Source organism: Streptomyces sp. NPDC006134, assembly GCF_040628835.1.
Taxonomy (GTDB): domain Bacteria; phylum Actinomycetota; class Actinomycetes; order Streptomycetales; family Streptomycetaceae; genus Streptomyces.
In genome coordinates, this window is sequence record NZ_JBEXTV010000024.1 from 56,805 (window position 1) to 113,186 (window position 56,382).

The 56,382-nt window shown below is 72.2% G+C and carries 55 protein-coding genes (1 of these 55 cut by a window edge); 37 read left to right on the plus strand and 18 right to left on the minus strand.

Annotation, left to right across the window (positions count from 1 at the left end; genetic code table 11):
* From ABZ340_RS17840 to ABZ340_RS17865, 6 genes are all read right to left on the minus strand, one after another.
* Positions 1–979, minus strand: the 5' portion of a protein-coding gene (locus ABZ340_RS17840) for an acyl-CoA dehydrogenase family protein (protein WP_358782702.1). Its footprint begins 59 nt before the window's first position; only the first 979 of its 1,038 coding nucleotides appear in the window; the start codon lies at positions 977–979; its stop codon lies beyond the left edge, outside the window.
* 2 nt (positions 980–981) lie between these two features.
* On the minus strand, positions 982–1,782 hold the full coding sequence (locus ABZ340_RS17845; protein WP_358782703.1) for an enoyl-CoA hydratase/isomerase family protein: 801 nt from the start codon (positions 1,780–1,782) through the stop codon (positions 982–984).
* 114 nt (positions 1,783–1,896) lie between these two features.
* Positions 1,897–2,664: an FCD domain-containing protein gene (locus ABZ340_RS17850; RefSeq protein ID WP_358782704.1), complete on the minus strand. Its 768-nt coding sequence runs from the start codon at positions 2,662–2,664 to the stop codon at positions 1,897–1,899.
* 68 nt (positions 2,665–2,732) lie between these two features.
* Positions 2,733–3,500, minus strand: coding sequence for an SDR family NAD(P)-dependent oxidoreductase (locus ABZ340_RS17855; RefSeq protein ID WP_358782705.1), 768 nt, complete (start codon positions 3,498–3,500; stop codon positions 2,733–2,735).
* Positions 3,501–3,537: 37 nt separating this feature from the next.
* The gene (locus tag ABZ340_RS17860; RefSeq protein WP_358782706.1) at positions 3,538–4,704 is read right to left on the minus strand and encodes an acyl-CoA dehydrogenase family protein; all 1,167 of its coding nucleotides are present in this window, start codon (positions 4,702–4,704) and stop codon (positions 3,538–3,540) included.
* 163 nt (positions 4,705–4,867) lie between these two features.
* Positions 4,868–5,686, minus strand: a complete 819-nt coding sequence (locus ABZ340_RS17865) for a TetR/AcrR family transcriptional regulator (RefSeq protein ID WP_358782707.1) — start codon at positions 5,684–5,686, stop codon at positions 4,868–4,870.
* A 157-nt stretch (positions 5,687–5,843) separates the two neighbouring features.
* Here ABZ340_RS17865 and ABZ340_RS17870 point away from each other — a divergent pair, with 157 nt between their 5' ends.
* The 3 genes from ABZ340_RS17870 to ABZ340_RS17880 are packed head-to-tail and all read left to right on the plus strand — an operon-like array spanning position 5,844 to position 8,654.
* The gene (locus ABZ340_RS17870; RefSeq protein ID WP_358782708.1) at positions 5,844–6,698 is read left to right on the plus strand and encodes an acyl-CoA dehydrogenase family protein; all 855 of its coding nucleotides are present in this window, start codon (positions 5,844–5,846) and stop codon (positions 6,696–6,698) included.
* Positions 6,695–7,852, plus strand: coding sequence for an acyl-CoA dehydrogenase family protein (locus tag ABZ340_RS17875; protein WP_358782709.1), 1,158 nt, complete (start codon positions 6,695–6,697; stop codon positions 7,850–7,852). The genes ABZ340_RS17870 and ABZ340_RS17875 overlap by 4 nt, the downstream gene beginning before the upstream one ends.
* A 10-nt stretch (positions 7,853–7,862) precedes the next feature.
* Positions 7,863–8,654, plus strand: coding sequence for an enoyl-CoA hydratase (locus ABZ340_RS17880; protein WP_358782710.1), 792 nt, complete (start codon positions 7,863–7,865; stop codon positions 8,652–8,654).
* Positions 8,655–8,772: 118 nt separating this feature from the next.
* Here the strand turns inward: ABZ340_RS17880 and ABZ340_RS17885 are convergent, their stop codons facing one another.
* Genes ABZ340_RS17885 through ABZ340_RS17895 form a run of 3 tightly spaced genes read right to left on the minus strand, consistent with a single transcriptional unit; the run spans position 8,773 to position 10,369 of the window.
* The gene (locus ABZ340_RS17885) at positions 8,773–9,282 is read right to left on the minus strand and encodes a carboxymuconolactone decarboxylase family protein (protein WP_358782711.1); all 510 of its coding nucleotides are present in this window, start codon (positions 9,280–9,282) and stop codon (positions 8,773–8,775) included.
* Complete coding sequence (locus ABZ340_RS17890) at positions 9,279–9,998, minus strand: SDR family NAD(P)-dependent oxidoreductase (protein WP_358782712.1); 720 nt, start codon at positions 9,996–9,998, stop codon at positions 9,279–9,281. Before ABZ340_RS17890 ends, ABZ340_RS17885 begins: the two co-directional genes overlap by 4 nt.
* Positions 9,995–10,369, minus strand: coding sequence for a hypothetical protein (locus ABZ340_RS17895; protein WP_358782713.1), 375 nt, complete (start codon positions 10,367–10,369; stop codon positions 9,995–9,997). Before ABZ340_RS17895 ends, ABZ340_RS17890 begins: the two co-directional genes overlap by 4 nt.
* A gap of 198 nt (positions 10,370–10,567) precedes the next feature.
* Here ABZ340_RS17895 and ABZ340_RS17900 point away from each other — a divergent pair, with 198 nt between their 5' ends.
* From ABZ340_RS17900 to ABZ340_RS17965, 14 genes are all read left to right on the plus strand, one after another.
* The gene (locus tag ABZ340_RS17900; protein WP_358782714.1) at positions 10,568–11,299 is read left to right on the plus strand and encodes an SDR family oxidoreductase; all 732 of its coding nucleotides are present in this window, start codon (positions 10,568–10,570) and stop codon (positions 11,297–11,299) included.
* Complete coding sequence (locus ABZ340_RS17905) at positions 11,296–12,762, plus strand: aldehyde dehydrogenase family protein (RefSeq protein WP_358782715.1); 1,467 nt, start codon at positions 11,296–11,298, stop codon at positions 12,760–12,762. Before ABZ340_RS17900 ends, ABZ340_RS17905 begins: the two co-directional genes overlap by 4 nt.
* Positions 12,759–13,964, plus strand: a complete 1,206-nt coding sequence (locus ABZ340_RS17910; RefSeq protein ID WP_358782716.1) for a CoA transferase — start codon at positions 12,759–12,761, stop codon at positions 13,962–13,964. The genes ABZ340_RS17905 and ABZ340_RS17910 overlap by 4 nt, the downstream gene beginning before the upstream one ends.
* A 58-nt stretch (positions 13,965–14,022) precedes the next feature.
* The gene (locus tag ABZ340_RS17915) at positions 14,023–15,405 is read left to right on the plus strand and encodes an ABC transporter substrate-binding protein (protein WP_358782717.1); all 1,383 of its coding nucleotides are present in this window, start codon (positions 14,023–14,025) and stop codon (positions 15,403–15,405) included.
* A 41-nt stretch (positions 15,406–15,446) separates the two neighbouring features.
* Entirely contained in the window at positions 15,447–15,638 is a 192-nt protein-coding gene (locus tag ABZ340_RS17920; protein WP_358782718.1) for a ferredoxin, read from the plus strand.
* A 34-nt stretch (positions 15,639–15,672) separates the two neighbouring features.
* On the plus strand, positions 15,673–17,040 hold the full coding sequence (locus tag ABZ340_RS17925) for a cytochrome P450 (RefSeq protein WP_358782719.1): 1,368 nt from the start codon (positions 15,673–15,675) through the stop codon (positions 17,038–17,040).
* Positions 17,037–18,707: an OB-fold domain-containing protein gene (locus ABZ340_RS17930; protein WP_358782720.1), complete on the plus strand. Its 1,671-nt coding sequence runs from the start codon at positions 17,037–17,039 to the stop codon at positions 18,705–18,707. Before ABZ340_RS17925 ends, ABZ340_RS17930 begins: the two co-directional genes overlap by 4 nt.
* Entirely contained in the window at positions 18,704–19,618 is a 915-nt protein-coding gene (locus tag ABZ340_RS17935; protein ID WP_358782721.1) for an alpha/beta fold hydrolase, read from the plus strand. Before ABZ340_RS17930 ends, ABZ340_RS17935 begins: the two co-directional genes overlap by 4 nt.
* Positions 19,611–20,111 carry a DoxX family protein gene (locus tag ABZ340_RS17940; protein ID WP_358782722.1) on the plus strand — a complete coding sequence of 167 codons (501 nt, stop codon included), beginning with the start codon at positions 19,611–19,613 and terminating at the stop codon, positions 20,109–20,111. The genes ABZ340_RS17935 and ABZ340_RS17940 overlap by 8 nt, the downstream gene beginning before the upstream one ends.
* Positions 20,108–20,950: an NAD(P)-dependent oxidoreductase gene (locus tag ABZ340_RS17945; RefSeq protein ID WP_358782723.1), complete on the plus strand. Its 843-nt coding sequence runs from the start codon at positions 20,108–20,110 to the stop codon at positions 20,948–20,950. Before ABZ340_RS17940 ends, ABZ340_RS17945 begins: the two co-directional genes overlap by 4 nt.
* A gap of 99 nt (positions 20,951–21,049) precedes the next feature.
* Positions 21,050–21,670, plus strand: coding sequence for a TetR/AcrR family transcriptional regulator (locus tag ABZ340_RS17950; RefSeq protein WP_358782724.1), 621 nt, complete (start codon positions 21,050–21,052; stop codon positions 21,668–21,670).
* Positions 21,671–21,682: 12 nt separating this feature from the next.
* The gene (locus ABZ340_RS17955; RefSeq protein ID WP_358782725.1) at positions 21,683–21,901 is read left to right on the plus strand and encodes a hypothetical protein; all 219 of its coding nucleotides are present in this window, start codon (positions 21,683–21,685) and stop codon (positions 21,899–21,901) included.
* A 224-nt stretch (positions 21,902–22,125) separates the two neighbouring features.
* A complete protein-coding gene (locus ABZ340_RS17960; RefSeq protein ID WP_358782726.1) occupies positions 22,126–23,358 on the plus strand; it encodes an amidohydrolase family protein in 1,233 nt (410 codons plus the stop codon).
* Between the two features lie 158 nt (positions 23,359–23,516).
* Positions 23,517–25,121, plus strand: coding sequence for a GMC family oxidoreductase N-terminal domain-containing protein (locus ABZ340_RS17965; protein ID WP_358782727.1), 1,605 nt, complete (start codon positions 23,517–23,519; stop codon positions 25,119–25,121).
* Between the two features lie 45 nt (positions 25,122–25,166).
* Here the strand turns inward: ABZ340_RS17965 and ABZ340_RS17970 are convergent, their stop codons facing one another.
* Genes ABZ340_RS17970 through ABZ340_RS17980 form a run of 3 tightly spaced genes read right to left on the minus strand, consistent with a single transcriptional unit; the run spans position 25,167 to position 27,652 of the window.
* Positions 25,167–25,898, minus strand: coding sequence for an alpha/beta hydrolase fold domain-containing protein (locus ABZ340_RS17970; RefSeq protein ID WP_358782728.1), 732 nt, complete (start codon positions 25,896–25,898; stop codon positions 25,167–25,169).
* Positions 25,888–26,607, minus strand: coding sequence for an enoyl-CoA hydratase/isomerase family protein (locus tag ABZ340_RS17975; RefSeq protein WP_358782729.1), 720 nt, complete (start codon positions 26,605–26,607; stop codon positions 25,888–25,890). The genes ABZ340_RS17970 and ABZ340_RS17975 overlap by 11 nt, the downstream gene beginning before the upstream one ends.
* 31 nt (positions 26,608–26,638) lie before the next feature.
* Entirely contained in the window at positions 26,639–27,652 is a 1,014-nt protein-coding gene (locus ABZ340_RS17980; RefSeq protein WP_358782730.1) for a ferredoxin--NADP reductase, read from the minus strand.
* Positions 27,653–27,729: 77 nt separating this feature from the next.
* Here ABZ340_RS17980 and ABZ340_RS17985 point away from each other — a divergent pair, with 77 nt between their 5' ends.
* The 7 genes from ABZ340_RS17985 to ABZ340_RS18015 are packed head-to-tail and all read left to right on the plus strand — an operon-like array spanning position 27,730 to position 35,997.
* Positions 27,730–29,292, plus strand: a complete 1,563-nt coding sequence (locus ABZ340_RS17985; protein WP_358782731.1) for an AMP-binding protein — start codon at positions 27,730–27,732, stop codon at positions 29,290–29,292.
* Positions 29,293–29,327: 35 nt separating this feature from the next.
* On the plus strand, positions 29,328–30,506 hold the full coding sequence (locus tag ABZ340_RS17990; RefSeq protein ID WP_358782732.1) for an amidohydrolase family protein: 1,179 nt from the start codon (positions 29,328–29,330) through the stop codon (positions 30,504–30,506).
* A complete protein-coding gene (locus ABZ340_RS17995; RefSeq protein ID WP_358782733.1) occupies positions 30,503–31,948 on the plus strand; it encodes a FadD3 family acyl-CoA ligase in 1,446 nt (481 codons plus the stop codon). Before ABZ340_RS17990 ends, ABZ340_RS17995 begins: the two co-directional genes overlap by 4 nt.
* Positions 31,949–31,999: 51 nt before the next feature.
* Positions 32,000–33,577, plus strand: coding sequence for a methylmalonyl-CoA mutase family protein (locus ABZ340_RS18000; protein WP_358782734.1), 1,578 nt, complete (start codon positions 32,000–32,002; stop codon positions 33,575–33,577).
* Positions 33,577–33,999, plus strand: a complete 423-nt coding sequence (locus ABZ340_RS18005; protein ID WP_358782735.1) for a cobalamin B12-binding domain-containing protein — start codon at positions 33,577–33,579, stop codon at positions 33,997–33,999. Before ABZ340_RS18000 ends, ABZ340_RS18005 begins: the two co-directional genes overlap by 1 nt.
* Before the next feature lies 1 nt (position 34,000).
* On the plus strand, positions 34,001–34,957 hold the full coding sequence (locus ABZ340_RS18010) for a TIGR03564 family F420-dependent LLM class oxidoreductase (RefSeq protein WP_358782736.1): 957 nt from the start codon (positions 34,001–34,003) through the stop codon (positions 34,955–34,957).
* Entirely contained in the window at positions 34,954–35,997 is a 1,044-nt protein-coding gene (locus ABZ340_RS18015; RefSeq protein WP_358782737.1) for a CoA transferase, read from the plus strand. The genes ABZ340_RS18010 and ABZ340_RS18015 overlap by 4 nt, the downstream gene beginning before the upstream one ends.
* A gap of 1 nt (position 35,998) precedes the next feature.
* On the opposite strand, the gene ABZ340_RS18020 is transcribed toward ABZ340_RS18015, so the two are convergent.
* Positions 35,999–36,766 carry an SDR family oxidoreductase gene (locus tag ABZ340_RS18020; protein WP_358782738.1) on the minus strand — a complete coding sequence of 256 codons (768 nt, stop codon included), beginning with the start codon at positions 36,764–36,766 and terminating at the stop codon, positions 35,999–36,001.
* A gap of 53 nt (positions 36,767–36,819) precedes the next feature.
* On the opposite strand from ABZ340_RS18020, the gene ABZ340_RS18025 reads away from it, so the two are divergent.
* A complete protein-coding gene (locus ABZ340_RS18025; RefSeq protein WP_358782739.1) occupies positions 36,820–38,271 on the plus strand; it encodes an AMP-binding protein in 1,452 nt (483 codons plus the stop codon).
* Positions 38,264–39,397, plus strand: a complete 1,134-nt coding sequence (locus ABZ340_RS18030; RefSeq protein ID WP_358782740.1) for a thiolase family protein — start codon at positions 38,264–38,266, stop codon at positions 39,395–39,397. Before ABZ340_RS18025 ends, ABZ340_RS18030 begins: the two co-directional genes overlap by 8 nt.
* A gap of 51 nt (positions 39,398–39,448) precedes the next feature.
* On the opposite strand, the gene ABZ340_RS18035 is transcribed toward ABZ340_RS18030, so the two are convergent.
* The 4 genes from ABZ340_RS18035 to ABZ340_RS18050 are packed head-to-tail and all read right to left on the minus strand — an operon-like array spanning position 39,449 to position 42,556.
* A complete protein-coding gene (locus ABZ340_RS18035) occupies positions 39,449–40,246 on the minus strand; it encodes an acyl-CoA thioesterase domain-containing protein (protein ID WP_358782741.1) in 798 nt (265 codons plus the stop codon).
* A gap of 10 nt (positions 40,247–40,256) precedes the next feature.
* Complete coding sequence (locus tag ABZ340_RS18040) at positions 40,257–41,042, minus strand: acyl-CoA dehydrogenase family protein (protein WP_358782742.1); 786 nt, start codon at positions 41,040–41,042, stop codon at positions 40,257–40,259.
* 6 nt (positions 41,043–41,048) lie between these two features.
* Entirely contained in the window at positions 41,049–42,143 is a 1,095-nt protein-coding gene (locus ABZ340_RS18045) for an acyl-CoA dehydrogenase family protein (protein WP_358782743.1), read from the minus strand.
* A complete protein-coding gene (locus tag ABZ340_RS18050; protein WP_358782744.1) occupies positions 42,140–42,556 on the minus strand; it encodes a nuclear transport factor 2 family protein in 417 nt (138 codons plus the stop codon). Before ABZ340_RS18050 ends, ABZ340_RS18045 begins: the two co-directional genes overlap by 4 nt.
* Positions 42,557–42,662: 106 nt before the next feature.
* Between ABZ340_RS18050 and ABZ340_RS18055 the strand changes: the two genes are divergently transcribed.
* The 7 genes from ABZ340_RS18055 to ABZ340_RS18085 all read left to right on the plus strand — a co-directional run bounded on the left by ABZ340_RS18055 (position 42,663) and on the right by ABZ340_RS18085 (position 48,907).
* Entirely contained in the window at positions 42,663–44,771 is a 2,109-nt protein-coding gene (locus tag ABZ340_RS18055; protein WP_358782745.1) for an ABC transporter permease, read from the plus strand.
* Entirely contained in the window at positions 44,752–45,468 is a 717-nt protein-coding gene (locus ABZ340_RS18060) for an ABC transporter ATP-binding protein (protein WP_358782746.1), read from the plus strand. The genes ABZ340_RS18055 and ABZ340_RS18060 overlap by 20 nt, the downstream gene beginning before the upstream one ends.
* Positions 45,465–46,184: an ABC transporter ATP-binding protein gene (locus tag ABZ340_RS18065; RefSeq protein ID WP_358782747.1), complete on the plus strand. Its 720-nt coding sequence runs from the start codon at positions 45,465–45,467 to the stop codon at positions 46,182–46,184. Before ABZ340_RS18060 ends, ABZ340_RS18065 begins: the two co-directional genes overlap by 4 nt.
* Complete coding sequence (locus ABZ340_RS18070; protein WP_358782748.1) at positions 46,181–46,600, plus strand: hypothetical protein; 420 nt, start codon at positions 46,181–46,183, stop codon at positions 46,598–46,600. The genes ABZ340_RS18065 and ABZ340_RS18070 overlap by 4 nt, the downstream gene beginning before the upstream one ends.
* Entirely contained in the window at positions 46,566–46,883 is a 318-nt protein-coding gene (locus ABZ340_RS18075; RefSeq protein WP_358782749.1) for a hypothetical protein, read from the plus strand. Before ABZ340_RS18070 ends, ABZ340_RS18075 begins: the two co-directional genes overlap by 35 nt.
* 29 nt (positions 46,884–46,912) lie before the next feature.
* On the plus strand, positions 46,913–48,214 hold the full coding sequence (locus tag ABZ340_RS18080) for an amidohydrolase family protein (protein ID WP_358782750.1): 1,302 nt from the start codon (positions 46,913–46,915) through the stop codon (positions 48,212–48,214).
* Between the two features lie 99 nt (positions 48,215–48,313).
* Complete coding sequence (locus ABZ340_RS18085; RefSeq protein WP_358782751.1) at positions 48,314–48,907, plus strand: helix-turn-helix domain-containing protein; 594 nt, start codon at positions 48,314–48,316, stop codon at positions 48,905–48,907.
* Positions 48,908–48,913: 6 nt separating this feature from the next.
* Here ABZ340_RS18085 and ABZ340_RS18090 read toward each other — a convergent pair whose 3' ends face one another.
* Positions 48,914–49,933 carry an SMP-30/gluconolactonase/LRE family protein gene (locus tag ABZ340_RS18090; RefSeq protein ID WP_358782752.1) on the minus strand — a complete coding sequence of 340 codons (1,020 nt, stop codon included), beginning with the start codon at positions 49,931–49,933 and terminating at the stop codon, positions 48,914–48,916.
* A gap of 181 nt (positions 49,934–50,114) precedes the next feature.
* On the opposite strand from ABZ340_RS18090, the gene ABZ340_RS18095 reads away from it, so the two are divergent.
* The 4 genes from ABZ340_RS18095 (at position 50,115) to ABZ340_RS18110 (ending at position 56,222) form a co-directional block, all read left to right on the plus strand.
* On the plus strand, positions 50,115–51,923 hold the full coding sequence (locus ABZ340_RS18095; protein ID WP_358782753.1) for an NAD(P)/FAD-dependent oxidoreductase: 1,809 nt from the start codon (positions 50,115–50,117) through the stop codon (positions 51,921–51,923).
* A gap of 76 nt (positions 51,924–51,999) precedes the next feature.
* Entirely contained in the window at positions 52,000–53,154 is a 1,155-nt protein-coding gene (locus ABZ340_RS18100; protein ID WP_358782754.1) for a histidine kinase, read from the plus strand.
* Positions 53,142–53,798 carry a response regulator transcription factor gene (locus ABZ340_RS18105; RefSeq protein WP_358782755.1) on the plus strand — a complete coding sequence of 219 codons (657 nt, stop codon included), beginning with the start codon at positions 53,142–53,144 and terminating at the stop codon, positions 53,796–53,798. Before ABZ340_RS18100 ends, ABZ340_RS18105 begins: the two co-directional genes overlap by 13 nt.
* A 183-nt stretch (positions 53,799–53,981) precedes the next feature.
* The gene (locus tag ABZ340_RS18110; RefSeq protein ID WP_358782756.1) at positions 53,982–56,222 is read left to right on the plus strand and encodes an MMPL family transporter; all 2,241 of its coding nucleotides are present in this window, start codon (positions 53,982–53,984) and stop codon (positions 56,220–56,222) included.
* Positions 56,223–56,382 lie beyond the last annotated feature (160 nt).

Consider the following 56,382-nt stretch of genomic DNA (forward strand, 5'->3'; position numbering starts at 1 on the left):
ACGGGCCGTCGGCCGGCGTGGCGGGGCGGGGGTCGGCCAGGGCCGGCAGCAGGTCGGCCGTGGTCGCCAGCAGACCGGCTCCCACGAGGACGCGGCGCAGGTAGAGATGGGCCACGTGCTCCCAGGTCTGGGCGATGCCGCCGAAGACCTGCATGCCCGCGTACACCGCCTCGACGGCGGAGACGTTCACCTCGGCCTTGGCCACGCGAGCCGCCGTCAGCGCCCGGTCGGCGGGCTCGTGGTCCAGACACCAGGCGGCGTAGCGGGTGGCGCTGGTGCACGCCTCGGCCAGCACCCTCGCGTCGGCGAGCAGATGCCGCACCGCCTGGAAGGAGCCGATCGGCCGCCCGTACTGGTGTCGGTCCTGGGCGTAGTCCGTGCTCAGTCCCACGAAGGCGTCCACCGCACCGACCAGTTCGGCGGTCACGACGACCAGGGCGTACGCCTGCCAGCGCCGGCCCGCGTCGGGGGTGAGGTGCCCGAGGACCTTCCCGTCGGCGTCGGGGACCGTGTACACGGCACGCAGGAGGTCGGCGGTGTGTGCGGGCGGGCCCAGGGCGACCTGCCGTACGGTCCCGTCGGGGGCGACGTGCAGCGCGCAGTCGGCCGCCTCGCAGTCCCAGGCGGCCAGGGGTGACGGGGGCGGCCCGGGAAAGCGCAGGTCGCGGCCGAGGGCGATCGTCGGACGGGACGCCGCCGTGGTCCCGAGCAGGCGCAGCAGCTCCGGGGCGAGAAGCGCCGTCCCGAGCAGAGAGGTCGTCAGCGGTTGCCGGCCGTGCTCCTCGGCGAGCAGCGCGCACTCCTGCACCGTCGCGGCGGGCGGCGAGCCGCGGCGCAACTCCGCGAGGCCCAGCTCGTCCAGTGCCCGCTGCGCGGCCCTGCGGCTTCGCGGCTCGGCCTCGTCGGCGCAGCCGACGCGGTGCCGGGCCGCGAACGACCGCAGCATGTCGCGGACCAGGGTGAACTCCTCGGTCTGCATGCTCACTCCTCCTCGGCGACGGCCGGGCGGCGGTGCGTGCGGGAGGCCAGCTCGTTGATGATCCGGATGTGGTCCGGGCTGGTCATCGTCGATCGCTCGGCCAGCAGCGCCGCCTCCATACCGCCCCGGGACACCTGCTCGACCACCGCGGCCAGCGCCGCCTTGGTGGCGCGCAGTGCCTCCGCGGGCTGCGCGGCGAGGCGGTGGGCCAGCGCGAGGGCCTCGGTCATCAGGTCACCGGCTGGAACGCTGCGGTTGGCCAGGCCCAGCCGAACGGCGGTGGCGGCCGGAATGCGGTCGCCGGTGAACAGGTACTCCTTGACCCGCAGCAGACTCGTCAGCAGCGGCCACAGGGTGACCCCGCCGTCGCCCGCCACCAGACCGACCGACACATGGGGGTCGGCGAGGTAGGCGTCATCGGCCATGAGGACCAGGTCGCATCCCAGGGCCAGGCTGCAGCCCAGCCCGACCGCGGGGCCGTTGACCGCCGCGACCACCGGCAGCGGGAAGCGGATCATCTCCGTCTGGATGATGCGGTCGAGCCGGATCGAGCGCTCCCGCAGCTCCGGGTCGTCGTGGTGGCGGAGCAGGTGGCCGAAGTCGCCACCCGCGCTGAACGCCCGCCCCGCTCCGGTCAGGACGACCGCCCGGGCCTTTGCGTCCTCCGCCAGTTCGCGCCACACCTCGGACAACCGGCGGTGCAGCTCCTCCGACACTCCGTTGAGGTGTTCCGGCCGGTTCAGCGTGACGACGCGGACGTCACCATCGGCGGCCACGGTCAGGACGGGGCTCACGTCGCTCATGCCGCGATGGTATTAAAGGTCAGACCGATACTGTCAATGGTGTTGCCGTAATGTGAGAACTTCATTCTCGCCAGGGCGTGGCCACCGAAAACCGTTCCGGCTCCAGGCCGGCCGTCAGGCGCCGGCTTCCGGCAGGTCCAGCCGTTCCCGGTCGTCCACCTCGGCGGCGGCGCGTGCGAAGCCGCACACATGTCGGCTCATCCGCCGGCGCGCCGCCTCCGCGTCGCCCGCCCGGATCGCCTCCGTGATCCGGGCGTGGGTGCGCGCGGTGAGCCGGCGCACCCGGGCGTCCATGAACCGCTCCAGGTCGGTGGAGGCGTGGATCGACGCCGAGAGGGCGTCCAGGAAGCCGATGAGCAGTTCGTTGCCGCCCGCCCTGGCCACGGCGTTGTGCCACTGGATGTTGGCGCGCAGGAAACGCGGGACGTCCTCGCCGGCCCCGATCAGATCCGCGTGGGCGGCGTCCAGGTCCGCCAGATCCCGCTCGGTGCGCCGGCGGGCCGCGAGTGCCGCGCAGGCCGGCTCGATCGCCTCGCGGGTCTCGTGCAGCGCCTCCAGCCGGATCTGCTGCCCCCGGATCACCAGCCGCACGGTGTTCGCCAGGGACTCGCGCCCCGGCCGGTGCACGAAGGCCCCGCCGCCGCGCCCCGGCCGGATCTCCACCAGCCGCTCGACCTCCAGGATGCGCAGCGCCTCCCGCACCGTGGCCCGGCTCAGCCCCGTCTGCTCCACCAGCTGGCGTTCCGGAGGCAGTGCCGTGCCCTCGCCGAACTCCCCGGACAGGATCCGCTCCCGCACCTCGGCCGCCAGCACGTCCGACGCCTTCGGCACGGTGAGCGTCTCGAAACGGGGGACGGGCGAGGTGGATTCGGCGCTGGACACGGTGGGGCCTCTCGTCGGGCGTCCTTCTTGTTCGGCTGAACCATTCAACACAGCCGGGAAGGCGCCTGTCACATGACCATGCCCCCGTCCACCGGCAGCACCTGTCCGGTGACGAACGAGGCGGCGTCCGAGGCGAGGAACACGAACGCCCCCGCCACCTCCTCCGGTTCGGCCCACCTGCCGAGCGGAATGCGGGCGAGCATGGGCTCGGCGAACCTGGGGTCGGTGCGGATGGTCCGCGTCATCGGCGTCGCGGCCAGTGGTGCCAGTGCGTTGACCAGGATGCGCCTGCGGGCCAGCTCCCGGGCGAGGGACTTGGTGAGGCCGATGATGCCCGCCTTGGCCGCCGAGTAGTTCACCTGGCCGAGGGTGCCGGTCAGGCCGGCCGAGGACGTGACGTTGATGACCCGTCCGGTCCCGTCCGTGGCGAGGAACGGCAGGGCCGCCTGCGTGCAGTGGAAGGCGCCCATCACATGGATGTCGATCAGTCGCCGGACGGATTCCTCCTCCAGCTTGTCGAACATGGCGGGAGCGGTGATCCCGGCGTTGTTGACGAGGATGTGCAGCGTCCCGCCGGCCGACGCGGCGGCCCGGGAGACCGCGCTGTCGGCGGCGTTCCGGTCCGTCACGTCGAGAGCCGCGCTGTCGGCGCTCAGGCCCGCCGCGGTGAGCTTTCGCGCCACGGCCGCCGCGGCCTTGCCGTCCACGTCGGTGACGAGCACCGCGGCTCCGGCGCGGGCCAGCGCCCCCGCCACCGCCGAGCCGATCCCGCCGGCGGCTCCCGTGACGAGCGCCGAGCGCCCGGTGAGGTCGAACAGTCCCGTACGGTCGGTCATGCCTGGCTCCTGGTCGTCTGTGTCGTCCATGGGAGGGTCAGTAGCTGCGTGGCAGGCCCAGGGTGTGGGACCCCAGGTAGTTGAGGACCATCTCCTGGCTGACCGGCGCGATCCGCATCAGCCGGGCCTCGCGGAAGAAGCGGGCCACCGGGTACTCCTCGGAGTAGCCCATCCCGCCGTGGGTCTGCAGGGCGCGGTCCGCGGCCGTGAACCCCGCGTCGGCGCAGAGGTACTTGGCGGTGTTGGCCTCCCGCCCGCAGGGCCGGCCCCGGTCGTAGAGCCAGGTGGCCTTGCGCAGCACCAGCTCCGCGGCGTCGAGCCGGGCGAGCGAGTCGGCGAGCGGGAACTGGATGCCCTGGTTCATGCCGATGGGGCGGCCGAACACCTCGCGTTCCCGGCCGTAGGCCACCGCCCGGTCCAGGGCCACCCTGCCGATGCCCAGGGCCTCGGCGGCGATCAGCATCCGCTCGGGGTTGAGGCCGTCGAGCAGATAGCGGAACCCCTGGCCCTCCTCGCCGACCCGGTCCCGTACGGGGACGCGCAGTTCGTCGATGAACAGCTCGTTCGAGGTGACAGCGTTGCGCCCCATCTTCGCGATGGGGCGGATGTCGACGTGGTCGCGGTCGAGGTCGGTGAGGAACAGGGTCATCCCGTCCGTCGGCTTCGTGACCTCTTCGCGCCGAGAGGTGCGGGTCAGCAGCAGGATCTTCTCCGACTCCACCGCCTTGGAGATCCACACCTTGCGCCCGCTGACGACGTAGTGGTCTTTGTCCCGCCGGGCGTACGTGGTGATGCGTGTCGTGTCCAGGCCCGCACCGGGCTCGGTCACACCGAAGCACACGTGCAGGTCGCCGTCGGCGATGCGGGGGAGTGTCCGGCGTTTCAGCTCGTCGGAGCCGTGCACCACCACCGGGTGCATGCCGAAGACGGACAGATGGATGGCGCTGGCCGCGTTCATCCCGCCCCCGGAACGGGCCACCTCCTCCAGCAGAAGGGTGGCCTCGGTGATGCCGAGGCCGTGGCCGCCGTACTCCTCCGGGACGGTGATGCCCAGCCAGCCCCCGTCGGCCACGGCGGCGTAGAACTCCTCGGGGAAGGCGTGATCGCGGTCCTTCTCCATCCAGTACCGGTCGTCGAAGTCGCGCAGCAGATCGGCGACGGCCTTGCGGATCGTCTCCTGGTCCTCGGTCAGCTCGAAATCCACGGCGGGGGACCCCCTCTGCCGGTTGCTGATGTGTGAAACATATCAAAGGTCAGACCGATGCGGGCGTCAACCGTCCGTGGCTGCCGAGTGGCCGGGCGGAGGGAGCAACGTGCGAGAAGGGCCCGCGCGGTACGTGGGCCCTTCGAGGTGTACGGCGGTGGGGTCAGGCCGTGGAGCGGGACGAACCCTTCGCGGCGGCGGTCTTCGCGGCGGCCGCCTTCTTCGTCGCCGTCCTCCTGGCGGTCGTGGACTTCCTGGCCGCGGTCGCCTTCTTGGGCGAGGCGGACGTGGCTGAGCCCTCGGGGGCGGCCGGGGCTGCCCCGCGGATGCCGCCCAGGCAGAACGCCCACACGTCCTCGGCGCCGATCCGGGAGGGCTGCGCACCGACCGGGGCGGCGGGTGCCTGGGCCGTGAACATCGCCGTCTGCATGATCAGGGACGCGGTGCGGCGGGGGCGGGGAGCGACGGCCTGGCCGGCCTCGACCGCGTCCTCCACCAGTTCCGTGAAGAGGGCCAGCAGCGGCAGGTGGGCGGTGGCCACCTGGTCCGGATGGCTGACCAGCAGCTGGATGGCGAAGTCGGTGAACAGCGGGGACTGTTGTCCCTCACGCGGTGTGGAGGACTCGTACAGCAGGCCCACCGCCACTTCGAGCCGCTCCAGCGGACCCGTCACGGTCGAGAGCTTCTCCCGCATCTCGGTGGCCGACCTCGACAGGGCGTCCTCGAAGAGGGCGAGCAGCAGCTCGTGCTTGCCGTCGAAGTGCTGGTAGAAGCTGCGCAGCGACTGGCGGGACCGCTCCACGACCTCCTGGACGGTGAAGTCGGTGGTGCCCTTGTCGGCGATCAGTTCCTGCGCCGCGTCCAGGAAGCGCTGCACGCGCTGCTCGGCGCGCAGCTTCGCTGCCCGGGTGGAGCGCTCGACGGCACGCTGCCGCCACGCGGGCTCAGGAGACTCGACCGGTTCGGCGGGGACGACACTCATGGGTAGAACGGTACTCCACATATGTGAAAAGCGGTGGCGCTCGCCCTACCGAATCGCCCTCCGCGCGAAACGAGACTCTTACTTTCATGTATCGAGAATGATATTCTCGCCGCGGTTCCTGCCACAGACCAAGACCGCGGGAGAGCGGAGGCCGGGCGTGGAGTTCGAACTGGACGAGGAGCAGCGGATGCTGCGTCGTGCGGTACGGGAGACGGTCGCGAAGGTGCGGTCGCAGCCCGAGGAGCGGCAGTGGGACACCTACCGGAGCCTGGGCTGGCTCGAAGCGCCTCCGCTGGAACTGGTCCTCATCCTGGAGGAACTCGGGTACGCGGCCGATCCGACGCCGTTCCTGGCCACCGCCACCTGGTTCCTGCCGTTGACCGGCCGGCTGCCCGAGGGCAGCGGAACGGCCGTCTTCGACGGCACCGGACGGTACGTCCTCGACGCCGACCGCGCCGACGAGATCGCCCTGCTCACGCCCGACGGTGTCACCGTCGTCCCCGGGGCGGGCCTCGCCGCCGAGCGGATCGGGGTCCTCGACCCGCACCTGCACGTGGCGCACGTCGACGCCGGTCCGCTCACCGCCGGCGTCCCCCACCTCGCCCTGACCGGCCTCGCCGCCACCGCGGTCGGCGCCTGCCGCCGCATCCTCGACCTGGTCCTCGCGCACGTGAAGCAGCGCATCCAGTTCGGCCGGCCCCTCGGCTCGTTCCAGGCCGTGAAGCACAAGGCGGCCGACATGCACGTGGCCGTGGAGCGCGCCCGCGCCCTCGCCCACTTCTCGGCGCTCACGATCGCCGAGGACGACCCGCGCCGCGCCCGGGCCGCGCACATGGCCAAGGCGGCGGCGGGGGAGTGCCAGCGCCTGGTGTTCCGCCACGGCCTGCAACTGTTCGGCGCCATGGGCTTCACCTGGGAGAACGAGGTGCAGTTCCACCTGAAGCGGGCCCAAGCCTGCGACTTGCTGCTCGGCACCGCGTCCGCCCACAGGAAGGCCCTGCTGACCGCATGAAGCTCGCCGACGACCCCGAGGTGGAGGAGTTCCGCGCCCGGTTCGCCGCGTTCCTCGACGCGCACCTGCCCACCGAGGCGGAGGCCCGGGAACGCTCCCGCTCCAGCGCCCACGTCCCCGACTGGGCCCGCCGCTGGCAGCGCACCCTCTTCGAGCACGGCTGGCTGCTGCCCGGCCAGCCGCCCGAGTACGGCGGCCGGAACGCCACCCTGCCCCAGCAACTCGCCCATCTGGAGGAACTGGCCCGCCGCCGGATCTACCACAGCTTCAATCCGCAGGGGCTCGGCATCATCGCAGCCTCCCTGCTCACCTTCGGCACCGAGGAGCAGAAGCGGCGCTGGGCCGTGCCGATCCTGCGCGCCGAGATCACCGCCGCACTCGGCATGAGCGAACCCGAGGCGGGTTCCGACCTCGCCTCCCTGCGCACCCGCGCCGTCCTCGACGGAGACACCTTCACGGTGAACGGGCAGAAGATCTGGACGTCCGGCGCCCACAACGCCGACGTACTGCTCACCTTCGTACGCACCGATCCCGACGCCCCCAAGCACCATGGGCTCAGCGCGCTGCTCGTCCCGACCGCCGCCGACGGCGTCGTTTGCCGGCCCTTCGGCTCGATCAGCGCCGAGGACGACCTCGACTTCAACGAGGTTTTCCTCACCGATGTCCGTGTCCCGCGCGAGAATTTGGTCGGGCCGCTCAACGAGGGGTGGCGGGTGGCGAACGGCTCGCTCGGGCACGAACGCACGCTGCTGTGGCTGTCGTACGCCGAGCGCCTGGAGGACCTGGTGCGGGACGCGGCCGACGTCGGCGCCGGCCAGGAGTGGTACGCCACCGTCCTCATGGACCTGACGGCGCTGAGGCTGCTCGGGTACCGCCAGCTCGGCCCGGACCGCGACCCCGCCGAGATCTCCGTCCTCAAGCTGCTCGGTTCCGAGGCCGTCCAGACGGCCTCCCTGCACGCCCTGGAGGCGCGCGGAGCCGACGCACTGCCACACCCCGCCCGCACCGGCCCGTACCACCACATGCACCACGAGGTCTTCGTCTCCAGCTGGTTCGAGCGGTACGCGCGCAGCTTCGCCGGCACCATCGCGGGCGGTACCAGCGAGATCCAGCGCAACATCATCGCCGAGCGCATCCTCGGCCTACCGCGTTAGGACGCCGGTCATGGACCAGATCCTGTACGACACCGAAGGCGGCGTCGCCGTCATCACCCTGAACCGTCCCGAGGCCGCCAACGCGCAGACCATGGCCCTCCTCGACGACCTGGACGCCGCCTTCACCCGCGCGGCCGCCGACGAGGAGGTACGCGTGGTCGTCCTGCGGGCCAACGGGCGGCACTTCTCGGCCGGGCACGACCTGAAGGACCGCTGGCCCGCCCCCGGCGAGATCACCCTGGAGTGGATCTACGACGCGGAGACGCGCCGCTACCTGGAGTACGCGCTGAAGTGGCGGAACCTCCCGAAACCCACCATCGCGGCCGTGCAGGGCAAGTGCATCGCCGCCGGACTGATGCTGTGCTGGCCGTGCGACCTGATCGTGGCGGCCGAGAACGCCGAGTTCTCCGACCCGGTGGTGCACATGGGAATCGGCGGGGTGGAGTACCACGGGCACACCTGGGAGCTGGGTCCGCGCAAGGCCAAAGAAATCCTGTTCACCGGCCGGCCGCTGACCGCCCGTGAGGCGGAGCAGGCGGGCATGGTGAACAAGGTCGTCCCGCTCGACGCCCTGGACGACACGGTCCGCGAGCTGGCGGCGCGGATCGCGAAGATGCCGCCCTTCGGACTGCGGCAGGCCAAACGGGCCGTCAACCAGACGCTGGACGTCCAGGGCTTCTACGCGGCACTCCAGTCCGTCTTCGACATCCACCAGACCGGCCACGGCAACGCGCTGAGCGTGGGCGGCTTCCCGATCCTGACCCGCCTGGACGAGATGAAGCAGCGGATCAAGCAGAGCTGAGGACCACACGGCCGGGGGAAGCGGGCCCGTACCGGAGCCGGGACGGCTCCGGTACGGGCCCGGTCTGCCGGTCGCTCGCGGGTGTCCGTGCCGGACGTGTGGTCGTCCGGCAGCGGCGTCAGCCACTGCCGGGCACGGGATCGGGCTCCACCTCGAAGGTGTTCAGCGCCGCGGCGAGCATGCCGTACGCGCCCACGGTGAACACGAAGTCCAGCAACTGCCGTTCGTCCAGCTGTTGCGCCAGCTCCGCGTAGGTGCCGTCGGAGAGGGTGGACGAGGTCTCCAGTTCGTCGACGGCCCGGTTCACCAGCGTGCCGGCGCCCGCGCGCACGTCCTCGAACTCCTCCTCGGTCACGCCGGCCCGGCGGCCGATGAGCACGTGCTGCTCCCATTCGTAGGGGCACCGGCGGCGCCACGCCACTCTCAGGATCGCCAGCTCGCGGGTCTTCTCCGGCAGCGAGTTGCGGACCAGCAGATGGGCGGAGAAGGTGAGGAACGACTTGGCCAGCGCCGGATGGCGGAGCAACAGACCGAGGACGTTCGAGGGGGGCACGGCCCGCCCGCCCGTCAGCGGACGCAGCGCCTCGGCGTCCCACTCCTCGTACGGCACGGGACGCAGCCTCGTCATGTGTTGCGTCCTCCGTTCACGCCGATGATCTGGCCCGTGATGTAGCCCGCTTCCTCACTCACCAGGAAGGAGCACGTCGCCGCGATGTCCTCCGGTCGGCCCACACGGCGTACCGGGGTGCGCGCGATGTGGTCCTCGATGGTGCCGCCGAGCCGCTGCTCCCGCTCGGCCGTGCGCAGCATCGGGGTGTCGATGAAACCGGGCGGGACGGCGTTGACGGTGATGCCCCGGGGGCCCAGCTCCAGGGCGAGGGACTTGGTCAGTCCGTTGACCGCCGACTTGGCGGCGACGTAGTGGGCCATGAACGGCTGGCCGGAATGGGTGCTGGACGAGGAGATGTTGACGATCCGCCCCCAGCGCCCCTCCCACATGTCCGGCAGCGCGGACTGCACGCAGTGGTACACCCCGTTGAGGTTGATGTCCACGACGCGCTGCCACTCCTGGAAGGACAGTTTCGCGAACCGGGTGAAGCCGTCCTTGCCCGCGGCGTTGACCAGTACGGAGACCGGTCCGTAGCGGTCGCGCACCGCGTCCATCGCCTTGTCCACCTGCGCACGGTCGGTGATGTCCACGGTCAGCGCATGGCCCTCCTCGGCCGGCGCGATGTCGAACACGGCCACATCGAGGCCGTCGGCGGCGAGCCGCCGGGCGATCGCCCGGCCGATGCCGGAGGCGCCCCCGGTGACGACGGCCGTCCGTTTCGACGGGGCGCTCATGCGAACGCCTCGTCACCGACGACGGTCGTGCGGTGCAGCAGCCGCTCCGCATTCTCGTCGTAGGGCAGTGCCCGGTGCGGGATGCCGGTGTAGTCCCGGACCGCGAGGTCGCCGACCTCCCGGTCGTGGGCGTGGCGGAACCGCTCCCGGGTGGTCCGGTCGAGCAGGGCGCGGCTCTCGTCGGGGTCGTCGCCGAGCGTGCGGCTGAAGGCGGACCGTTGCTCGTCGTCGAGGTGCAGCCCTCGCACGAGGAGGACTCCGCGCCGCGTCAGCGCCTCGGCCGCCCGGTGGACGAAGGCGTCGTCGAGCGGGTCCGTCACGCCGGTGAACTCCACCCCGAGCGACGCGCTCAAGGCCTTCGATCGGATCATGAAAACACCCCTTCCGTATGTGAGAACCATATTCTCATCGCGGCTTCGACGGGAAGTCCCGCGTCGGGCGCGGGAGTTGCACAGGTCGTCGCATGGAGGGAGCGGGGAGAGGGGGTAGGCATCAGGTTCTCTTGTTCGGAACCTTGATTCGCTGAAATTGAGAATGTAGTTTCCGACCAACCGAGCAGGGAGGCTGGGATGCGGTTCAGGGACAAGGTGGCGATCGTCACCGGGGCCGGCCAGGGCATCGGCGAGGGTTACGCGAAGGCACTGGCCGCCGAGGGCGCGCGGGTGGTGGTCGCCGAGCTCAACGAGGACCAGGGACAACGCGTCGCCAAGGAGATCGGCGACGCGCTCTTCGTGCGGACCGACGTCGGCGACCCGGCGTCCGCCGAGGCACTCGCCGCCACGGTGATCGGCGAGTTCGGCCGCATCGACCATCTGGTCAACAACGCGGCGATCTTCCAGGGCATGCGCCGAGAGGGCCTCACCACCGTCGACCACGCCTACCTCGACCGGTTCCTGAAGGTGAACCTGCTCGGCGCCCTGTACATGACACGAGCCGTCCTGCCGCACCTGAAGGAGGGCTCGGCCATCGTCAACCAGTCGTCCACCGCGGCCTGGCAGGCCACCGGCTTCTACGGCCTCGCCAAGGCGGGGATCAATCACCTCACCGCCTCCCTCGCCGCGGAACTCGGCGACCGGGGCATCCGCGTCAACGCCATCGCACCCGGCCCCACGGACACCGAGGGCTCCCGCGACATCATCCCCGAGCAGGCCCGCGAGGCGCTGGTGCGGTCGCTGGCACTCAAGCGCATGGGACGGCCGGCGGACCCGGCCGGGCTGCTCCTCTTCCTGCTGTCGGACGCGGCGAGCTGGGTGACCGGCCAGGTCATCGCGGTCGACGGCGGATCGGTGGTGCGGCTGTGACCACCACCGCCACCCGCTGCCTGCTCATCGACGGAAAGCTCCGCACCACCGATACGACCTTCGCCTCCCACAACCCCGCCAACGGCGAACTGGTCGGCCACGCGCCCGAGGCCACCCGCGACGACGCCGAGGCCGCCGTCGCCGCCGCCCGCCGCGCTTTCGACACCACCGGCTGGCCCACCGACCGGGACCTTCGGCTGCGCTGCCTGCGCCAACTGCACCAGGCCCTCGACGAGCACCGTGAGGAACTGCGCGAACTGACCATCGCCGAGGCCGGCGCACCCCGCCAGCTCACCCACGGCCCCCAGCTCGACGAGCCGATCGGCATCGTGCCGTACTACGCCGACTTGCTGGAGACCTACGAGTTCACCGAGGACCTGGGCGAGGTCGAGTCACGCGGACAGCGTCACCACCGCTGGGTCGAGAAGGAAGCGGCCGGCGTCGTCGCCGCGATCCTGCCGTACAACTTCCCCAACCAGCTCGCCCTGGCCAAGCTCGCCCCCGCACTCGCCGCCGGCTGCACCGTCGTCCTCAAGGGCGCCCCGCAGACCCCGCTCACGACCCTCGCCCTCGGCGAACTGATCGCCGAGCACACCGACATCCCGCCCGGCGTCGTCAACGTCCTCAGCTCCTCCTCCCCGAAGGCCGGTGAGGTGCTCACCACCCACCGCGACGTCGACGCGGTCACCTTCACCGGCGCCACCGCCACGGGCCGGCGCATCATGGCCGCCGCGGCCGGATCGGTGAAGCGGGTCTTCCTCGAACTCGGCGGCAAGTCCGCCATGATCGTCCTGGACGACGCCGACCTCGCCAAGGCCGCCATGTTCGCCGCCTTCACCATCTGCTCCCACTCGGGCCAGGGCTGCGCCCTCACCTCCCGCCTCCTCGTGCCGCGCGCCCGGCACGACGAGATCGTGCAGATGGTCGCGGCCGGACTGGACCGCGTCCGGGTCGGCGACCCCACCGACCCGAAGGTGAACATGGGCCCGCTCATCAGCGAACAGCAACGCGACAAGGTCGACGGCATGGTCCGCCGTGCCGTCGACGACGGAGCCGTCCTGGTCCGCGGCGGCAAGCGCATCGACCCCGGCTTCTTCTACGCGCCGACCCTGCTGGCCGGCGTCGACCCGGCGAGCGAGATCGCCCAGGAAGAGGTCTTCGGCCCGGTCCTCGCCGTGATCCCCTACGACGACGAGGACGACGCCGTCCGGATCGCCAACGACTCCAGGTACGGGCTGTCCGGGGCCGTGCACAGCGCCGACGAGGACCGCGCGGTCCGGATCGCCCGGCGCATCCGCACCGGCACCTTCTCCATCAACGGCGGCAACTACTTCGCCCCCGACGTGCCCTTCGGCGGCTACAAGCAGTCCGGCATCGGCCGGGAGAGCGGCCGGTCCGGATTCGAGGAGTTCCTGGAGGAGAAGGCGTTCGCCCGCATCGTCGCACCGCGGGAGCGGGGATGAAGCCGCTGGAGGGGATCCGCGTCCTGGAGGTGGCGATGTACGGCTTCGTGCCCTCGGCCGGTGCCGTCCTCGCCGACTGGGGCGCCGACGTGGTCAAGGTCGAGCACGCCGTCACCGGCGACCCGCAGCGCGGACTGCGCCAGACCGGCAGCTTCAAGGTCGAGGGCGACCCCAACCCCAACGTCGCCCACGCCAACCGGGGCAAACGCTCCCTCGGCCTGGACATGGCCCACCCCGAGGGCCGTGAGGTCCTCCACGAACTGGTCCGGGACGCCGACGTCTTCCTCACCAGCTTCCTGCCCGCCTCCCGCGCCCGGCTCGGAATAGACGTCGACGACATCCGGGCCGTCAACCCGCGCATCGTCTACGCCCGCGGCAGCGCCCTCGGGCCCCGCGGCGCCGAGTCCGACCGGGGCGGTTACGACATGACCGCCTTCTGGGCGCGGGCCGGCACCGCCGCCAGCATCACCCCGCCCGGTACGGACGGCGTGATCACCGCGCCCGGACCGGCCTACGGCGACACCATCTCCGGCACCAACCTGGCCGGCGGCATCGCGGCGGCCCTGCTCCGCCGCGAACGCACCGGCGAGGCGTCCGTCGTCGACGTCTCCCTGCTCGGCAGCGGCCTGTGGGCCCTCGGCCACTCCATCGCCCTGTCCCTGCACCTGGACCGCGCCTGGGAGGGCGTCACCCCCAGCACCCACGCCTCGCCCGCCAACCCGCTGACCGGCCTCTACCGCACCGCCGACGGCCGGTACATCTCGTTCGTCATGCTTCAGCCCGCGAGGTTCTGGGCCAACGTGTGCCACTGCGTCGGCCGCCCCGACCTCGCCGACGACCCCCGGTTCGCCACCGCCGAGTCCCTCGCGGCGCACACCGGCGACGCGGTGGAGATCCTGCGCGAGGTGATCGCCGGCCGCCCGCTCGCCGAGTGGTCCGAGCGGTTCGCCGCGCTGGAGGGACCCTGGGCGCCCGTGCAGGACACGGTCCAGGCCGCCGCGGACGCCCAGGTCCGCGCCAACGGGTACATCGCACAGGCCGGTGACCTCGAACTGGTCGCCAGCCCCGTCCAGTTCGACGTCGAGGACACCACCCTCGGACCCGCTCCGGAATTCGCCGCGCAGACGGAGGAGATCCTCACCGAGCTCGGCTACGACTGGGACCGCATCCTCGCCCTCAAGGCGAGCGGCGCGGTCACCTGACCCGCATCTTCCGTCACCTCCCCCGGACGACGACGTCCGGGCTCGCCGAGGAGGCACCATGCGCAGGCTGATCACCGGCGGTGTCACCGCTCTCGCGGTGTTGCTGGCCGCGGGCTGCTCCACCCGGTCCGACGACGAGACCGACTCCGCGCGGCAGAACGGCCCGACCCCGCAGCGGACCCAGGCCGCATCGTCCGACTTCGGCACCCTGAAAGACGTGTGCGGCCCCGGCACCGCGGGGAAGTCCTCCGTCCAGGGCGTCACCGACGACGCGATCCGGGTCGGAGTCCTGACCGACGTCGGGTTCACCAAGAAGTCGGAGTTCGTCGACACGGCGAAGGTCTTCACCTCCTGGTGCAACGACGCCGGCGGCATCAACGGCCGCCATATCGAACCCGTCACCCGGGACGCGCGGTTCACGGAGGTCCGGCAGCGGACACTGGAAGCCTGCAAGGAGGACTTCGCGCTGGTCGGCGGCGGAGCCGCCCTGGACAGCCTGGGCGTCAAGGACCGGCTGACCTGCCTGCTGCCCAACTTCCCCGCGCAGTCCAGCCAGATCGGTGCCATCGGCTCCGACCTCCAGGTCATCGCCTCACAGCCGAGCGCGGGCTACTTCCAGTACCCGGGTTACTACACCTGGCTGATGAAGGAGAAGCACCCCGGCTCCGCGCGGAAGGTCGGCGTCATCGCCGGCGACTCCCCGGTGACCAAGGTCATGTCCGCCCAGTTCGAGGAAGCCGTGGCCGGCCTCGGCGGCAAGGTCTCCTACACCGACCTCTACCCGGCGTCCGGCGTCTCCGACTGGACACCGTACGCCCAGGCGATCAAGAAGGAGGGTGTCAAGGGACTGGTCTTCCTCGGCGACTTCGCCAGCCTCGCCAAACTGGAACAGGCCCTCACCAGCATCGACTACGCGCCCGACTGGATCGACGCCAACTCCAACGCCTACGGCCCCGCCTTCCCCAAGCTCGCGGGCACGGCCCTGGCCAAGCAGCACAACTACGCCGAACTGTTCGCCACCGCACCGCTGGAGAGCGCGGCCGACAACCCCGCGACCCGGCAGGCCCTCGACCTGTTCGAGAAGTACGCGCCCGGCAAGGAAGTCACCTACCCCGCTCTGCGCGCCTTCTCCGCCTGGCTGCTGTTCGCCACCGCCGCCCGGGACTGCTCCACGCTGACACGCGCCTGCGTGTACGAGAACGCCCGCAACAACACCGACTGGACGGCCGGCGGCCTCCAGGCACCGTTCGACCTGACCTCGAAGCAGCCGACCCGCTGCTTCACGGTGGTGGAGGCCACCGCCGACGGCTGGCGGCCCGCCGACTTCGAACCCGACCAGGGTGCCTTCCGCTGCGACGGCCCCCTCTACAAGTACGAGGCCGACTACGGAAAGCCGGCCACCCTCGCCTCCGTCGGCAAGTCCCTGTCCGACCTGACCTGACCTGACCTGACCGACCTGAACGTGAACGGGAGCTGAGTGACGTGAAGGTACGCGTCGACCCCGAGCGCTGCCAGGGGCACACCCTGTGCGCCATGCGCGCCCCCAAGGTGTTCGAACTGAGCGAGATCGACGGACACTCCTCGCCGGTCTCCGAAGAGGTGCCCGACGACCAGCAGGACCAGGTGGTGGAGGCCGTCCGGTCCTGCCCCGAGCGAGCCATCAGCGTCTTCTGAAGCGGGCGCGGCCGACACGAGGAGAACGCACACCATGACCGCATCCGACCCCCACGACGACGACACCCGCAGGCAGCCCCGCGTCCACTTCGACCGGCACGCCCCCGGGTACCGCGACCGGTTCGAGGAGCAGACCCGCGCCTTCCACGCCGGCTGCCCGCTCGCCTGGACCGACACCTACGGCGGGCACTGGGTCGCCGCCGGCAACCGCGAGCTGCTCGCCTTCGCCCGCGCCGGGCAGAAGCTGTCCAACGACCACGACGTGCACGGCGAACGCCGCGGCTACCAGGGCATCAGCATCCCGGCGCCGGAGCGCGGCAAGGGCTTCCGCGGCGGGTTCCTGGAGATGGACCCGCCCGAACAGCGCGCCTACCGCACTGCCCTCAACCCCTACCTCTCCCCGGCGGCCGTCGCCCGCTGGATCCCGTTCATCGACGAGGTGGCCCGGGCCTGCCTCGACGAGAAGATCGAGTCCGGGCGGATCGACTTCGTCGACGACCTCGCCAACATCGTCCCGGCCGTCTTCACCCTCGCCATGATGGGCGTGCCCCTGAAGAAGTGGCAGCTCTACAACGAGCCGGCCCACGCCGGCGTCTACACCCCGCCGGACTCCCCGGACATGCCCCGGGTGGTCGAGGCCCACATGGCGATGCTCAAGGACATCGCCACCACCCTCCACGAGGTCCGCGCCCACCCGCGCCCCGGCCTCGCCGACGCGCTCGCCCGCCTGGAGATCGACGGGAAGACCCCGTCCGACCTCGACCTGGTCGGGGCCATGGCCCTGCTCATCGGCGGCGGCTTCGACACCACCACCGCGCTCACCGCCCACGCCCTGGAGTGGCTCTCCCAGCACCCCGACCAGCGGACGCGGCTCAGCCGGGAGCGCGACACCCTGCTCGACACGGCCACCGAGGAGTTCCTGCGCTACTTCACCCCGGCACCCGGTGACGCGCGGACGGTCGCGGAGGACTGCGAGATCGCCGGGAAGGAGTTCAAGGAGGGCGAGCGGGTGTGGCTGTCGTGGGCGATGGCCAACCGTGACCCGGCCGTCTTCCCCGACCCGGACCGCGTCGACCTCGAGCGCGGCGGCAACCGGCACACCGCCTTCGGCCTCGGCATCCACCGCTGCATCGGCTCCAACGTGGCCCGTACGGTCTTCAAGCGGATGCTGATCCAGGTACTGGACCGCATCCCGGACTTCGCGTGCGACCCCGAGGGCACCGTCCACTACGAGACCATCGGCGTCATCCAGGGCATGCGCCACCTGCCCGCCACCTTCACGCCCGGGCGCCGGCTCGGCCCGGGCCTGGACGAGACGCTGGAGACCCTCCAGCGGGCGTGCGACGAGCAGGGGCTCGCCGAGCCGGTGACGGTGCGCAAGGCGGAGGCGAAGATCCGTTGACGGCGTCCGACCCGGGGACCGCCCGTCCGCTGCCGCAACCGGACCAGGAGAGCGCATTCTTCTGGGCCTCCGGCCGCGACGGGCGGCTCCGCCTCCGGTCCTGCACCGCCTGCTCGGCGCTGATCCACCCGCCGCAGCCGGTCTGCCGCCACTGCCGGGGCCGTGACACCAAGATCCGCGAGGTCTCCGGCCGCGCCCGGCTGATCGGCTTCACCGTCAACCACCGCTTCGCCGTCCCGGGCCTGCCCACGCCGTTCGTCGTCGCCCAGGTCGCGCTCGAAGAGGATCCCCGGGTCCGCCTCACCACCAACGTCGTCGGCCACCCGCCCGAGGACCTGCGCCTCGGCATGTTGATGGAGGTCGTCTTCGAGCAGGCCGGTGACGCCTGGCTGCCGCTCTTCCGTCCCGCCGCCGACCAGCCGGAGCCCACCCCGCTGCCACCCGACGACCCGGCTCCCGGACAGATACGGGCCCAGGTCCGCCGCGCCCCGGCGGCCCGCCGGTTCGAGGAGCGGGCCGTCATCAGCGGCGCCGGGGCCTCCCGCATCGGGCGCCGCCTCATGGTTCCGCCCCTGCACCTCACCGTGGAGGCGTGCGAGAAGGCCGTCGCCGACGCCGGCCTCACCCTCGACGACATCGACGGCCTGTCCACCTACCCCGGCGGCGGCGCGTACGGCGGCTTCGCCGAAGGCGGCGTCACCGCCCTGGAGTCGGCCCTCGGTCTCCGCCCCGTCTGGCACAACGGGGCCGGCGAGACCTTCGGCCCCGGCGGCTGTGTGATCGCCGCGATGCTCGCGGTCGCCGGCGGCCTCGCCCGGCACGTGCTGTGCTACCGCACGGTGTGGGAGGCCACGCACGCCGAACTCGTCCGCCAGGGAAGGATCCGGCTGCCCCGAGGGGGCGCCGCCGACGGCTGGTTCAAGCCCTTCGGCGCCGTCTCACCCGCGATCATGCTGGCGATGAACGCCCAGCGGCACATGCACCGCTACGGCACCACCCGCGAGACCCTCGGCTGGATCGCCCTCAATCAGCGTGCCGCCGCCGCCCGCCACCCGGACGCGATCTACCGCGACCCACTGACCATGGACGACTACCTCTCGGCACGCACCATCACCACTCCCTTCGGCCTCTACGACTGCGACGTCCCCTGCGACGCCGCGACCGCCGTCGTCGTCTCCGCCGCCGAGACGACACCGGACCTGCGCAAGCCCCCGGTCCGGATCGAGGCCGTCGGGACGCAGATCGTCGAACGCCCCGAGTGGGACCAGGCCACGCTCACCCACGAACCCCAGGTGCTCGGCCAGGCCGCCCACCTGTGGACCCGCACCGAGCTGCGTCCCGCCGATGTCGACGTGGCGCTGCTGTACGACGGATTCACCTTCAACTGCCTGTCCTGGATCGAAGCGCTCGGCTTCTGCGGCATCGGCGAGGCCCGCGACTTCCTCGACGGCGGCAAGAACATCGCCCCCGACGGCCTCCTCCCGCTCAACCCGCACGGCGGACAGCTCTCCCACGGCCGCACCCACGGCATGGGCCTGCTCCACGAGGCCGTGCTCCAGCTGCGCGGCGAGGCGGACGCCCGCCAGGTGGCGGGCGCGCGGACGGCCGTGGTCTCCAGCGGCGGGCTCACCCCCAGCGGCGTACTCCTGCTCAGGACGGACGGATGACCTCGACCGAACCCGAACTCACCACCGGCGTCCACCGGGAGGTGGTGGACGTCCACGGCCTCCCCGCCTCCGCGCTGGTCGCCGAGGCCGACCGCCCACGGGCCGTGATCGTGGCCGTGCACGGCGGCGCCACCACCTCCGCCTACTTCGACCACCCGGGCCACCCCAGGCTCTCGCTGCTGCGCACCGCCGCCGCGGCCGGATTCACCGTCGTCGCCCTCGACCGCCCCGGCTACGGCAGTTCGGCCGGGCACGAGGAACGCATGCGGACGCCCGAACAGCGCACCGACTTCGCGTTCGCCGCCGTCGACGCCTTCCTCCAAGGCCGGGACGGCGGCCTCGGCGTGTTCCTCTGGGCGCACTCCGCGGGCTGCGAGCTGACCGTGCGGATGGCCGGCGACCCGCGCGGCGCCGGCCTGCTCGGAGTGGAACTCGCCGGCATGGGACGGACCCACCACCCGCGGGTGCTCACCGCCATGGAGGAGTGGCGACGCGATCCCACCCGCACCCGGCCCAACCTGCGCGACGCCCTGTGGGACCCGCCGCACGCCTACCCGCCCGACGTGTACGGCGGACGCGGCATCGGTGCCACCTCGCCCTCGTACGAGGGTCGCAGGGAAGGCTGGGAGCAGGAGTTCGGCCGCCTCGCCGGGCGCGTGCGGGTGCCGGTCCACCTCACACTCGCCGAGTACGAGCAGGTGTGGGCCAACGGTCCGGAAGGTCTGGCCGACCTCGCGTCCCTGTTCACCGCGGCGCCGCGCCTGGTGCTGCACGAGCAGGCGGGCGCCGGGCACAACACCAGCGTCAGCCGCACCGCGCTCGCCTACCACCTGCACGTCCTGGCCTTCGTCGAGGAGTGCGCCCTCGGCGTGCCGGCACTGCCCTCGGAGCGGGGGCGGCGCGATGGGTGAGCCCGCGGACGCCGCCCTCCTCCTCGTCCGGGTCGTCGTGGGCGTGGTGATGGTGGCGCACGGCTGGAACCACTGGCGCGGCGGTGGCGGCATCGCCGGGACGGCGGGCTGGTTCGCCGGACTCGGCCTGCGCCGTCCCCGGCTGCAGGCGTGGCTGAGCGTGGTCACGGAGATCGGCGCGGGACTCCTGCTGGCCGCGGGTCTGTTCACGCCCTTGGCCTGCGCGGCCGTCCTGTCCGTGATGCTCGTCGCCGGGCTGCTCGCCCACCGCCCGCACGGCTTCTTCGTCTTCGAGGAAGGCTACGAGTACGTCCTCGTCCTGGGCGTCCTGGCGGTGGCGCTCGGGGCGTGGGGGCCGGGGGAGTACGCGGTCGACACGGCGGCGGACCTCGCGGTGACCGGATGGGCGGGTGCCGGCCTGGTGCTCGCGGTGGCAGTGGTGGCGACGGGCGGCTTGCTCGCCGCCTTCTGGCGGCCACGGGAGACGACGTGAGAGGACGACGCGACATGCGGGTCGGTTTCATCGGACTGGGCAGTCAGGGCGCGCCGATGGCACGGCGGATCGCCGAAGCGGGATACGAGACGACACTGTGGGCACGCCGCTCCGCCACGCTCGAACCCTTCGCGGACACCGCCGCGAAGACCGCGGGGTCACCGGCCGAACTGGCCGCCGCGAGCGACGTGGTGTGCCTGTGCGTCGTCGACGACGCCGACGTCGAGCAGCTCACCACCGGCACGGACGGCGTCCTCGCCGGGATGCGCAGGGGAGGGGTGCTCGTGGTGCACTCCACCGTCCACCCCGAGACCTGCCGCCGGCTGGAGGAACGCGCCCGCTTCCAGCGGGTGTCGGTCCTGGACGCGCCGGTCAGCGGTGGCGGACGGGCCGCGCAGCAGGGCACCCTGCTCGTCATGGTGGGCGGCGACCCCCAGGTCTTCGCCTTCTGCCGTCCTCTGTTCGCCACCTACGGCGATCCCGTCGTCCACCTCGGTCCCACCGGTGCCGGGCAGATCGCCAAGCTGCTCAACAACGTCCTCTTCACCGCACAGTTGGGGCTCGCCGCGGACGCTCTCGAACTGGGCGGCCGGCTGGGCCTGGACACCGCCGGGCTGGGCCGGATCCTGCCGCGCGGCAGCGCGGCGAGCTTCGCCCTGGAACGGGTCGTCGACGCGGGCGGGACGCTGCGGCGCATCGCCGGGCACGCGGGCGGGCTGCTGGCGAAGGACATACGGCTGTTCACGAGCATCGTCGAGAGCGCCGGCACCGAGGACGAGCGACGGCCCGGCCCGGTACGGCAGGCGGCCCGCTCGGCCTTGGACGCCATGGGGCGGTGACCGCCGAGGCGCCGGGACGTACCCTTCCCGGCTCTTCGCCCGGGACGCCCGGGTGCGTACTGTGTGCGAGCACGGTTCCAGCGGCGGAAGGGGGACGACGTGGGTTCTGCCCGGCGGGAGGACATCCTGGCGGCGGCCCTGGAGGTCTTCGCCGAGCGCGGTTTCAAGAACGCCTCGATCGACGCCGTGGCCGAGCGAGCCGGGCTGACCCGGCAGGGGGTACTGCACTACTTCCCCAGCAAGAAGCGGTTGCTGCTGGAGATGCTGGACTTCCGCGAGCAGCTGAACCGCGAGCACCTGGCGGACCATCCGGCCGGCGAGGACCTGCCCGCCGACTTCGCGGCGGCCGTCGCCTTCGAACAGGGACACCCCTCGTTCGCCACCGTGCACAGCGTGGTGATGGCCGAGGCGGTCACCGGTCAGGAACCCGCCCGCAGTTACGTGGCGGACCGCTGCCGGTCCCTGCAGGCCCACCTCGCCGCGCGCCTGGCCGAGCGCTACGGCGAACGGCTGCCCAGCGGCCTCAGCGCGTCGGCCGCCGCCACGGCTTTCCTCGCCCTGGTCGAAGGCGTCCACCAGCTGTGGCTCGTGGACCCGGGCCCGGACACCGACCGCTACCCGAGCATCGTCCGGGACGCGATGGCCGTCCTGGTGGGCGACACCGAACACGGCGACGGCAACGGGGGCGACTGCGCTCAGGACCCCGTGGTGAAGGGGTAGCTCCGGGAGGGTGTGCTGCGGGAGGCCCTGTCCCACGGCGGTGCCGCGAGCAACGCCTCGGCGGCGTCCGCCGCCCGGGGCGGGAGCGCCGGGCCGGCCGTGGGTGCCGGAGCCTTCCTCCGCAAGGACCTCGCGGTGGTCTTTGGCCTGGCGGGGGAACCGGGCCTGGCGCTCGGGCCGCTGGAGCACGCCGCGCGGAGCCTGGAGGACGTGCTGACCGAGGAGCGGTGACCGTTCGCGCGCCGGCGGATGACGGTCATGGACAATCGATGGAAACAGTATTCTCCATAAATGAGATCACTGTTATCTTCGGGTCGACCGGCCGCGCGGCGCCGCCCAGCGAGCAGACACGGAGATGCCGAGATGGACCATGTCCTCACCGCCCCGTTCACCACTCCCGGTCCCGCGGAGGGCGCCGCGTGACGGCCGCGCGGAACAGGGAGCCGCGACCCCCGGTGCTGTTGACGGCCCCGCGCCTGCTCGACATCGACAAGGGCGAACTGGTCGAGCCCGGCGGGCTGCTGATCACCGGCGAGCACATCGCCGAGGTGGGCCGGCCGGACCGCCTCCCCGAGGGCACCGTGGTGCGCGACCTCGGCGACGTCACCCTGATGCCGGGTCTGATGGACATGGAGGTCAACCTCTTCCTCGGCGGCCCCGATCACCGCAGCCCGCTGATCCCGGTCCAGGAGGACCCGGCCGTGCGCACCCTGCGGGCGGTGGCCAACGCCCGGCGGACGCTGCGACGCGGCTACACCACTGTGCGCAACCTCGGCCTGTTCGTGCAGACGGGCGGCGTCCTCCTCGACGTCGCGCTGAAGAAGGCCATCGACCTCGGATGGGTGGAAGGACCGCGCGTGGTGCCCGCCGGGCACGCGATCGCCCCGACCGGAGGCCATCTCGACCCGACGATGTTCCAGGCGTTCGCACCGGGCGTGCTGCCGCTCACCGTCGAGGAGGGCATCGCCAACGGGGTGGCGGAGGTGCGCAAGGCGGTCCGGTACCAGATCAAGTACGGCGCACAGGTGATCAAGGTGTGCGCGTCCAACGGGGTCATGTCGCACACCGGCCCCGCCGGCGCACAGCAGTACTCGGACGAGGAACTGCGCGCCATCGTCGACGAGGCGCACCGGGCGGGCGTGAAGGTCGCCGCGCACTGCATGGGCGACTCCGCCATCCGGGCCGCGGTCGAGGCCGGCATCGACTGCATCGAGCACGGCTTCCTGGCGAGCGACGCCACCCTGGACCTCATGGTGGAGCGCGGCACCTTCCTGGTCGCCACCACCTCACTGACCGAAGGGATGAACACCGAGCACGCCGACCCCGCCCTCAGGGCCAAGGCGGCCGACGTCTTCCCGCGCGCCCGCGCATCCACGTCCCGCGCGATCCGGCGCGGTGTCAAGGTCGCCCTCGGTACCGATGCTCCCGCCATTCCGCACGGCAAGGGAGCCATGGAGCTGCGCGCCCTGGTGGACCGGGGCATGCGGCCACTGCAGGCCCTGCGCGCCGCGACCACGGTCGCCGCCGACCTGATCGGGGCGGACGACCGGGGACGCCTGGCACCGGGCCTGCTCGCGGACGTCATCGCCGTGCCCGGTGATCCGCTCGCCGACGTCTCCGTCACCGAGCGGGTGTCGTTCGTCATGAAGGGCGGCCAGGTGCACCGCGACGACACGCCGCGGCCCTGAGCCCCACGACCACCCGGCCGGCCGAGCCGCGGGGAGCCGGGGGCCGCGCGCCGGCCGCGACCCCGCCCCACCAGCGGTGAGGGGAGTGCGGGACCACGCCGGCGTCCGCCCCGGTTCCCCGGCAGCACACCCGACCCGCGAAGAAGGAGTCACACGAGATGTACGACTACGTGATCGCGGGCGCCGGGTCGGCGGGCTGCGTGCTGGCCGAGCGGCTCTCCCGCGACCCCGGTGTCCGGGTGCTGCTCGTGGAGGCCGGCGGGCCCGACCGCCACCCCTACCTGCGGATCCCCAAGGGCGTCGGGAAGCTGTTCGGCGACCCGTCCTACTCCTGGCACTACCGCACCCGGCCCCTGCGCCCCGGCGGCAACCCGGACATGTGGGTGCGCGGCAAGGTGCTCGGCGGCTCCAGCTCCGTCAACGGCATGGTCTACAACCGGGGCACCCGCGCCGACTGGGACGGGCTGGAGGCGCTCGGCAACCCCGGCTGGGGCTGGGACGCGATCCTGCCCGCCTTCCGCGCCATGGAGCACAACGCCCTGGGCGCCTCGCCCACCCGGGGAACCGGCGGCCCCCTGCACGTCTCCACCGTCCGCGATCCGGACCCGCTGTGCGACGAACTCATCGCCACGGGCGAGGCCTGCGGACTGCGGCCGGTGCCCGACGTCAACGAGTACGACGGCGAGCGCATCGGATACGCGATGGCCACCATCAGGGCGGGCCGGCGGTTCAGCGCGGCACGCGCCTTCCTCCGCCCCGCCCGCTCCCGCCCCAATCTGGTCGTCGCCGTGAACACCACCGTCACCCAGGTGCTCCTCGACGGGGACAAGGCGACCGGGCTGCGCGTGCGCGGGGCGGACGGATCGAGCGAGGAGGTCCGGGCGCGGCGCGAAGTGATCCTCAGCCTCGGCAGTCTCGCCACGCCCAAGCTGCTGCAGCTCTCCGGGATCGGCCCCGCGGAGGTGTTGCGCGCCGCGGGCGTGGACGTACGCCTCGACCGCCCGCTGGTCGGGGCGCGGCTGCGCGAGCACCGCTGCCTGGCCCTGCGGTTCCGCCTCGACGCCCCGCTCGGCGCCAACCGGAAACTGGCCACACCGTTCGCCCAGGCCCGCACCGGCGCCGCCTACCTGCTGACCCGCAAGGGTCCGCTGGCCCGGCCCGCCTACGACGTGATGGCCTTCCTCAAGTCCCGCCCGGACGCCGAACGCCCGGACGCCGAGGTGCTGCTGGCGCCCTGGTCCCTGGGCGCGCTGACGCCGGGCAAGCCCGCGGCCGTGGAGCGGGAGCCGGGAGTGTCGGCGTGCGCGATGGTGCTGCGGCCCACCTCGGAGGGTGCGCTCGCCATCACCTCCGGCGAGCCCGACGCCGCTTTGGACATCGACCCCGGGTACTTCTCCACGGCGCACGACCGGAAGGTGGCCGGCGACCTGTTCCGGCGGCTGCGGGACTACTTCGGCACCGACCCCATCGCCTCCCGCATCCGGCACGAGACCTTCCCGGGCCCGGCCGTCTCGTCCGACTCCGAGGACGACGTCGTACGGTCGGCCCTCGACGGAGGCTACTGCGGTTTCCACGCCATCGGCACCTGCGCCATGGGCCCCGCGCCGGAGGACGTCACCGACCCCGAGCTGCGGGTGCGCGGCGTGGACAACCTGCGGGTGGTCGACGCGTCCGTCCTGCCGGTGATGGTCGCGGGCAACCTCAACGGTCCGGTGATGGCGATGGCCTGGCGGGCCGCGGAATCCCTCCTCGCGGCCAGGTGAGGACCGGCGGGGGCGTACGGACCCCCGCCGGCCGTCGTCGCCGTCTCAGACGTCCGAACTGAACGACGCCGACCTGTGCCAGGCATTCAGGAACGCCGCCATGGCGCCCAACTGCCGCAGCCCCTGCGCCGACAGGTCCTCGTAGACACGCAGGTCCACGGCGACCCCGGAGCGCGCGGCCCGGGTCGCGAAGGCCAGGGTGTCGTCCAGCAGAACCTCGGTGCCCGCCGCGTGGAGCTGCACCGGAGGCAGACCGTGCAGATTGCCGTGGAGCGGGCTGAGCAGCGGATGGTCGCGCGGTGTGGTCCCCGCGTAGGCCGCCGCCCGTGCGGGGAGCGTCTCGGCGTCCACCGTGCGGTCGGCGGCCGCGTTGAGGAGCAGGCTCGGCGCGTCCAGGGTGAAGTCCAGCAGCGGGGACGTCAGCACCGCGCAGGTGGGCAGCACGGCTCCCGCGTCCCGCAGGCGCAGCAGCAGGCCGGCCGCCAGCGCGCCGCCGAGCCGCTTGCCGGCCACCGCCACCGGTCCGCGGTCGTGGCAGTACTCCCAGGCGGCGTGCACGTCCTCCAGCGCCTGGGGGAAGTGCGGGCGGTACCGCGGGCACAGGACCGCCCGGCCGGTGAGCCGGGTCAGCTCCCGGGCGGTCGGCAGCGCGTCCTGCGGGGTGCCCGCCAGCCGGGGATCACCGTGCACGTACAGCACCGTCCGGCCGACGGTGCCGCCCTCCGGCTGGACCTCCGGCCCGAACGGACCATCGACCACGCGGACTTCACTTGCCACGGGACATCACCTTCTCCGCCGCTTCCCAGTGTTCCTCCGACACCCACAGCCGGGCGAAGGCCGCGGCGGCCTCCCGCGGCGAGCGGGTGCCCGTGGTCAGATGCTTGATCTCGCGTGCCTGGCGGGTGGCGAGGGAACGCGCCACCTCCCGCCAGCCCAGGTCGAACTCCGCCCGCGGCAGCACCAGGTCGACCAGCCCCGCACGCTCCGCCTCGACGCAGTCCAGCACGCGTCCGGTGCCCGCCAGCAACAGGGCCCGCCCCGGCCCCACCAGCCGGGCCAGGCGCTCGGCCCCGCCCCAGGCGGGCACGATCGCCAGCGTGGTCTGGTTGAAGCCGATACGGACGTCGTCCGCCGCGATCCGGATGTCCGCGGCGACCGCCACCTCCGCCCCGCCGCCGAGCGCGTGACCGTTGAGCGCGGCCACCACCGGTCCGGGAAAGGCGGAGATCCGGTCGCACAGCGCCCGCATCCGCAGCGCCATCCGCGACGCCTCCGCCTCCGTGCGCAGCCGGGACAGCTCCTTGAGATCGCCGCCGGACACGAAGGCCCGGTCGCCGGACCCCGTGATCACGAGCGCCGACGCCCCTTCCGCCGCGTCCAGCACCTTCTCCAGCTCGCCCATGGTGTTCAGGTCGAGGGCGTTGCGGGCCCGCGGCCGGTCGATCGTGACGACGGCCAGGCCGTCCTGAAGCTCCAGCTCAACCATGCGCGGCCTTCCGGACGTCGGGAGGGTCGGTTCAGTCCTCGTACACCACGGTCACCTCGGGGGAGGCGGGCTCGGCCTGACAGGTGAGCACCCACCCCTCGGCCACCTCGTCGGCGTCGAGGGCGTTGTTCACCCGCATCTTGGCCTCGCCCGTCGTCAGCCGTGCCATACACGTGGCACAGTCCCCGGACTCACAGGAGAACGGCGGGGTGAACCCCGCCCGGCGGGCGGTCTGCAGGAGGTTCTCGCCCGGCCGCTGCGGGACGGTGTTGCGCTGCCCGCGCAGGCTAACCGTGACGGTCGCGGCCGTCTCGCGCACGGGTGCGCCGGCCGGCGCCGGTGCGGCCGTCGGCGCGGGCGCGGGCGTGAAACGCTCGACGATGATCCGCTCGGGCCGCACCCCCGCCCCGGCCAGCGTCCGCTCCACCAGCTCCATGAACGGCGCCGGCCCGCACACGTAGAAGTCGGTCTCGTCGCACGGCTCACCGGCCACGGCACGGATCTCGTCCTGCGTGACCAGCCCGTCCCGGTCGTCGAGATGGTGCCGTACCTCGAACCGCCCGGCGTGCCGGACGGCGAGCGCGTCGAAGGCGGCGGTGAAGATGGCGGTCTGCCGGCTCTGATGGGCCGACAACAGCCGTACCGGCCGGGATGTGGTGGCCAGCGCGCTCTTGACCAGGGAGAACACCGGCGTGATGCCGCTGCCGCCCGCGAACGCGACGAGCGGCCGGCCGGCCGACTCCTCGCGCAGGCAGAAGGTGCCGGCGGGCCGGGTCACGAGCAGGGTGTCACCCGTCTTCAGGTCCTGGTGCATCCACGCGGAGACCAGCCCGCCGGGCACGCGCTTGACGGTCACGCACACCTCGTCGTCGGTGTCGGGAGAACTCGACATCGAGTAACTGCGCAGTACTCCGCAGGCCTGGAAGGTCAGGAACTGCCCCGCGCGGTAGGGGAAGGGCGCGTCGAGGGTGAAGGTGCGGACATCCGGCGCCTCGTCGGTGATCCGGGTGATCCGCACCGGATGGAAACCGTGGTCGCGTGCCATGTATGGAACTTACCTTCTCATCATGGGAGAGTGCAATTCTCGTAACGCTCATCTCGTCTGAGAGAGGTGTTTGAGGAATGCCGACGTTTCCCTCCGCCGCACTGCGGACCGTCCCGGCCGAACTGGCCGCCCGCTACGAGGAGTCGGGCTGGTGGACCGACGAGACGCTCGGAGACCTGCTGGAGCGCGGACTGTCCGGGGCGGGGGACGTGCCGTTCCGCGTGCACTCGGACGTCCGGCCGTGGGCCGGGACGTTCGCCGATGTGGAGCGGGTCGCCCGCCGCCTGGCCGCGGGGCTGCGCGAGCGCGGGGTCGGACCGGGCGACGTCGTGGTGATGCAGCTCCCCAACTGGATGGAGGCCGCGGCCGTGTTCTGGGCCTCGGCCTTCCTGGGTGCCGTGGCCGTCCCCGTGGTGCACTTCTACGGGCCGAAGGAGGTGGCGTACATCATCGGGGCCACCCGCCCCAAGGCGTTCTTCGCGGCGGAGCGCTTCGGCCGGCAGGAGTTCCGCCCCGACCTGTGCGAGCAGGTGCCGGTCGTCGGTGTGGTGGGCCGCGACTTCGGCGAACTGCTCGCCGACGAGCCGATGCGGGGCGTGATCCCGGTGAGTGCGGGCTCGCCCGCGCTGATCGCCTTCACCTCCGGCACCACCCGCGATCCGAAGGGCGTCGTCCACAGCCATCGGACCCTCGGCTACGAGACGCGCCAGCTCGCCGCGTCCTACCCGCCGGACCGCGGGAGGCAGTTCACCGTCGCTCCGGTCGGCCACTTCATCGGCATGGTGAACGCCTTCCTGATCCCCGTCCTCGACGGTTCCCCCGTCCACCTGGGGGACACCTGGAACCCCGCCCAGGCGCTCGCGCTGATGCGTGGCCAGGGGCTGACCGTCGGCGGCGGGGCGGCGTACTACATGACGAGCCTGCTGGACCACCCCGAGTGCACCCCGGAGCACATCGCCCGCCTGAAGTACGCGGGCCTGGGCGGCGCGGCCGTCCCGTCGACGGTGACGACCCGGCTGGAGTCCCTCGGCATCAGCGTCTTCCGTGCCTACGGCTCCACCGAGCATCCCTCCGTCACCTGCACGCCGTACGACGGCCCCGCCGCCAAACGGATGCACACCGACGGGCTTCCGCTGCCCGGCGTCGAGGTACGCCTCGCCGAGGACGGTGAGATTCTCACCCGCGGCCCGGACCTGTGCCTCGGCTACACCGATCCCGAACTGACGCGGGCCGCCTTCGACGCGGACGGCTGGTACCGCACCGGCGACATCGGCACCGTCGACGCCGACGGCTGGCTGACCGTCACCGACCGCAAGGCGGACGTCATCATCCGCGGCGGGGAGAACATCAGCGCCCTGGAGGTCGAGGAGATCCTGCTCGGGCTGCCCGGGGTGGCGGAGGCCGCGGTGGTCGGCGTACCGGATCCGCGGCTCGGCGAGCGCGCCGCCGCCGTCCTGCGCATGCGGGACGGATGGCAGGCCCCCGGCCTGGCCGAGCTGCGGCTGCATCTGGAACGGGCCGGCCTGGCGCGGCAGAAGTGGCCCGAGCGGATCCATGCCGTGGACGACTTCCCGCGCACTCCCAGCGGCAAGGTGAAGAAGTTCGCCCTCCGCAGCCGCATTGCCACTCCCGTGCGGTGAGAATAGGATTCTCTCAATAAGTGAAGGAGGATCTCATGCCGTCACGCGAACTCCCGTTTCCGCTCTTCGACGCGGACAACCACCTCTACGAGACCCAGGAGGCGCTGACCAAATACCTCCCGAAGGAGTACGACGGGGCCATCGAGTACGTGAACGTCCGCGGCCGTACCAAGATCGCGATACGCGGGCAGATCAGCGAGTACATCCCGAACCCCACCTTCGACGTGGTGGCCCGCCCCGGCGCCATGGAGGAGTACTTCAAGGTCGGCAACCCCGACGGCAAGACCCGCCGGGAGATCTTCGGCGAGCCGATGCGCTCGATCCCCGCCTTCCGCGAACCGGCCCCGCGTCTGGAGCTGATGGACGAACTCGGCGTCCAGCGCAGCCTGATGTTCCCGACGCTGGCGAGCCTCATCGAGGAGCGCATGAAGGACGACCCGGAGCTGATCCACGTCGTCATCCACTCCCTCAACCAGTGGCTGCACGAGACCTGGGGCTTCGCTTACAAGGACCGCATCTTCACCGTCCCCGTCATCACCCTCCCGATCGTCGGGAAGGCGATCGACGAGCTGAACTGGGTGGTGGAGCGCGGTGCGCGGGCCATCCTCGTGCGGCCCGCGCCCGTGCCCGGCTTCGGCGGCACCCGGTCCTTCGCGCTGCCGGAGTTCGACCCGTTCTGGAAGCGGGTCGTCGAGACCGGCGTCCTGGTCGCCCTGCACTCCTCCGACTCGGGCTACGCGAACTACGCCAACGACTGGGAGGGCAACCGGCGCGAGTTCCTGCCGTTCAAGCCCAACGCCTTCCGCCAGGTCCACGAGTGGCGCCCCATCGAGGACGCGGTCACCTCGCTGATCTGCCACGGGGCGCTCTCCCGCTTCCCCGAGCTGAAGATCGCGGTCATCGAGAACGGCGCCTCATGGGTGGAGCCGGTGCTCGGCCGGCTGGCCGACGTGCACAAGAAGATGCCGCACGAGTTCCAGGAGGACCCGGTCCAGGTCTTCAAGCGCAACATCCACATCAGCCCCTTCTGGGAAGAGGACATGGCACGGCTGGGCGACCTCATCGGCATCGAACGCGTCCTGTTCGGCTCCGACTACCCCCACCCCGAGGGCCTCGCCGATCCGGTCACCTACGTCGACCACCTCACCGGGCTCAGCGACCAGGACAAGGCCAAGGTGATGGGCGGCAACCTGGCCCGGCTGATCGACGCATGACACCGGCGACGGCGCGCTGGCGCAGCATCCCCGAACTGGTCCGGAGCGCGGCCGAGCGCTTCGGGGACGCCGAGGCCGTGGTCGACGGGGAGCTGCGCTGGACCTTCACCGAACTGGCCGACCGCGTCCGGCGCACCGCGGGGGCGTTCGCCGCGGCGGGCGTCGGACCGGGGGACCGGGTCGCGCTGTGGGCGCCCAACTCGGCCGAGTGGATCGTCGCGGCCTTCGGACTGCTCACCGCGGGCGGGGTGCTGGTCCCGGTGAACACCCGGTTCCTCGATCAGGAGGCCCACGACATCGTCGTACGCAGCCGTGCCAAGGCGCTGCTGGTCCACAACGGCTTCCTGGGCCGGGAGTTCGCCGGCCCGCCCGGCGTGCCGGTCATCGATCTGAAGAAGGACGGCTTCCTCGCCTCCGGGCCGCCGCTGGAGCGGGAGGTCGGCGAGGAGGACCTGGCCGACATCGTCTTCACCTCCGGGACGACGGGCCGCCCCAAGGGCGTGATGACCACCCACGGGCAGACCCTCAGGCTGTACGCGGAGTGGTGCGACCTCGCACAGCTCCGGCAGGGCGACCGGTACCTGATGGTCAATCCCTTCTTCCACATCTTCGGCTACAAGGCCGGCCTGATCGCCTCCCTGATCCGGGGCGCCACCGCGCTCCCGCTCGCCGTCTTCGACATCGACCGCGTCCTGGAGCTGGTGGAGAAGGAACGGGTGACCGTCCTGCCCGGCCCGCCGACCCTCTACCACTCCCTGCTGGAGGCGGACGGCGAACGGGACCTGTCCTCGCTGCGCGTGGCGGTGACCGGGGCCGCCGACATCCCCGTGGAGCTGGTGCGTCGGATCACCACGGAACTGCCCTTCACCCACCTGATGACCGGGTACGGCCTCACCGAGGCCGGCACCGTCACCGCCTCCCGGCCCGGCGACCCCTACGAGGCCGTGGCGACGACCGTGGGCAGACCCTGCCAGGGCTTCGAGGTGCGCATCGCCGACGACCAGGAGGTACTGGTGCGCGGCTACTCCGTGATGCGCGGCTACCTCGACGACCCCGGGGCCACCGCCGAGGCCGTCGACGCGGACGGCTGGCTGCACACCGGCGACCTGGGGCAACTGGACGCGCAGGGCCGGCTCAGGATCGTCGGCCGCAAGAAGGACATGTTCATCGTCGGCGGCTTCAACGCCTACCCGGCCGAGATCGAGGGTTTCCTGCTCCAGCATCCCGCCGTCGCCCAGGTCGCCGTCGTCGGCGTGCCCGACGCCCGCATGGGGCAGGTCGGCAAGGCGTTCGTGGTGCGGCGCGGAGAGGTGACGGAGGGCGAGCTGATCGCGTGGGCCAAGGAACGCATGGCCGGCTTCAAGGTGCCCCGTCACGTCGAGTTCCGTACCTCGCTGCCGCTGACGGCCACCGGCAAGGTGCTGAAGGACCAACTGCGCTGACCTCGGGACATCCCGGGCCCGCCACACCTCACACAAGGACGACGCCCCGTCATGACCGACGACGCCCGCACCGCCTCCGGCATCCCCCTGAAGCCGCTCTACGGACCTGAGGACCGGCCCACCGACCCTCCGCCCCCGGGAGTCTTCCCCTTCACCCGCGGCAACTACCCCACGGGCTACCGGGGCCGGACCTGGACGCTGCGCCAGTACTCCGGCTTCGGCACCGCCGAGGAGTCCAACCGCCGCTACTGCTACCTCCTGGACCAGGGAGGCACCGGCCTGTCGGTCGCGCTCGACCTGCCCACGCAGTGCGGGTACGACTCCGACGACCCGGAGTACACCGACGAGGTCGGACGGGTCGGCGTCGCCCTCGACACCCTCGCCGACGCCGAGATCCTCTTCGACTCCATCCCGCTGGATCGCATCAGCACCAGCTTCACCGTCAACGGCACCGCCGCCGTCCTGCTCGCCTTCTACGTCGCCGCCGCCGAGAGACGCGGCATCCCGCGCGCGAAACTGACCGGCACCATCCAGAACGACGTCCTCAAGGAGTACGCCTCCCGCGGCACCTGGATCTGGCCGCCCGAACCGTCCCTGCGCCTGATCGCGGACACCATCGAGTTCTGTGCCGACGAGGTGCCCCGCTTCAACGCGATCTCGGTCGCCGGGGCGCACTTCCGGGACGCGGGCGCCAACGCCGCGCAGGAGATGGCCTTCACCCTCGCCGACGGCGTGACGTACTGCGAGACGGTCCTCGCCCGCGGACGCATGAGCATCGACCGGTTCGCCCCGCAGATCTCCTTCTTCTTCTACACGCACGGCGACTTCTTCGAGGAGGTCGCCAAGTACCGGGCCGGGCGCCGGCGCTGGGCCACGATCGTGCGGGAGCGGTTCGGCGCCAGGACCGACAAGGCCTGCATGTTCCGCTTCGGCTGTGTGGCCGGCGGAGCCTCGCTGTACGCGCCCCAGGCCCGCAACAACACCGTCCGTGTCGCCTACGAGGCGCTCGCCTCCGTCCTCGGCGGCACGCAGTCGATGTTCACCGCCGCCTGGGACGAGCCGTTCGCCCTGCCCAGCGAGGAGTCGGCCACCCTTGCCCTGCGCACCCAGCAGATCCTCGCCCACGAGACGGGCGTCACCCGGGTCGCCGACCCGCTGGGCGGCTCGTACTTCGTGGAAGCGCTCACCGACGCCACCGAGGCACGCATCGAGGAGATCATGGCCGACCTCGAGGCGCACGGTGGCATGGTGCGCTGCATCGAGGACGGCTATCTGCAGTCCCTCATCGCCGACGAGGCGTGGCGGCTGCACCAGGAGGTCGGCTCGGGGGAGCGGCCGGTGGTCGGCGTCAACCGCTTCACCACCGAGGAACCCCCGCCCGACCTCGCCACCTACGAACTCGACGCCGAGGGACGGGAACGGCAGCTGAAACGGCTCGCGCGCGTCAAGGCCGAGCGCGGCGCCGGCGACGTCCGCGCCCGGCTCGCCGAACTCCAGCGCGCCGCCGAAGGAGACACCAACCTGATGGAACCGTTGATCGCCTGTGCCCACGCCTACTGCACGGTGGGCGAGACGGCCGGCGCCCTGCGCGAGGTGTGGGGCGAGTTCCGGCAGCCGGTGGTGTTCTGATGGCCCCGCCGGTACGGGTGCTCGTCGCCAAGCCCGGCCTCGACGGCCACGACCGCGGGGCGAAACTCGTCGCCCGGGGGCTGCGGGACGCCGGCTTCGAGGTCGTGTTCACGGGCATCCGCCGCCGCGTCGACGACATCGTCGTCACCGCCGTGCAGGAGGACGTCGCCCTGGTGGGTCTGTCCATCCTGTCCGGTGCCCATCTCTCGCTGACCCGCCGCACGGTGGAGGCGCTGCGGGCGGCCGGCGCGGGCGACATCCCCGTCGTGGTCGGCGGCACCATCCCCGCCGGGGACGTGGACCGGCTGTTCGAGGCCGGGGCCGCCGCGGTGTTCCCCACGGGCACGGCACTGGACGCCATCGTGACCGACATCCGCACCCTGACCAGTGGGCCTGAGACCCTCACCCGCACGGAGGAATGACATGCGCGTCGGAGTGATGAGCGGCCCCGAACGGGGCGACGCCGCCCACAAGGCGGACCGCATGGTCGACGACGCCCGCTGGGCGGAGGAGGCCGGGCTCGACACCGTGTGGGTGCCGCAGGTGCCCACCGACTTCGACGCGCTGACGGCCGTGACCCTGATGGGCCGGGCCACCTCGCGTGTCGAACTGGGCACGGCGGTGGTCCCGGTGCACGCCCAGCACCCCGTCGCCCTGGCCCGCCAGGCGCTGTCCGCGCACGCGGCGGCCGGCGGACGCCTCGCCCTGGGCGTCGGCGCCTCCCACCACTGGATCGTGCGCGACATGCTCGGCATCCCGTACGAGAAGCCGGCCGCGTACACCCGCGCCTACCTGGAGGTGCTGAACGCGGCGGTGAGCGGGTCGGGTGCGGTCGACGTCGAGAACGACGTCTTCCGCGTCCACAACCCGCTCACCCTCGGCCCCGTCTCCCCGCTGCCGGTGCTGCTGGCGGCGCTCGGCCCGGTGATGCTGCGCATCGCGGGGGCGCTGACCGACGGGACCGTGCTGTGGCTGGCGGACGAGCGGGCGGTGGCCGACCACGTCGTCCCGACGATCACCAAGGCCGCGCAGGAGGCGGGGCGGGCGGCTCCGCGCGTCGTCGCCGGCGTCCCGGTGTGCCTGTGCGCGCCGCGTGAGGCGGACGCGGCCAGGGAACGCGCCAACCGCATCCTCGGCGAGGCCGAGGTGTCGCCGAACTACCAGCGCCTGCTGGAGCACGGTGACGCCCGCGACGTCGGCGACCTGTGCGCAGCCGGCGACGAGGCGGCGATCCGGGCCCGGTTCAAGCGGTTCGCCGACGCGGGCGTGACCGACCTCTCCGTGCGCCTGCTGCCACTGGGCAGCGGGCGGGAGGAACTGGTCGCCTCCAAGCTCCGCACCCGCGACGCGGTGGCGGCGATCGCCGCGGACTTCCGGTGAGCGAGCCGGGCCCGCTGTCCGGGCTGCGCGTCCTGGAGGTCGGGCACATCCTCGCCGGTCCCTACGCCACGATGCTGCTGGCCGACCTCGGAGCGCTGGTCACCAAGATCGAGCCGCCCGGCGGCGACCTGTCCCGCCAGGTCTCGGACGCCTATTTCGCCAGCCTCAACCGGGGCAAACGCTCCGTCCGCCTGGACCTGGCCACGCCCGAGGGACAGGCGCGGCTGCACGAACTCGTCCGGGGCGCCGACGCGCTCCTGGTCAATCTCAAGCCCTCGGCCGTCCACCGCTACGGCCTGACCTACGAGGCGCTGAAACCCTGGAACGAACGGCTGGTGTGCGTCGCCCTCACCGGCTGGGGCATGGACGCGGGCGACGCACCCGCCTTCGACTACGTCGTCCAGGCCGCCACCGGCATCGCCGCCCTCACCGGCGATCCCTCCGGACCGCCCCAGCTGCCCGGCTACTCCTCCGCCGACAACTCGGCCGGCCTCGCCGCCGCCCTCGGACTGCTGGCGCAGGTCGTCTCCGGACGGGGCGGGCAGGTCGACGTCTCCCTGCGGGACGTGATGCTCTCCCAGCTCAACTACCACGCGGCGGCCTGGCTGAACGACGGCACACCCCCGCGCCGCCTCGGCGGGGCCCACGCCTACTACGTCCCCGCGCAGCTCTTCCCGACGGCCGAGGGCCACCTGGCGCTGTTCATCACGCACGACACGTTCTGGCGCGCGTTCGCCACCGAGGCCGGCATCGAGGGCTACGCCACCATGGCGGAGCGCGCCGCCCACCGCACCGAGGTCGTCGCGGCCGTGACCAAGGCCCTGGCCGCCGACACGGCCGCGGGCTGGGAAGCCCGGCTCCGCCCGCTGCACGTCCCCGCGGCCGCCGTCCGCACCCTGCCCGAGGCCCTCGCCGAGGCGCCCGAGGCGGTGGTCGAGGCGGGCGGCCACCGGCTGGTCGGCAGCCCGTTCCGCATCGGCGGCCACACACCTGAGTACGGGGCGCCGCCGCGCCTCGGCGAACACGGCGACTACGGCTGACCTACTTGGGAGGGAACCGCAACCCGCCGTCCAGTCGCACCACTTCGCCGTTCAGGTAGTCGTTCTCGCACAGATGCTGGACCAGCGCCGCGTACTCCTCGGGGCGCCCCATCCGCCGCGGGTGGGGGACCTGAGGGCCCCAGTACGCCTCCAGCCGGTCCCCGCTCCTGCCGTACGCGGGCGTGAGGACGGTCCCCGGGGCGACGGTGACCACGCGGATGCCGAGCGGTGACAGGTCGCGGGCGGCGACCAGGGTCATCGCCGACACACCGCCCTTCGCCGCAGCGTACGGGAGCTGGCCGACCTGCCCCTCGTACGCCGCGATGGACGACGTGGTGACGATGACCCCGCGCCCCCCGTCCCCGTCGTGGGGTGCAGTGCGCCCGATGGCAGCGGCGGCCAGCCGCAACACGTTGAACACTCCGGTCAGATAGACGTCGACGGTCGTGCGGAAGCCGTCCAGCCCCAGGGGGGAGCCGTCCTTGCCGATGAGCCGCCCGCCGCTGGCGGGCCCCCCGTGGCAGTCCACCGCGATCCGGAACGTGCCCACCCGTTCGGCCGCGTCGACCGCGGCCCGGACGGAGTCCTCGTCGGTGGCGTCGGTCCGGACGTAGCGCACCCCGAGCTCCGACTCCAGGGCCTTGCCCTTGTCGTCGGCGAGGTCGGCGACCACCACGCCGGCGCCCGCCGCACGCAGGCGCCGCACCGTGGCCTCGCCCAGCCCGCCCGCTCCGCCCACCACCAGGGCCGCACAACCGTCGATGCGCATTGCATTCCCCTCCCTTGCGAGTGTGGATCTGAGTGTAGGAGAATGCCATTCTCATGAACATAGCCGTGATTCTGGAAATGGCCGCCTCGCGAGAAGACCGGCCGGCCGTCACCGAAGGCGACCGCACGCTTTCAGCCGCCGATCTCCAGCGCCTCGCGCACCATGCGGCGGGCCGCTTCCGCGGCCGCTCCGCCGTCCTCTACCTGGGGCCGAACCATCTGGCCTACCCGGTCGCCCTGTTCGGTGCCGCGCTGGCCGGGGTTCCCTTCGTCCCCCTCAACTACCGCCTCGGCGAGGAGCAGCTGGGCGCGCTGATCGACCGGCATCCCGGAGCCGAGGTGCTGAACCCGGCCGACCTCGAAGCGCTGCTCGCCGCTCCTGGGCGGGCCGAGTGGCTGCCCGCGCCGCAGGACCAGGAAGCCGTCGCGGTCGTTCTCTACACCAGCGGCACCACCGCCGCCCCCAAGGCGGCCTTGCTCCGCCACCGCCATCTGCTGGCCTACGTCTTCAACACCCAGGACTTCGGTTCGGCGGAGCCGAGTGACGCCAGCCTGGTGGCGCTCCCGCCGTACCACGTCGCCGGGCTGATGAACCTGCTCACGAACCTGTATTCCGGCCGCCGCGTCGTCTACCAGGCTGTCTTCCAGCCGGCCGACTGGCTGGCGACGGTGCGGCGCGAGGGCGTCAGCCACGCCATGGTCGTACCGACCATGCTGGCGCGCCTGACCGCCGAGCTGGGGGACGCGAAGGCGGACGTCCCCACCTTGCGGAACCTCGCCTACGGCGGCGCGCGCTGCCCCCGCCCGGTGGTGGAGCGCGCCCTGCGGCAGTTCCCGGACACCGGCTTCGTCAACGCCTACGGTCTGACGGAGACCGCCTCCTCCGTCTGCGTGCTGGGCCCCGACGACCACCGGTGGGCGGTCTCCTCCGACGAACCCGCGGTGCGTGCCCGACTGGGTTCGGTGGGGCGCCCGCTGCCGGGTGTCGAGGTCGAGATCCGCGGCGCGGACGGCACACCGCTGGGACCCGGAGAGACCGGGCTCGTCTTCGTGCGCGGCGCCCAGATCTCCGGCGAGTACGAAGGCGGAGGCGACTCCGGCGGCGGGGAAGGGTGGTTCGCCACCCGCGACCGCGGACGGCTGGACGCGGACGGCTACCTGTTCCTCGAGGGCCGCGCGGACGACACCATCATCCGGGGCGGTGAGAACATCGCGCCCGCCGAGATCGAGGACGTCCTCCTCCAGCACCCGGACGTCGAGGAGGCCGCCGTGCTCGGCCTGCCCGACCCGGAGTGGGGCCAGCGGCTGGTCGCGGTGCTCGTCGGCACCGGGGACCCGGAGGAGATCCGCTCCTTCGCCAAACGCCGTCTGCGCTCGTCCAAGACCCCCGACACCGTCGTCTTCCGCTCCGAACTGCCCCGCACCGCCACCGGCAAGCTGCTGCGCCGCACCCTGGTCGCCGAGCTCGCCGACCCCACCGGACCGGAGGAGTCCGCGCATGCCTGAAGCCGTCCTCGTCGCCGCCCTGCGCACCCCCATCGGCACCGCCTTCAAAGGGAGCCTGCGCGACACCACCGCCCACCAACTGGCCGACCGCATCGTCAAGGCCACCACCGAGGGTCTCGACCCCGCTCTGGTGGACGACGTGGTGCTCGCCGAGTCCCACTACGGCGGCGGAGTCGTCGCCCGCCACGCGGCGCTGACCGCCGGACTGCCCCGGGTACCGGGCCTGGCCCTCAACCGGCACTGCGCGGCCGGCCTGTCGGCGGTGCAGACCGCCGCCGCCTCCGTACGGGCCGGCATGGACCGGCTGGTGCTCGCCGGCGGGGTCAACTCCGCCTCGACCGCGCCCAGGCTCTCCTTCCGGGGCGTCGAGGGCCCGTGGGTGCCGCCGTCCCATCCGGACCGTGCCGACGCGCCCAATCTCGACATGTCGATCACGGTGGGCTGGAACACCGCGGTCCGGGCCGGGATCACCCGCGAGGAGATGGACGCCTGGGCGCTGCGCTCCCACCGCAACGCCGTCCGGGCGCTCGACGAAGGGCGCTTCAAGGACGAGACGGTGCCCGTCGACACCCCTTACGGTCCCTTCGAGGCCGACGAGCACCCGCGCCGCGACACGAGCGCGGAGCGCCTGGCCGCGCTCAAGCCGCTCCACCCGGAGATCGAGGGATTCTCCATCACCGCCGGCAACGCCTGCGGAGCCAACGACGCGGCGGCCGCCGTGGCCGTGGCGGACGAGGGCCTGGGGCTGCCCGCCCTGGCCGTCGTCCGGTCCTGGGCGTCGGTCGCCGTCGACCCCGCCGAGACCGGCCTGACCCCCGTCCTGGCCATCCCGAAGGCGCTGCGCCGGGCCGGCCTCACCGTGTCCGACGTGGACCTCTTCGAGATCAACGAGGCCTTCGCGTCGGTGGCCGTGGCCGCCGTTCACCGGCTGGACCTCGATGCGGACACGGTCAATGTCAACGGCAGCGGCTGCTCCCTCGGCCACCCGGTCGCGGCGACCGGCACCCGGATGATCGTCACCCTGGTGCACGAGCTGCGCCGCCGGGGCGGGGGAGTGGGCGTGGCCGCCATGTGCGCCGGCGGCGGAATGGGCTCCGCACTCGTGCTGGAGGTGCCCGCGCCCTGACCCGTGCCTTCAGGTGCCCGGTCCCCCTGTGGGCCGGGCACCTCGGCGTGTTCAGACGAACCGCAGCAACGCCTCCTGCGCGAAGGACGCGACCAGCGCCCCCTCCTCGGTCAGCACGTCCCCGCGTCCGAAGCACCGTCCGTGCGCGGCCAGCGGACTGTGCTGGCGCACCAGCAGCCACCGCCCGGTGCCGAACGGCCGGTGGAACCAGACGGTGTGCGCGGTGACGGCCGAGGTGAACGCCCGGCCGGCGTCCGCCTGGGCCACCCCGGCCACCGGCCGCAGCGCGGTACCGATCGGCGTGAGCTCGGTGGCGTACGACAGCAGGGCGGGCGCCGCGGTCCGAGGTGCCTCGGGTACGCGGGTCCACAGCTCGTGCGAGGGCGGCTGCGACCGCGCGGTGTCCAGTTCGGTTCCGGCCCGTGATTCCCACGGCAGCAGATCGAGTTCCACCCGGCGTTCGGGGCCGGGGAGGGCGCTGGGCGGGTCGACCGTCTGACGCTCCGGTCCCTCCTCCCACACGTGGAGGCTCGCGTTCGCCACCGCGATCACCCCGTGCTGCTGCCGCGCCACGAGCCGCACGGTCGCGAACGTGCGGCCCTGCTGCACCACGTCGGTCTCGTAGCGCACGGGTTCACCGGCGCGGCCCTCCCGCGGGAACTGGGCGTGCAGGGACTTGAGTTCCTTGCCGGTCACGGACCGGGAGGCCGCGCGGGCGAACTGGGCCAGCAGCTGCCCGCCGAACAGCCGGCGGTACTCCAGCCGCTGTGAGCGCCCCTCGAAAGTGTGCTCGTCCACCGTCGTCAGGTCGAGGCAGCCGAGCAGGTCGTGCCAGAGATCGGTGGTCACGTGGTCTCCCTCACAGGTCGACGAGGCGCGGCGCCCGGCCCTCGCGCAGGAGCAGCGCGCCCGCCTCGCGCGTCAGGTCGCGGGCGGAGCCGAGCAGTCCGTCGAGGACGAGGGCGCGTTCGACGTGCCGGTGCAGCTCGTGCTCGGCGGTGAAGCCGATGCCGCCGAGCGCCTGCTGACAGTGGCGGGCGGCGGTGAGGGCGGCCCGGCCCGCGGCGGCCTTGGCGAGAAGGGCGCCGGTGTCGTCCTCGGCGGCCGTCAGAGCGGCCTCGGCGCCCTCCAGGGCGACGTACGTCTCGGCCAGGCGGTGCCGCAGAGCCTGGAAGGAGGCGAGCGGACGGCCGAACTGGTGCCGGTCCAGGACGTGCCGCCGGGCCAGCCCGAGCATGGCCCGTCCGGTGCCCAGCAGCCACCAGCCGAGTGCCCGCCGTCCCCAGGCCAGGGGCACGGAGCCGCCGGCCGCCACGCGCCGGAGCGGCAGGGCGGGATCCAGCGGGCGCTCGTCCGCGCCGCCGTCCCGGACCCACTCCACCCAGATGCCCCCTGTGTAGGGCAGGGGCAGCGTCCGTCCCACCGGGCCTTCGGCCTCCTGGAGCACGACGTCGTTGAGGACGGACGCGTGCGCTCCCGTCTCCCCGAGCAGCCGGAACACCAGCGGGACCGCCGCAGCGGGCTCCTCGGCCAGCATCTCGGGCCAGCCGAGAGAGGCGAGCGAGGTGTCCAGGGCGGCGCCCGAGGCGCCCGCCATCGTCTTGCGCAGGGTCTGCTCCAGCAGATCGCGCTCGTCGGCGTCCACGGTTCCTCACTCCTTTCCGAGGTCCAGCAGGCGGCGGGCGACGATGTTGCGCTGGATCTCCGCGGTGCCGCCGTAGATGGTCGCCGCACGCGAGTAGAGGTACTCGGTGCGCCACGTCCCCTGGTCCGTCAGCTCGACGGTCCCGGGCAGCAGGTCGCGCGCGGTGTCGTAGAGGCGCTGTTCCGCGGTGGCGAGAAGTATCTTGTCCACGGACGTCTCCGGTCCCAGCCGGCCGTTCCCGGCCAGCGCCCGCTGGGTGAGCGCCGAGCGGCAGCGCGCGGTGTGCAGATCGAGCCAGACGGCGCCGAGGGCGTCGGCGTCCTGCTCGCAGCCGTCGGCCAGCAGCCGGTCGAGACGGCTGTGCAGATGGGCGATCCGGTGCCAGAAGCAGGTGGACCGCTCGTGCGGCAGCAGCTCCATGGCCAGCCGCCACCCGTCACCCGGCGCGCCCAGCAGACGGTCGCCCGGGACGCGGACGTCGTCGAGGAAGACCTCGGCGAACTCGTCGACGCCGTGCATCGTGCGCAGGGGGCGTACGGTGATGCCCGGGGTGTCCATGTCGACGAAGAAGGCGCTGATCCCGTCGTGTCCCGGCCCGCCGGTGCGGGCCAGCAGCACACAGCGGGCCGCGTACTGGGCGAGACTGGTCCACACCTTCTGGCCCGAGACCACCCAGTCCCGCCCGTCACGCACCGCCCGCGTCGACAGCGAGGCCAGGTCGCTTCCCGAACCCGGCTCGGAGAAGCCCTGGCACCAGTGTTCCCGGCCGCTCAGCAGCCGGGGCACCATCTCGGCGGCCAGTGCCGCCGGCGCGTAGCCGAGCAGCGTGGGCACGAGTACCTCGACCATCGACCAGATGCCGGGTTCGGCCAGATCGCGCGAGGCGATCTCCTCGCCCAGCACGGCACGCAGGACACCGGGTCCGCCCACGCCGCCGACCTCGCGGGGCCAGCCGTACCGCATCCAGCCCGCCTCCCACAGCGCCCGGCGCACCCGGGAGAGCTGGGCCACCTGGGCGTCGAGGCCGTGGTCGTCACCGGGGCTCAGATCATGGCCGTCGAGCCACTCCCTCACCTCCCGCCTGAAGTCGGCGACGTTCATGAGCGGGCGCGCTCGAACGCGTGCGGACGGCCGGAATCGTGGTCGCCGTTGCGCCGGATGAAGGTCATGGCGCGGGTGCGCAGCCGCCATCCCCGCGCGGTCCGTACGTAGGTGTCGTTGTAGTAGCCGATGCGCATCGCGTGCTGGGAGTGCTCGACGAAGCACAGCGGCTGGGTGCCGGTGGCGCTGTCACCGTCCAGTGCGATCTCGGGCGTGCCCACGAGGAACAGGCCCTTGGGCGCCGCGGCGATCAGCGCGGGGAACTCGTCCAGCGGATACGTGTCGCCGAACGCGCTGTAGCTGCCGTCCGGGGTGAACACGCCGAGCACCCTGTCCAGGTCCCCGCGGGTCATGGCGACCGCGTAGCGGGCGAGGAGTTGTTCGATCTCCACCAGGTCGTCGGTAGGGCTCACGGGACCGCCTCTCTCGTGGTTCGCTCCGGATGAGAATGTGATTCTCGCGGAGCAGTATCCTGTACGGATGGTTGCTTCTCCAATAGGGAGAAGCTAGTTTCCAGGCATGGATCAGTTCCTGGCCTTCACGGTGGTGGGCCTGAGCACCGCCGCGATCTACGCCGTGATCGGCAGCGGCCTGGTACTCACCCACACCACGGCGGGCGTCTTCAACTTCGCCCACGGCGCGGCCGGCATGCTGGCCGCCTTCTCCTACTGGCAGCTCGCCGTCGGCTGGGGGTGGCCGGTCCCGCTCGCCCTCGCCGCCGTGCTGCTCGTCCTCGCACCCGCCTTCGGCCTGGTCGTGGAGCGGGTGCTGATGCGCCCGGTCCAGGCCCTCGGCGAGGCCGAGCGTCTCGTGATGACGGTGGCCCTGCTCACCGGATGCATTGCGCTGGCCCGCTGGGTCTGGGACCCCGACACCGCCCGCCCGCTGACCCCGTTCCTCGCCGACCGGCCGGCGATCCGCCTCGGCCCCGCCACCATGACCTGGCACCAGGCCGTCACCGTGGCCGTCGCGGTCGCCGTGGCCGCGGCCCTGTGGTTCCTGCTGCACCGCACCCGGGCCGGCACCGAGATGCGCGCCTCGGTCGACGACCGAGCCCTCGCCGGGCTGACCGGCGCCGACCCGCTGCGGGCCGGCCGCCTCGCCTGGATCCTCGGCATCCAGCTCGCCGCCGTCGGCGGCGTCCTCATCGCACCCACCGTCGCCCTCGACGCCCAGCAGCTCTCCCTGCTCATCGTCAGCGCCTACACCGCCGCCGTCTTCGGCAGACTGCGCAGCCTGCCGCTCACCTTCCTCGGCGCGGTGGTCGTCGGCCTGCTGGAGGCGTACCTCGCCGGGTACCTGCCGCGGAACGACTACCTGCCGGGCCTGCGCCTGGCCGCCCCGGCGCTGCTGCTCCTCCTGGCGCTCCTCGCCTTCCCGCACCGCCGGCTGCGCGGACGCGACCGGCGGCTGGTCCGCGTACCCCTGCCCACGGCACGCGGCAGCCTCGTCTTCGCCGGGAGCATCCTGCTCCTCGCACTGGTGCTGGTCACCGTCCTGACCGAGGACGGGGTCGTCTCCTACGGCACGGTCTTCTCCCTCGGTGTCATCGCCCTGTCCTTCGTGCCGCTGGCCGGCTTCACCGGGCAGGTCTCGCTGTGCCAGCTGTCCATCGCGGGGATCGGCGCGGTGGCCTGGGGCCACCTGGGGGCACACGGCGAGCTGTGGGCGCTGCCCGTCGCCGTACTGACAGCGGCGGTGGCGGGCGCCGTCGTCGCCCTGCCCGCGCTGCGCCTGTCCGGCGTGTACCTGGCGCTCGGCACCGCCGCCTTCGCCGTGATCCTGGACCGCTGGGTCTTCACCCTGCCCGCCTTCGAGGTGTTCGGCGTCCGCATCACCCTGTTCGACCAGGGGTCCGTTCCGGTCACCGGCCCCGACCTGTTCGGCCTGCGCCTGACCTCACCGTCCGAGCTGCTCCTCCTCGCCGCCTGCTGCCTGGCGCTCGTCTCGCTCGCCGTCGCGGCGTTGCGGCGCGGACGGTTCGGCCGCCGGCTGATCGCCCTGCGCGACAGCGAGGCCGCCTACGCCACCCTCGGCGGGCGTCCGCTCGGCGCCAAGGTGGCGGTCTTCGCCCTGTCGGCCGGCATCGCCGGGCTCGGCGGTGCCCTCTACGGCATGCAACTGCAGACCGTCACCGCCGAGCAGTTCAGCCTCGTCGCCGGCCTGCCGCTCTTCCTCATCGCGGTCATCGGCGGGCTCGGAGCCGTGGGAACGGGCCTGTTCGTCGGGATCGCCTTCGTCGTCCCGGCCCAGTTGCTCGGCCACCTCGGCCCCTGGGCGCACGACGTGTCGGCGCTCCTCATCGCACTCGCCGGCATGGGGCTCGCGCACAGCCCGGCCGGCGTCGTACCCCGCATGCACGCCGAGTGGAGAAGGCTCGCCGACGACCGGACGCTGTTCCCCGCGCTGCTCGGCGTGCTCGCCCTGTGCTGGATCCTCGCCGCCACCGGCCCGGTCCACGACGGCCTGACCCTCGCCGTGGCGCTGGTGGCCGCGGTGGCGCTCAACGCCCGCGCGTCCGCGCGTGGCCGCCCGCCCGCCGACGTCCCCGTGGAGTGGTGGGGCATCCGCCGGCCCTGGCGGGCCGAGGACGGGGAGGTGCTGCGCCGTGCCACTGCTGCGTACTGAGGAGGTGAGCGTCTCCTTCGGAGGCCGCCGCGCGCTGGACTCGGTGTCCGTGAGCGCGGAAGCCGGCCGGGTCACGGGACTCATCGGACCCAACGGCGCGGGCAAGAGCACCCTGTTCGACGTCATCTCCGGCCTGCGCCGGCCACGGACCGGCCGCGTCCTGCTCGACGGTCAGGACATCACCGGCGAGGACCCCGCCCGCCGGGCGCGGCGCGGTCTGTCCCGCACGTTCCAGCACCTGGAACTGTTCGGCCGGCTCACCGTGCGCGACAACCTCCTCGTCGCCGCCGAACTCGGCCCCGGGCGGCGGCACGCGGCCCGCACGGCTGACCGGGTGCTGGCACGCCTGGGCCTGACGGACCTGGCCGACGCGCCCTGCGACGCCCTGCCCACCGGCGCGGCCCGGCTCGTCGAGGTCGCCCGCGCCCTGGTGCTGGATCCGAAGGTGCTGCTGCTCGACGAGCCTGCGGCGGGGCAGGACGCGGAGGAGACCGGACGCTTCGCCGCACTGCTGCGCACACTCGCGGCGGAGGGCACCGCCGTGCTCCTCGTCGAACACGACATGAGCCTGGTGATGACGGTCTGCGACGAGGTGCACGTCCTGAACCTCGGCACCGTCGTCGCCAGCGGTCCGCCCGCCCGGATCCGCCACGACGAGACGGTCCTCACGGCCTATCTGGGGAAGGAGCGGCCATGAGCGCCACCGGGACACCGCTCCTCGAACTGAGCGGGGTCAACGCCGCCTACGACGGCATCACCGTCCTGCACGGCGTGGACATCAGGGTCGACGCGGGCCGGATCGTGGCCCTGCTGGGCCCCAACGGGGCGGGGAAGACCACGACGCTGAAGGTCGCCGCCGGGGTCCACCCGCCCAGCGGTGGCCGGCTCCGCCTCGGCGGCCGGGACGTCACCGGCGCCCGGGCCGGCGACCTGGCGCGGGCCGGTGTCTGCCTCGTCCCCGAGGGACGGGGCGTGTTCCCCAACCTGTCCGTGCGGGACAACCTCTGGATGATGACCTTCACCGGCCGCACCCGGGAGGAGATCGAGGACGCCGCCTACGCCCGCTTCCCCGTCCTCGCCGAGCGGCGCACCCAGCCCGCCGGCACCCTCTCCGGCGGCGAGCAGCAGATGCTCGCCCTGGCCCGCGGACTCACCACCGACCCCGCCGTCCTGCTGCTCGACGAACTGTCCATGGGACTGGCCCCCCGGGTCGTGGCGGACCTGTACGAACGCGTCGCCGAGATCGCCCGGGAGGGCGTCGCGGTCCTGATCGTCGAGCAGTTCGCCGCCGCCGTCCTGCGCATCGCCCACCACGCCGCCGTCCTCACCCGCGGGCGCATCCCGTGGCAGGGGCACCCCGACGACTCCCTGCACGCCGAACTCTCCTCCTACTACCTGGGGAGCGCCCCATGACGTCCAGCCCCGCCCCCGAGCCACCCGCACAACGCTTCGTCCGCCGGCTCGCCGAACTGAAGGTCCCCGACCCCGCGGCCGCACGTGCGGCCCTCTGGCTGCGCCTCGGCGGACTTCTCATGGCCGCCGGACTCCTGCTCGGCGCGGTCGCCTTCCCCCTCGCCCACGGCACCGACAACTCCCTCGCCCAGGGCGACGCCCTGGCCATCGGGCTGGGCGGGATCACGGCCGCGGTGGTGGGCGCTGCGCTCTTCCTGCGCTACTCGCTCACCGGCTTCCTGCGCTTCTGGCTGGCACGCCAGTCCTACGACCTGGAGCTGCTGGGCGAGCGGCTCGCCCGTACGCCCGCGAACGCCCCGCAACCGGAAGGAGACCAGCGCAATGGCGCCCCCCGTACCGACCCCGCGCCCCGGTGATCAGCTCGCCTCCGCCACCGACACCACCCGGGTGATCGTCATCCGGGCCCCGCAGCAGGCGGCCGGCCCCATCGAATGCGGCGGCAGCCCCATGCTCCCCGCCGCCCAGGCGCCCGCACCGGCTGCGGCCGAGGGCCCCCCGGCCACGCTCATCGGCAAGCGGTACGTGGACGCCGCCGACACCCTGGAGCTCCTGTGCACCGCGTCCGGTTCCGGCCACCTCACCTACGGCGGCGAGCCGTTGACCGTCAAGGCACCCAAGGCGCTGCCCGCCTCGGACTGATCCCATCCCCGAGCCCAAGGAGAGCCCTCATGGACCGCGACGACATGATCCTGATCAGCGTCGACGACCACATCATCGAGCCGCCGGACCTCTTCGCCAACCACCTGCCGGACCGCTACAAGAAGGACGCCCCGCGCCTGGTCCACCGCGACGACGGCACCGACGTCTGGCAGTTCCGGGACAACACGGTCGGCAACGTCGCGCTCAACGCGGTCGCCGGGCGTCCCAAGGAGGAGTACGGCATGGAGCCGCAGGGCCTGGACGAGATCCGGCCCGGCTGCTACGACGTCGACGAGCGGGTCGCCGACATGAACGCCGGCGGCGTCCTGGCCCAGATGAACTTCCCCTCCTTCCCCGGCTTCTCCGCCCGCATGTTCGCCACCGAGGACTCCGACTTCTCCCTCGCCCTCGTGCGCGCCTACAACGACTGGCACATCGACGAGTGGTGCGGGGCCCACCCCGGCCGGTTCATCCCGATGGCACTCCCGGCGATCTGGGACGCCGAACTGTGCGCCCAGGAGATCCGGCGGGTCGCCGAGAAGGGCTGTCACTCGCTGACCTTCCCCGAGAACCCGGTCCCGCTCGGCTACCCCAGCTTCCACTCCGAGTACTGGGACCCGGTGTGGCGTGCCCTCACCGACTGCGGGACGGTGATGAACCTGCACATCGGCTCCTCCGGACGCCTCGCCATCACCGCTCCCGACGCCCCGCCGGACGTCATGATCACCCTCCAGCCGATCAATCTGGTCCAGGCCGCCGCCGACCTGATCTGGTCCCGGGTCCTCAAGGAGTACCCCACGGTCAGGATCGCACTGTCCGAGGGCGGCACCGGCTGGATCCCGTACTTCCTCGACCGGATCGACCGCACCTTCGAGATGCACGCCACCTGGACGCTTCAGGACTTCGGCGGGAAGCTGCCCTCGGAGGTCTTCCGCGAGCACTTCCTCACCTGCTTCATCTCCGACCCCGTCGGGGTGAAGCTGCGTCATGACATCGGCGTGGACAACATCTGCTGGGAGGCGGACTACCCGCACAGCGACTCCATGTGGCCGAACGCGCCGGAGGAATTGCACGAGGTCCTCACGGCGAACGACGTGCCGGACGCCGAGATCGACAAGATGACCCACCAGAACGCGATGCGCTGGTACTCCTTCGACCCGTTCGCGCACATCCCACGCGACCGGGCGACGGTGGGCGCGCTCCGCAGGGCAGCCGAGGGCCACGACGTGTCCGTGAAGCCCCGGAGCAAGCAGGTGGCGGTCGCCCCGGCGGAAAAGCTGGCGAACTACCGCAGGAAGGCCGAGGCCGCACTCGCGGCGGTCAAGGACTGACCGCGTGTGCGGTTCGCGGACGGCCGGGGCACGGGACCATGTCCTGTTCGCCGACGTCCGCCTGGTCGCGTCCGAGCGCCCGGCCGGTATTCTCCCGGAATGACACAGCAGCCCAGGTCCGACGAGCGGCGGCCCGCCAGCGGCGGCCCGAAGGCCGCCGCTCGCAACCGAGCCGCCCTCGTCGCCGCGGCCCGGGAGATCTACGCGGAGCACGGTCTGGACACTCCGCTGTCGGCCATCGCACGCCGGGCCGGCGTCGGCCAGGGCGTGTTGTACCGGCACTTCCCCGACCGGGCCGCCCTGGCGCTCGCCGTCCTGGAGGAGAACGTCCGGCAGATCGAGCGGGCAGCGGCGGCGGACGGTGCGGACCTGCCCCGGGTCCTGGGCGTGCTGACCTGGCACCAGACGGAGTCGACCGCTTTCGTCGGCGTCCTGCACGCCGACGGCGTGGCCAGTCACTCCGGCACCCCCGCCTATGCGGTGGCGCTGTCCCAGCGGATCGAACGTGCCCTGCGCCGGCTTCTGCCCGCCGGCCATCCGCTCGCCGCGGAGCCGGACGACCTGATGATCGCCGTCGGCATGGTCTCCGGTGCCGTCACCGGCCCCACCCGGGAGCAGCGGGAGCGCCGGGCACTTGCGGCCTGGCGGCTGCTCGGTGTCGAGGTGGGGCCGGTGCGACCCTTCGAGGAGTGAGGGACGTCAGCCGCCGTTGGATTGGCGGACACCCTCCGCCAGCGCGTCGAAGGAGTACAGGAAGCCGCCGTCGGGTCCGCTGACGGTCATGTACGCCTTGGTCCCGCCGGGGGTGATGGCCACGTTGGTCGCCGATTCGAGCCCTTCGGCCTCGCGGGCCGGGACCTCGACGGTGGCCAGGCGTTCACCGTGCTTGCTGTACACCGCCATCGCGGGCCGCCCGTGCAGGGCCTGGTACAGGTTGCCGTCCGCGTCCACGGCGATCGAGTCGGTCTGCGCGATGCCGCCGTCGACCCGGATGGCGGTGTGCCGCGAAGCGACTCCTCCCTTGCCGTCCAGGAGGAGGTAGGAGATGCGGTTCTGCGTCAGTTCGCTGAACCACAGACCGCGGTGGTCGGCGTCGAACGAGATGCCGTTCGGGGAGGCCAGTCCGTCCGCCAGGACGGTGGCCTTCCTCCCCTCGCGGTCGATCCGCACCACGCGGCCCTTCGCCTCGCCCTCGGACATGCCGCGCGAGTCGCTGACATACAGGTTGCCCTCCCGGTCGAAGGCGAGGTCGTCGGGGTTCATCCGGGCTCCGTCGACCTCGCCGGAGAAGAAGGTCCGCGGATCGCCGCCGTCCGGGGCCAGACTCACGATGTCGCCGTGGGAGAAGTCGGTCAGGTAGAGGCGTCCGTCGTACGGGCTGAACTGGGCCGAGGTGTAGGCCCCCCGGTCGTCGGTGTACACCTTGCGCGCCGTCTTCTTCCCGACGTCGACGCGCAGCACCTTCGCCTCGCCGGCGGGCGCGGTGACGTCCACGACGAGCAGCTTGCCGTCCTCGTCGAAGACCGGGCCTTCCAGCAGCGTCATCCCGGTCTGCTCGTGCACCGTCGTCAGCCGCATGACCTTCTGGGCACGCAGGGCCCGGTCCGCGCCGGCGCCTCTGTCGGCGGGGGTACCGCTCACTTCCGTACCGCACCCTGTGAGGGCCAGCAGTCCCGTCACGGCGAGCCCGGCGAAGGACCGGGTCGGGAGTCGTCGCATGTGAGTCGCTCTTCCTGTTCCGAGGTGCGCGGAAGCACATCCGCCCCGACCGGACAATGATGTCCGGTTGTGGTTAGGGTAGTGCATGACCGCTCAAGTCCCATGACTTACCGATCAGTTCATGGGCGTCATCACCCCCTGGCGGCCCTGGCGGCGAACCGGAAGGAAAAGGTCCCCCCACATGACCCATTCACAGGAGCTGACTCCCGAGGCGCTCGCCGGGCTCCGCGAGCGTTACCGGGCGGAACGGGAGCGACGGGTGCGCCCCGACGGCACCCGGCAGTACCTCGGCGCCGACGCCGAGTTCGGCTACTACGCCGCCGACCCGTACGTCGGAGAGGTGGCCGAGCGCGAACCGGTGCGCGACCGCGTGGACGTCGCCGTCGTCGGTGGCGGATTCGGCGGCATCCTCGCCGGGGCGCGACTGCGCCAGCGGGGTGTCCAGCGGGTCCGCGTCATCGAGAAGGGCGGTGACTTCGGCGGGACGTGGTACTGGAACCGGTACCCGGGCATCCACTGCGACATCGAGTCGCACGTGTACCTGCCCCTGCTCGACGAGACCGGGTACGTGCCGGAGTGGAAGTACGCCCCGGGTGAGGAGATCCGCCGGCACGCGGTACGGATCGCCGAGAAGTTCGACCTCTACGCGGACACCCTGTTCTCCACGGCGGTCACCTCACTGACCTGGGACGACACTGCAGAGGCGTGGATCGTCGCGACAGACCGGGGCGACAAGTTCCGGGCCACCTACGTCATCACCGCCACCGGCACCCTGACCGAACTGAAGCTGCCCGGCATCCCCGGCATCGAGACGTTCGAGGGCCACACCTTCCACACCTCGCGCTGGGACTACGCCTACACCGGCGGCACCCCGGACGGCGGCCTGACCGGCCTCGCGGACAAGCGCGTCGGCGTCGTGGGAACCGGCGCCACCGGCGTCCAGGTCGTCCCGATGCTGGCCGAGGACGCCAAGCACCTCTACGTCTTCCAGCGCACCCCCTCCAGCGTCGACGTGCGCGCCAACCGCCGCACCACCGCCGGTGACGTGGGCGCCGACCACGACGGCTGGGCACGGGAACGCCGCGACAACTTCCTGCGCATCGTCTCCGGCGAGGGCGCCGAGGAGGACCTCGTCGCGGACCGGTGGACGGCGTCGGCCGGACTGCTGGAGAAGCTCCTGCCCAGCTTCCGGCGGCAGGGCGACCGGGCGGCCTTCGAGGCGGCCTACGAGATCGCGGACGCCGCCAAGATGAACGAGATCCGCGCCCGCGTCGAGGAGATCGTCGCCGACCCGGACACGGCGGAGAAGCTCAAGCCCTGGTACCGGTACGCGTGCAAGCGCCCCACCTTCTCCGACCTGTACCTCCAGGCGTTCAACCGGGACAACGTCACCCTCGTCGACACCGCCGACACCCACGGCATCGAGCGGATGACCGAGCGCGGCGTCGTGGTCGGCGACACCGAGTACGAACTCGACTGCCTGATCTTCGCCACCGGCTTCTCCGTCGGCGTTTCCGGCATTCACTCCGGCAAGCTGCCCGTCCGCGGCCGGGGAGGAATCCAGTTGCTCGACGCGTGGGCACGGCACGGCGTCCGCACCCTGCACGGCTTCACCAGCAACGGCTTCCCGAACCTGCTCCAGATGGGTTCGCTGCAGAACGCCAGCAGCGTCAACTTCACGCACATCCTGGACGAGCAGGCCGTGCACGCCGCCGCCCTCGTCGCGGCCGCCGAGGCCAAGGGCGCCCTCATCGAACCGTCCCGCGAGGCCGAGGACGCCTGGCTCGCCACCCTGGCGCAGGACGCTCCCGACCACGAGTGGTTCCACGCCGAGTGCACCCCCGGCTACTACAACAGGGAAGGGCGCGGCCGCCCCAACGGCCCGACCGCCTACCCGCACGGCGCCGTGGCCTTCCACGAACTCCTGCGCCGCTGGCGGCACCAGTCCATGGACGAAGTGCTCCGTACCAGGACCACCGCTCGCGACTGAGGGTGTAGCCCGCTACACCCTCATAGGGGAGCGGGCTCCCCCGCCCGGTGTGCCCCGTCCGCCTAATCTGAGCGATATGTGGAAAGCGATCGTTCAGGCCGCGCGGGCCACTGTCCACCTGGGCAGATCGGTGGCGATGGTGTTCGCCATGTGCCTGTTCGTCTGCGTCGTCTGCGTCACCGTGGCCGGTTCCTTGATCGTCGTGGGTGTCTGGCTGATCCCCGAGACGGTGCTCCTGATCCGACGCATCGCCGGCGCGAAACGACACCTGGTCGCCATGTGGACGGGGCAGGAGATCCCGCAGGCGTACCAGCCGATCACCGGCCGTCTCCGCCAGCGCCTGCGCACGGCACTGCGCGACCCCGGGACCCGCTCCGACCTGCTCTGGATGGCGGCCTTCTACCTCTACGGCTGGATGGGCCTGCTGACGCTCGCCCTGTGGCCGCTCGGCCTGGTGGCCGACGGAGTGTGGTGCGGCCTGCTGCGACGGCGCCCGGTCGTCCTGCCGTTGATCAGCCGGCTCGCGGACCTGGAGGCCGCATGGTCGGCGTCCCTGCTCAAGCCCTTTCCGCAGGCACTGCTGGCGGCCCGTGTCGACGAGCTGACCCAGACCAGAGCGGGCGCCGTCGCCGCGCACGCGGCGGAACTCCGACGCATCGAGCGCGACCTGCACGACGGAACACAAGCCCACCTCGTGTCCTTGTCCATGCGGCTGGGACTCGCCCGCCGCGCCTACGACAGCGCACCCGAGACGGCCCGCAAGCTCCTCGACGAAGCGCAGGAACAGGCACAGCAGGCCCTGGCCGAACTGCGTCACGTGGTACGGAACATCCATCCCCCGATCCTTTCTGACCGGGGCCTGGCCGGAGCGGTGCGGGCGCTGGCGGCCGGCAGCGGACTCGACGTGACCGTCGACACCGATGGCCTGGCCGACGACGGGCCCCGGGCGCCCGCGGCGGTGGAGGCGGCCGCGTACTTCGCGGTGGCCGAGGCCCTGACCAACGCCGCGAAGCACAGCGGCTCGTCTCGTGCGTCCGTCCGGCTGGAGCGGACGCGCACCGGTCTGCGGGTGACCGTGCGGGACGAAGGTGAGGGCGGCGCGGACGAGACGAGCGGCTCCGGGCTGCTCGGCATCCGTCGCCGGGTCGCCGCGCTGGACGGTACGGTGACGGTGACCAGTCCCGAAGGAGGACCGACAGTCGTGGCCGTGGAGCTCCCTTGCGTGTGGTGATCGCCGAAGACAACGCCCTTCTGCGGGAAGGTCTGGTGCTCCTGCTCACCTCCTCAGGACACGAGGTCGCGGCCGTCGCCGGCACCGGGCCGGAGATCCTGCCCGCCCTGCTGGAACACCGGCCGGACGTCGCCGTACTCGATGTGCGCATGCCGCCGACCTTCCGGGACGAGGGACTGCGCGCGGCGCTCGCTGCCCGTGAGCGGATTCCGGGCCTTCCCGTACTGGTGCTCTCGCAGTACGTCGAGGAGTCCTACGCCGCCGAGCTGCTGAGCGGCGGCAGCAGCGGCCTCGGATACCTGCTCAAGGACCGCGTCGGACGCGTGGACGAGTTCCTCGACGCACTGGAACGGGTCGCGGCCGGCGGCACGGCCCTGGACCCCGAGGTCGTCACCGAGCTGCTCACCCGCCGCCGTGACTCACCGCTGGACTCGCTGACCCCGCGCGAACGCGAGGTGCTGAAGCTGATGGCGGAAGGACACGACAACACCACCATCGCCGAGACCCTGGTCGTGACGGAACGCGCGGTGAGCAAGCACATCGGCAACGTGTTCCTCAAGCTCGGTCTGCCGCCCAGCGACAGCGGTCACCGCAGGGTGCTGGCGGTCCTCAGGTATCTGAAGGACCCGCGCTCGGCCGGGTGACCTGCGCGATGGTGGAGCCCGCTACACCATCGGTTCGGGAGAGCACTCCCTCGTCGTGGCAGTCGCCGGACGGGATCGTGGAGAGCACACCAGGGCACGCCACCTCGGCGTCCGCCACAGCGGACGCCAGGGACCGCCCTGGTTCCTGCTCCGTTCCGCTGATGTGGAGGTTCTCTCCCCGCCATGGCAACTTTCCTGTATCAAGTCGGCCGCATGGCCTTCCGGCGGCGTTGGCTCGTGACCCTCGTCTGGGTGGCCGTGCTGGGTGCCGTGGGCTTGGCCGCCGCCAAGGCGCCCTCCGCTCCCGATGACGGGTTCGCCATGCCGGGCCTGGAGTCGCAGAAGGCGTTCGACCTGATGGACGAGCGTTTCCCGGGCTCAGGTGCCGAGGGCGCCAGCGCCCGGCTCGTCTTCGTCGCGCCCGACGGGGAGAAGGTCACCGCCACGGAGAACAAGGCGGCCATCGAGAAGCTCGTCGACGAAGCCGCCGACGGCTCGCAGGTGGTACGCGCCGTCGACCCCTTCCAGGCGAAGGCGGTCAGCGAGGACGGCTCCACCGCGTACTCCACCGTGACCTTCGAGGTGAAGGCGGCGGATCTGACCGACGGGAGCAAGGAGCACCTGGAGCAGGCCGTCGACCAGGCCAGGGACACCGGTCTGACCGTCGAGGTCGGCGGCAACGCCCTGGCCACCCAGCCCGCGGCGGGCGGTTCGGCCGAGGTGATCGGCCTGCTGGTGGCCGCGGTGGTCCTGCTGGTCACCTTCGGCTCCCTGGCCGCCGCCGGACTGCCGCTGCTGACCGCGATCATCGGCGTCGGCATCAGCATGGCCGGCATCATCGCCCTGGGCAGCACCTTCGGACTCTCGCTGACCACCGGCACGCTCGCCTCCATGCTTGGACTGGCCTGCGGCATCGACTACGCCCTGTTCGTCGTCTCCCGCTACCGCGAGGAGCGCGACAAGGGACACGCTCCGCAGGAAGCCGCCGCACTCGCCGTCGGCACCGCCGGATCGGCCGTGGTCTTCGCCGGTCTGACCGTGGTCATCGCTCTCGCCGGACTGTCCGTGGTGGGCATCCCGATGCTCACCAAGATGGGCCTCAGCGCCGCCGGCGCCGTCGTCGTCGCCGTCCTGATCTGCCTCACCCTGGTCCCGGCCCTGCTGGGCTTCTGGCCCAAGGCCGTCCTCGCCCGCCGGACCCGCAAGGCCGCCAGGGGAGGCCGCTTCGGAAGCCCCGGGCGCGACCACGGCGGCACGGTCGACAACCACGGCAGCCGCTGGGCCCGCCTCGTGGTGCGCCGCCCCCTTCCCGTGCTGCTGCTGGGCGTGGTCGGCCTGGGCGCGCTGGCCCTCCCCGCGACCGGTCTCCAACTGGGCATGCCCGGTGACGAGGCCAAGCCCACCTCCACGACCGAACGCCGCGCCTACGACGCCCTGGCCGAGGGCTTCGGCCCCGGCTTCAACGGCCCGCTGACCGTCGTGGTCGACACCAAGGACAGTGACGACCCCGAGGCCGCGGTGAGCACCATCTCCCAGGAGATCGCCGCCACCGACGGAATCGTGTCCGTCTCCCCGGCCCAGTTCAACCAGGCCCGCGACGCGGCCATCATCACCGCCACGCCCTCCACCGCTCCCACCGACGCGGCCACGATCGACCTGGTGAAGACCATTCGCAGCGACCGGCCGGCTGTCGAGGAGCGGGTCGGAGCGACGTACGAGATCACCGGCAGCACCGCGGCGAACATCGACTTCGCGCAGAAGTTCCAGTCGGCGCTGGTGCCCTACCTGATCACCGTGGTGGGTCTGGCCATCGTGCTCCTGCTGCTGGTCTTCCGCTCCATCCTCGTCCCGCTCAAGGCGGCGCTGGGCTACCTGCTCTCCGTGCTGGCCGCCCTGGGCGCGGTGGTCATGGTCTTCCAGCACGGCTGGGGCGCCGGCCTCCTCGGTATCGAGCAGACCGGCCCGATCATGAGCATGATGCCGATTTTCCTGGTGGGCATCGTCTTCGGCCTGGCCATGGACTACGAGGTCTTCCTCGTCTCCCGCATCCGCGAGGCCCACGTCCACGGGGAGCGGCCCGGTCAGGCCATCGTCTCCGGCTTCCGCTCCAGCTCCCGGGTGGTGGTCGCCGCCGCCCTGATCATGATGGCGGTCTTCTCCGGATTCATCGGATCCGCCGAGTCCATGATCAAGGTGATCGGTTTCGGTCTGGCCGTCGCGGTCCTCTTCGACGCCTTCGTCGTCCGCATGGCCATCGTCCCCGCGGTCCTCGCCCTGCTGGGCGACCGCGCCTGGCGCCTGCCGCGCTGGTTGGACCGGCTGCTGCCCGACATCGACGTCGAGGGCGAGGCCCTCATGCGCAAGCACGCCACCGACGAGGTGCCGGCCGGACAGCCACAGGCCGAACCCGCCTACCGCGGGTGAAGCGAAGCACGATCCGGTGGGCGGCCTGACGTACCCAGCCCACCGGCCAGTCCCGGGGCCGCCCCAGCGGCAGCGGCCCCGTCACTCGCCTCTCCCGTGGGGACGGGGAACGGCGAGTACCGGGGCCGGGGGGGGGGGGGCCCCCGGACCCCCCCCGGGC

Coding starts and splice junctions, on each gene's coding strand:
- ABZ340_RS18055 (WP_358782745.1), top strand. CDS start 42,663: ATGGATCAGTTCCTGGCCTTCACGGTGGTGGGCCTGAGCACCGCCGCG.
- ABZ340_RS18095 (WP_358782753.1), top strand. CDS start 50,115: ATGACCCATTCACAGGAGCTGACTCCCGAGGCGCTCGCCGGGCTCCGC.
- ABZ340_RS18075 (WP_358782749.1), top strand. CDS start 46,566: ATGGCGCCCCCCGTACCGACCCCGCGCCCCGGTGATCAGCTCGCCTCC.
- ABZ340_RS18010 (WP_358782736.1), top strand. CDS start 34,001: ATGCGCGTCGGAGTGATGAGCGGCCCCGAACGGGGCGACGCCGCCCAC.
- ABZ340_RS18080 (WP_358782750.1), top strand. CDS start 46,913: ATGGACCGCGACGACATGATCCTGATCAGCGTCGACGACCACATCATC.
- ABZ340_RS18090 (WP_358782752.1), bottom strand. CDS start 49,933: ATGCGACGACTCCCGACCCGGTCCTTCGCCGGGCTCGCCGTGACGGGA.
- ABZ340_RS17885 (WP_358782711.1), bottom strand. CDS start 9,282: ATGACGAGGCTGCGTCCCGTGCCGTACGAGGAGTGGGACGCCGAGGCG.
- ABZ340_RS17925 (WP_358782719.1), top strand. CDS start 15,673: ATGACCGCATCCGACCCCCACGACGACGACACCCGCAGGCAGCCCCGC.
- ABZ340_RS18045 (WP_358782743.1), bottom strand. CDS start 42,143: ATGAACGTCGCCGACTTCAGGCGGGAGGTGAGGGAGTGGCTCGACGGC.
- ABZ340_RS18005 (WP_358782735.1), top strand. CDS start 33,577: ATGGCCCCGCCGGTACGGGTGCTCGTCGCCAAGCCCGGCCTCGACGGC.
- ABZ340_RS17985 (WP_358782731.1), top strand. CDS start 27,730: ATGCCGACGTTTCCCTCCGCCGCACTGCGGACCGTCCCGGCCGAACTG.
- ABZ340_RS17940 (WP_358782722.1), top strand. CDS start 19,611: ATGGGTGAGCCCGCGGACGCCGCCCTCCTCCTCGTCCGGGTCGTCGTG.
- ABZ340_RS18000 (WP_358782734.1), top strand. CDS start 32,000: ATGACCGACGACGCCCGCACCGCCTCCGGCATCCCCCTGAAGCCGCTC.
- ABZ340_RS18025 (WP_358782739.1), top strand. CDS start 36,820: ATGAACATAGCCGTGATTCTGGAAATGGCCGCCTCGCGAGAAGACCGG.
- ABZ340_RS17880 (WP_358782710.1), top strand. CDS start 7,863: ATGGACCAGATCCTGTACGACACCGAAGGCGGCGTCGCCGTCATCACC.
- ABZ340_RS17990 (WP_358782732.1), top strand. CDS start 29,328: ATGCCGTCACGCGAACTCCCGTTTCCGCTCTTCGACGCGGACAACCAC.
- ABZ340_RS18030 (WP_358782740.1), top strand. CDS start 38,264: ATGCCTGAAGCCGTCCTCGTCGCCGCCCTGCGCACCCCCATCGGCACC.
- ABZ340_RS18065 (WP_358782747.1), top strand. CDS start 45,465: ATGAGCGCCACCGGGACACCGCTCCTCGAACTGAGCGGGGTCAACGCC.
- ABZ340_RS17995 (WP_358782733.1), top strand. CDS start 30,503: ATGACACCGGCGACGGCGCGCTGGCGCAGCATCCCCGAACTGGTCCGG.
- ABZ340_RS18085 (WP_358782751.1), top strand. CDS start 48,314: ATGACACAGCAGCCCAGGTCCGACGAGCGGCGGCCCGCCAGCGGCGGC.
- ABZ340_RS17890 (WP_358782712.1), bottom strand. CDS start 9,998: ATGAGCGCCCCGTCGAAACGGACGGCCGTCGTCACCGGGGGCGCCTCC.
- ABZ340_RS17895 (WP_358782713.1), bottom strand. CDS start 10,369: ATGATCCGATCGAAGGCCTTGAGCGCGTCGCTCGGGGTGGAGTTCACC.
- ABZ340_RS17875 (WP_358782709.1), top strand. CDS start 6,695: ATGAAGCTCGCCGACGACCCCGAGGTGGAGGAGTTCCGCGCCCGGTTC.
- ABZ340_RS17865 (WP_358782707.1), bottom strand. CDS start 5,686: ATGAGTGTCGTCCCCGCCGAACCGGTCGAGTCTCCTGAGCCCGCGTGG.
- ABZ340_RS17975 (WP_358782729.1), bottom strand. CDS start 26,607: ATGGTTGAGCTGGAGCTTCAGGACGGCCTGGCCGTCGTCACGATCGAC.
- ABZ340_RS17845 (WP_358782703.1), bottom strand. CDS start 1,782: ATGAGCGACGTGAGCCCCGTCCTGACCGTGGCCGCCGATGGTGACGTC.
- ABZ340_RS18020 (WP_358782738.1), bottom strand. CDS start 36,766: ATGCGCATCGACGGTTGTGCGGCCCTGGTGGTGGGCGGAGCGGGCGGG.
- ABZ340_RS17965 (WP_358782727.1), top strand. CDS start 23,517: ATGTACGACTACGTGATCGCGGGCGCCGGGTCGGCGGGCTGCGTGCTG.
- ABZ340_RS17855 (WP_358782705.1), bottom strand. CDS start 3,500: ATGACCGACCGTACGGGACTGTTCGACCTCACCGGGCGCTCGGCGCTC.
- ABZ340_RS18110 (WP_358782756.1), top strand. CDS start 53,982: ATGGCAACTTTCCTGTATCAAGTCGGCCGCATGGCCTTCCGGCGGCGT.
- ABZ340_RS17910 (WP_358782716.1), top strand. CDS start 12,759: ATGAAGCCGCTGGAGGGGATCCGCGTCCTGGAGGTGGCGATGTACGGC.
- ABZ340_RS18100 (WP_358782754.1), top strand. CDS start 52,000: ATGTGGAAAGCGATCGTTCAGGCCGCGCGGGCCACTGTCCACCTGGGC.
- ABZ340_RS17935 (WP_358782721.1), top strand. CDS start 18,704: ATGACCTCGACCGAACCCGAACTCACCACCGGCGTCCACCGGGAGGTG.
- ABZ340_RS17915 (WP_358782717.1), top strand. CDS start 14,023: ATGCGCAGGCTGATCACCGGCGGTGTCACCGCTCTCGCGGTGTTGCTG.
- ABZ340_RS17980 (WP_358782730.1), bottom strand. CDS start 27,652: ATGGCACGCGACCACGGTTTCCATCCGGTGCGGATCACCCGGATCACC.
- ABZ340_RS17900 (WP_358782714.1), top strand. CDS start 10,568: ATGCGGTTCAGGGACAAGGTGGCGATCGTCACCGGGGCCGGCCAGGGC.
- ABZ340_RS18070 (WP_358782748.1), top strand. CDS start 46,181: ATGACGTCCAGCCCCGCCCCCGAGCCACCCGCACAACGCTTCGTCCGC.